Below are 55,162 nucleotides of genomic sequence, written 5' to 3' on the forward strand. Positions count from 1 at the left end.
GCGCCCGGTTGCCAGGTATTCCTGCGCAGTGGCCAGGTCCGGCTTCTCGACGAAGCGCTTGACCGGCTGGCTCTCGCGCGAGACCCGCTCCACCTCCACGTAGCCGAATCCGGTCTCCGGCACGGTCGGCGAAATGCCGAACAGCACCAGCGCGCCTTGCTGGGCCAGCCGGAAGGCCTCGCTCGCGCTGGCGACAAAGGCTTCCACGTCGGGCACCAGGTGGTCGGCCGAGAGCACCAGCATCACCGTGTCGCCGCTGAACTGGCGCTCGCACTGCAGGGCAGCCAGCGCGATCGCCGGTGCCGTGTTGCGGCCCTTGGGCTCGAGCAGGTAGGTGGCCGACGGCGGATCGCTCATCTGGCGCAGCACGTCCTTGGTCAGGAACTGGTGATCCTTGTTGGTGACGACCATCAGGTCGCCGGTGCCGCAAGCCTGTCCGCGCTCGATGGCCTGCTGCAGCAGGGTCGAGCCGCCCAGCTTCATGAAGGGCTTCGGCAGCGCCTGCCTGGAAACGGGCCAGAGCCTGGAGCCGGATCCTCCCGAGAGCACCACAGAAAGCAATCGCATTTTTGTCCTTCTCTTTGAGAGGCGGCGATTTTACCGGCCGAAGCCGAAGCGCACCCTGTGGAACGATGCGCGCGAGGGGCACACCCCGTTGCGAAGATAATCACGCGCTGCGCCGCGACGCCACGTCGCCGACCGATCCGACTCAGCCCAAGACCGCGCTCGCATGCCCCGACAAGAAGAACAGCCCCACCTTGCCCACCCGAAGTACCGACCGGACATCGACGGCCTGCGCGCCATCGCGGTGCTCTCGGTCGTGGGCTTCCATGCCTTCCCGGGCTGGGTCAAGGGCGGCTTCATCGGCGTCGACATCTTCTTTGTCATTTCCGGTTACCTGATCTCCACGATCATCTTCGGCAGCCTGGCCGGCGAGGGCTTCAGCTATCGCGAGTTCTATGCCAGGCGCATCCGGCGCATCTTCCCGGCGCTGCTGGTCGTGATGGCCGCGACCTTCGCGTTCGGTTGGTATGTGTTGCTCGCCGACGAGTTCCGCCAGCTGGGCAAGCACCTGCTGGCCAGCGCCGGCTTCGTGGTCAACCTGGCGCTGTGGAACGAGGCCGGCTACTTCGACACCAGCGCCGAGACCAAGCCGCTGCTGCACCTGTGGTCGCTCGCCGTAGAAGAGCAGTTCTACATCTTCTGGCCCGTGTTCCTCGGCCTCGCCTGGCGCTTCCGGGGCGGGCAAGGGCGCCACCTGGGCACCTGGATGTGGGTGGCGACGGGGCTGTCCTTCCTTCTCAACGTGTACGCGGTGCAACGCCACCCGACCGCCACCTTCTATTCGCCGTTGCCGCGCATGTGGGAGCTTGCCGCCGGCGCCTTGCTGGCGTGGAACGCGCTGCGACGCGAGCCGCATCGCAACTGGTACAGGCGCGAGCTGCGCAGCGTGTCCGGTCTGCTGCTGATCGGGTTGGGCCTGGTGCTGATCACCCGGGGCAAGTCCTTCCCGGGCTGGTGGGCGCTGCTGCCCGTCCTGGGCGCCTGTCTCTGCATTTCCGCGGGGCCGGGTGCCTGGCTCAACCGCCGACTGCTGGGGTCGCGCCCGATGGTGTGGGTGGGCCTGATCAGCTATCCGCTGTACCTGTGGCATTGGCCGCTCCTGGCCTACGCGCGCATCGTCGAGGGCGCCGAGCCCGATCGCACCACGCGCATCGCGGCCGTGATCGCCTCCGTGCTGCTGGCCTGGCTCACCTATCGCTTCGTCGAGCTCCGGCTGCGCCGGCGCCGCAACGAGGGCGTGGTCAGGGGCCTGGCCTCGGGCATGGTGGCGGTGGCCGTCATCGGCATGGTGCTCACCGGGCGCCTGCTGCCGCCGCGCAACGACGACCCGGGCGTCCAGGCCATCGTCGCGGCCGGCGCCGACTGGGCCTACCCCGACGGCCTGAAGGAGACCAAGGTCAAGGGCGAGACCGTCTACACCATCGGCGAGGGCAAGGAGCGCGTGCTGCTGCTCGGCGACAGCCATGTCGAGCAGTTCGGTCCGCGCGCCGTCGAGCTCGACCGCGTCGCGCCGGACGCGCTGAAGACCCTGTACTTCGGCACGCGCGGTGCCTGCCCGCCGGTGCCGCACCTCTTCGAGGACCGCGACCTGGCCTGTGGACCGCGCCGCGAGCAGCTGCTGAAGTTCGCCTTCAGCGACGACATCGACACCGTGATACTCGGCGCCTGCTGGACCTGCTACTTCGACATCGAAGAGACGACCCCGGGTTCCAGCGCGCCCCCGCCGCCGGACCACTACTACTTCCTCGACCTCCAGGGCCGCCACATGCTGCGCGGCGGCGACGGCGTGGCGCGTTCGCTGGTGTCGCTGGAGACGCTGATCGGGTTGCTGCGGGCCGCCAACAAGAAGGTCTACCTGATCCTCAATCCGCCGCTGAGCACGAACTTCGAGCCCCGGCTGCTGATTCACGGCAGCCGTCTCGGCACCATGACCGCCTCGACCTCGCCGGTGTCGGCGCCCTTCCCGCCCACGCAGAAGCGCCTGCAGGAGCAGTTGCGCCAGCTGGCGCAGCGCGCGGGCGCCGTCGTGCTGGATCCTGCTCCCACTGTCTGTATTTCCGACGACAAGTGCATGCTCAGCGCCGAGGGCGGCGACCCCGTCTACAAGGACGGCGCCCACCTGCGAGCCGGGTTCGTGCGCAAGGCGGCGACCTTCCTCGATCCCGCGCTCGTGTCGGCACGATGAGCGCCCCCGCATCCAGAGCATGAACCCCCCCCACGCATGAAAGCCCTGTTCTACCGCCTCGTCCTCTTTCCGTTGGGACTGCTCAGGGGGCCGGGCCTGTTCGGTCGCATCCAGCGCGCCTGGCGCATCTTCGGCAAGTCGGGATGGGCGGGTGTGCAGTGGGAGCTGGGCCGGCGCATGGGCGGCTACAACAATTACGACAACTGGGTGCGCAAGCACGACACGCTGACGCCCGAGCTGCTGGAGAAGCTCGCCCGCCGCGTGAAGGCGATGGCGGGTGGCCCGCTGATCTCGGTGGTCATGCCGACCTACAACCCTAACCCGGCATGGTTGCGCGAGGCCATCGAGTCGGTTCGCGCGCAGATCTACCCCAACTGGGAACTGTGCATCGCCGACGACGCCTCGACCTCGAAGGACGTGCGCGAGGTCCTGGAGGCCTACAGCCGCAGCGATGCGCGCATCAAGGTCGTGTTCCGGCCGCAGAACGGCCACATCTCCGCCTCGTCGAACAGCGCGATCGAACTCGCAACCGGGTCGTGGCTCGCACTGATGGACCACGACGACCTGCTGCCGCCCCACGCGCTCTTCTGCGTCGCCGAATGCATCGTTGCGCATCCGGACGCTCGCCTCATCTACTCCGACGAAGACAAGATCGACGAGGGCGGCCACCGCTTCGGACCGTACTTCAAGCCGGACTGGAATGTCGACCTGTTCCGCTCGCAGAACATGTTCAGCCACCTGGGCGTGCTGGCCACCGACCTGGTGCGCGAGGTCGGCGGGTTTCGGGTCGGACTCGAGGGCTCGCAGGACTGGGACCTGGTGCTGCGCTGCATGGAGCGCGTCGAGCCGAGGCAGATCCGGCACATCCCGCGCGTGCTCTACCACTGGCGCGTGCATGGCGAGAGCACGGCCAAGTCGATGGGGGCCAAGCCGTACGCGGCCGTGGCCGGCGAACGTGCCCTGAACGAGCATCTGGCGCGCACCGGTGTGCAGGGGGCAGCGGAGTACCTCGGCTTCGGCTTTCGCGTGCGCTACGCGTTGCCGCAGGCGCTTCCCCAGGTGTCGCTGATCATCCCGACGCGCAACGCGTTGCAGCTGGTGAGGCAGTGCATCGAGTCGATCGAGGCGAAGACAAGCTACGCGAACTACGAAATCATCCTGGTGGACAACGGATCGGACGATCCGTCTGCGCTGGCGTATTTCAAGGAACTCGGCACGCGTCCGAACATCCGCGTGCTGCGTGATGATCGTCCTTTCAACTACGCCGCACTCAATAACGCGGCCGTGGCGCAAGCCCGGGGTGAGCTCGTCGCACTGGTCAACAACGACATCGAGGTGATCACGCCGGACTGGCTGTCCGAGATGGTGTCCATCGCCTTGCAGCCCGGCGTGGGCGCCGTGGGTGCGCGCCTGTGGTATCCGAACATGACGCTTCAGCATGCCGGCGTGATCCTCGGCGTGGGCGGCATCGCAGCCCACGCGCATCGCGGCATGCCTGCCGGGCGCGAGGGCTACGGCGGCCGTGCCGGCCTGATTCAGTCGTTCTCGGCCGTCACTGCCGCCTGCCTCGTCATGCGCAAGTCGATCTACGAGCAGGTCGGCGGCTTCGACGAGGTCAATCTGCAAGTGGCCTTCAACGACGTGGACTTCTGCCTCCGTGTGAGCGAGGCTGGCTACCGGATTGTGTGGACGCCGTACGCCGAGCTGATGCACCACGAGTCCGCGACACGCGGCAAGGACCTGTCGCCCGAGAAGCGTGCGCGCTTCGAACGCGAGGTGGCCTACATGCATCAGCGCTGGGACCACGTCCTCCAGAACGACCCCGCCTACAGCCCCAACCTCATGCTGGCGCGCGAGGACTTCAGCTACGCCTGGCCCCCGCGCCTGGCGCCCCTCTGATGGCACTGGGCGTCTCGGTCGCGCTGTGCACGCGCAATGGCGCGCGCTATCTGCCGGCGCAGGTGCAGAGCATCTGCACACAGGAGCCGCCGCCGCGCGAGATCGTGCTGTCGGACGACGGTTCCAGCGACGACAGCGTGGCCGTCGTGCGCCAGGCCATGGCGGACTGCGGTGCCGCGTCGAGTGTTGCGCTGACCGTGTTCGAGAACCGGCCGGCCCTCGGCGTCACGCGCAACTTCGAGCAGGCGATACGCGCCTGCCGGCACGAGCTGATCGCCCTCAGCGACCAGGACGACATCTGGCATCCGGGCCGCCTCGCGCGCATGGCGGCCTGCTTCGAGGCGCAGCCGGAACTGCTGCTGCTGCACACCGATGCGCGGCTCGTGGACGGCGAACTGAGGCCCCTGGGCGACACGCTGTTCCATGCGCTGGAGGTGCAGCCTTGGGAGCTCGAGGCCATCGGCCAGGGCCGCGCCTTCGAAGTGTTCCTGCGGCGCAACCTCGTGACCGGCGCGACCACCATGTTCAGGCGCCGCCTGCTTGCAGCGGCACTGCCCTTTTCCGACGAGTGGGTGCACGACGAATGGCTGGCCGCGCTCGCCGCGGCCACCGGCCGCCTGGACGTGCTGCCCGAAGCCCTCATCGACTACCGCCAGCACGGCAGCAACCAGATCGGCGCCAAGCGACCCACCCTGACCGACAAGCTCGCCAAGGCGATGCAGGCGCGCGGCAGCAAGCACATGCAGCGCTGGCGCCGCGCGCAGTCGCTGCTCGATCGCCTGCTGGCGTTGCAGGGCCAGGTGCCGGCGGCCATCGTCGACGCGCAGCGAGGCAAGGTGGCGCACCAGCGCTTCCGGGCCGAACTGCCGGCCTCGCGCGTGGCCCGCCTGCTGCCGGTGTTGCGGGAGGCCGCGAGCGGCCGCTACGAGCGCTTCGGCCGCGGCAGGCAGGCCATCGCGCAGGACCTGCTGGAGCGCGGCTAACGCCCTGCGGCGCGTGACGCCGCTTCCAGCCGGCGGTAGCGCCAGAACGCCCCCGAGCTCCACACCTTCAGCAGGCTCGTGAGGTGCCAGTACAGGTGCCGCTTGCTGCTGTGGCTCGCGCGCTGTGCATCGTGGCGGGTCTGCAGGTGCTCCGCGATCGAGAGCTTCCATCCGGCCAGCCGCAGGCGCGCGCAGATGTCGAAGTCCTCGCCGTACATGAAGAAGCGCTCGTCGAAGCCGCCGATCTGTCGGTACGCCTCGCTGCGGAACAGCATGAAGAGGCCCGGAATCCAGGCGGGTTCGGCCGGTATCGCGTAGCCCGGGCGCCGGCGCGTGAGGATCTCCAGCGGCGTGATGATGGCGCGGTGCTGCTCCGCCGTGGTCTTGCCGGGCTCCAGGATGCGCGGCGCCAGCAGGCCGGCATCCGCCGGGGCGTGAGCGAGCAGCGGCGCCAGCACATCGGCGTCGAAGCGGATGTCGGGGTTGAGCACCAGGAACCACGGCGTCTCGCAGCGCGCGAAGGCCTGGTTGTGGTTGGCGCCGAAGCCCATGCGCCGCTGGTTCTCGATCCGCTCGATCGGAAAGCCCCATTGCCCGCCCGCCAGCGCATCGGGTTCGGGGATGTTCAGCGTGAGCAGCACCTTGGCCGTCGTCGCACGGCTGAAGCGGTCGAGCTGGTCCAGCAGCGGGCGGATGAGTTCGAGCTGACCATGGCTCACGATCGAGACCGTGACGGCGGGGGAAGGGGACGGGGATGTGGGCATGGTCTAATTTCGCCCGGGGATTCTAGGAGCAGGCTCCTGGGCCTCCCGCCTCCCGCCTTCCGCCCATGCTTACCCTGATCGTCGTCAGCTTCCTCATCTCCGCCATTGCCGTGCAGCTGTTCATGCGGCGCGCCCGCCGCCATGCGCGCCGCTACGGTACCGACATGCCGCAGCGCTTCCACAAAGGCCATGTGCCGCGGCTCGGCGGCGCCGGCATGTTCCTGGGCACCGGCATCGCCTGGCTGGTGGCGGGGTTGCCGTCCGATCCCTTCAACGTCAACTGGCCGGTCAAGGCCTCCGGCGTCGCGCTGCTGTGCCTGGCTCCGGCCGTGCTCGCCGGCATCGCCGAGGACCTGACCCAGCGCGTCTCGGTGCGCTACCGCCTCGGCATCACCATCGGCTCGGCGCTGCTCCTGTGCTGGCTGCTCAAGCTCGGCGTCGCGCGCGTCGGCATTCCCGCTGTCGACGGCTGGCTGCAGGCCTGGCCCTATGCCGCGATGTTGTTCGCGGTGGTTGCCATCGGCGGCCTGCCGCACGCCTTCAACATCATCGACGGCTACAACGGCCTGGCCGCCACGGTGGCGATCCTGGTCTGCCTGGCCATCTCGCACGTGGCCCTGCAGGTGGGCGACCGGCAGCTCGCCGCCATGGTGATCTGCCTGGTCGGCGCGACGGCGGGCTTCCTGATCTGGAACTACCCGCGCGGCAAGATCTTCGCCGGCGACGGCGGCGCCTATGTCTGGGGCATGGTGATCGCATTGGCCGCGGTCACGCTGGTGCAGCGGCACCGCGTGGTCTCGCCCTGGTTCCCGATGCTGCTGCTGATCTACCCGGTGTGGGAAACAGTGTTCTCGGTCTACCGCCGCTTCGTTCGCGGCCAGTCGCCGGGCGACCCGGACGCGCTGCATTTCCACCAGCTGATCTTCCGCCGCATCGTGCGGGTGGCCTTCGCCGACGACGAGGCGCGCCAACTGCTGGCGCGCAACAACCGCACCTCGCCCTACCTGTGGATCTTCGCCGCCCTCACGGTGGTGCCGGCCGTGCTGTTCTGGAACAACACGCCGGTGCTGATGGCCTTCTGCGCGCTCTTCGTCGCGACCTACGTGGCGGCGTATTTCATGATCGTGCGCTTCAAGGTCCCGCGCTGGCTGCGCCCCTGAAGACCTGAGCTCGCCCCCAGGTTGGCTCACTTCGTGTAGCCGCCCACCCCCTACCGGGGGCAACACCAGCGGCCCGGCAAAGCCGGTTCCGCGGTGCGGATGTTGCTCGCCCCCAGGTTGGCTCACTTCGTGTAGCCGCCCACCCCCTACCGGGGGCAACACCAGCGGCCCGGCAAAGCCGGTTCCGCGGTGTTTCCCTCACCGCGGGCAACACCAGGGGTCCCTGCAAAGCCGGTCCTGCGGTGTTTTCCGGATTTGCCGGCAAAATCCCGTCGTCTTTTCAGCGTGAGCACCATGACCGATCCTGTCCTCAATATTCCCCCGCGCGACAAGGCCGAGATCCTGGCCCAGGCGCTGCCGTACATCCGCAAGTTCCACGGCAAGACCATCGTCATCAAGTACGGCGGCAACGCCATGACCGATCCGGCCCTGCAGGCCGACTTCGCGGAAGACGTGGTGCTGCTCAAGCTGGTCGGCATGAACCCCGTGGTGGTCCACGGCGGCGGCCCCCAGATCGAGGCTGCGCTCAACCGGCTGGGCAAGAAGGGCCACTTCATCCAGGGCATGCGCGTGACCGACGCGGAGACCATGGAGGTCGTCGAATGGGTGCTGGCCGGCGAGGTGCAGCAGGACATCGTGGGCCTGATCAACCAGGCGGGCGGCAAGGCCGTGGGCCTGACAGGGCGCGACGGCGGCCTGATCCGCGCCCGGAAGCTCAAGATGGCGGACCGCAACGACCCGAGCATCGAGCACGACGTGGGCCAGGTGGGCGACATCGTCGCCATCGACCCGGGGGTCGTGAAGGCGCTGCAGGACGACGCCTTCATCCCCGTCGTGAGCCCGATCGGCTTCGGCGAGGAGAACGAGAGCTACAACATCAACGCCGACGTGGTGGCCGGCAAGCTGGCCACCGTGCTCAAGGCCGAGAAGCTCATGCTGCTGACCAACACGCCCGGCGTGCTCGACAAGGACGGCAAGCTGCTGACCAACCTCAGCGCCCGCGAGATCGACGACCTGTTCGCCGACGGCACCATCTCCGGCGGCATGCTGCCGAAGATCGAGGGCGCGCTGGACGCGGCCAAGAGCGGTGTCAACGCGGTCCACATCATCGACGGGCGGGTGCCGCATGCGATGCTGCTGGAGATCCTCACGGACCAGGCCTACGGGACCATGATCCGGGCCAGGTAAGGAGATCCGGCTCGAGGAGACGGTGCCTACAGTTCGTCGGGCGCCGCTCTCACCTTCAGTCGCGAGAACGAGTCCGGCTGCGATCCCACGATACGTGCCAGTTCGTGCTTCATCGCCTCGGGCATCGAATCGGCCTTCACCGATGCATTGGTGGTGACGCAGATCGAATTCGGAAAGGTGATTGGCGCCAGGTCCGAGTAGCTGCCGTTCATGTCGAGATCCCTCCGGTAGGCACGGTAAGCCTTGTCTGCTTCCGGAACCGACTTGTCCAGGTCGATCAGCGAGTAAACCATCTGCCTGGAATCCCAAGACTCGCCGGCCTGGTCCATTTCCGTTTGGATGGCCGAGAGGGCGCCCTCGGTGATCGCTTCAAGATGTCCGTCGTGGTACTTGTCCGCGTAGGCACGCACCCGCTCCATGACGGGGTGGCTCTGCAAGTCATTTCCATCCAGGACTATGGCCCAGTTCCTCCCTTCCGCCGTGAAGGTGCCAATCACCACGATGGCATGGTGCCCGGCATACTGCGTTCCTCCCTGGTCGGATGGGAGCATTCGTGCGAGGCTCAGCACACAGGGGCCATGCCGTTCCACCAGGCCGACGATGTCGTCGACGGTCGGGTTGTGTCGGTACTCCCGATCCAGTTCTGGAGCCTTGGTCACGCCGAACATCTGTTGCAGTCGCTGGAGCAAACTCCGGCCGGTATCGCTGCTGCCCGAAATCTCGACGTGGCCTCGGCTGTGTAGATCATGCAGGATGTTCTCCTGCATAGCCTCCGAATTGCTCACGCACTCTCCCGGGCGCTGGAGCTGGTAGTTGCGCATAAGTGTCGCTGCCCAGGGGCTGCGCTGGAGGAGCCTGAGCACGGACCAGCTCACGTACTGCCGGGTCTGTTGCCCCGGCCGCGCTTGCGGGGCCTGTGGGTTGAACGCGTCGATGCGGAATGCCGGCGCCCGAAGCCGAGCGGATTTGCTCAACGTGTGCATGATTGTGTCTCCTTGGGTCTGGGTGAAATTCCAGTCCCTCTGTGGCAGGCCAGCGAACTTGGTTCCATGCGGTGGGTTGCGGAGAACGACCTGCCGCAGCCCGGTGCTCAGGCGTAGCCCGTCGGATTCCCCTGCTGCCAGCGCCAGCTGTCCGCACACATCTGGTCCAGCCCCCGTCGCGCACGCCAGCCCAGCAGCGACTCGGCGAGCGCCGGATCGCCCCAGTAGGCGGGCACATCGCCCGGCCGCCTCGGCCCGATCTCATAGGCGATGGTCTTGCCGCTGGCCCGTTCGAAGGCCTTCACCACGTCGAGCACCGAGGCGCCCTGGCCCGTGCCCAGGTTCAGCGTCACCAGACCCGGCTGCTTCTCGGCATGGCGCAGCGCCGCCACATGCCCCTCGGCCAGGTCCATCACATGCACGTAGTCGCGCACGCCGGTGCCGTCCGGCGTCGGGTAGTCGCCGCCGTGCACCGAGAGCTTGTCGCGCAGTCCCACCGCGACCTGGCTCACGAAGGGCATCAGGTTGTTGGGCTTGCCCTGGGGGTGCTCGCCGATCAGGCCGCTTTCGTGCGCGCCTACCGGGTTGAAGTAGCGCAGCAGCGCGATGCGCCACGCCGGGTGTGCGCGATGCAGGTCGCGCAGCGCGTCCTCCACCATCAGCTTCGATCGGCCGTAGGGGTTGGCAGGCCGCAGCGCCGCGCTCTCGGGGATCGGCGAACTGTCCGGGTCGCCGTACACCGTGGCCGAGGAGGAGAAGATCAGCGTGCGCACGCCCGCCGCCTGCATCGCCTCGGTCAGCACGAAACTGCCATGCACATTGTTCTGGTAGTAGGTGATCGGGTCGGCCACCGAGTCGCCCACCGCCTTGAGGCCGGCGAAATGGATCACGCCGCCGATCGCCTCCTCGCGGAACAGCCGGTCGAGCAGCGCGCGGTCGCGCACGTCGCCCTCGACGAAGCGCGGCGCGGTGCCGATGATGCGGGCCAGCCGGTCGAGCACGCGCACGTCGCTGTTGCCGAGGTTGTCCAGGATCAGCGGCACATAGCCTGCCGCGGCCAGCGCCACGCAGGTGTGGCTGCCGATGAAGCCGGCCCCGCCGGTCACCAGAATCGTTGGGCTCATCGTTCTCTTTCGCCGGTGTCGTTTGAAATCCGTTGATTCTGCGCGACGTACAGTGCATGCCCGGTTGGCACGCGCTTACTGCGCTGTGCGAGAATCAATTTTTTACATTTTGCCCTGCCCATGCAGAACGAAGAGACAAGCGCCCCTGGTGCCCCGCTGAGTTCCGTGAGTCCAGAGCCGGTGGCCGCACCGACACGAAAGCGTCCCAAGCCGGGCGAACGGCGCGTGCAGATCCTCCAGGCGCTGGCTGCCATGCTGGAGCAGCCGGGCGCCGAGCGGGTGACGACCGCGGCCCTCGCCGCGCGGCTCGAGGTGAGCGAAGCCGCGCTGTACCGGCACTTCGCGAGCAAGGCGCAGATGTTCGAGGGCCTGATCGACTTCATCGAGCAGAGCGTGTTCACGCTGATCAACCAGATCACCGAGCGCTCCGCCCCGGGCCAGGAGCAGGCCGCGCGCATCATCGCGATGCTGGTCCAGTTCGCCGAGAAGAACCCGGGCATGACCCGTGTGATGGTGGGCGATGCGCTGGTCTACGAGAACGAGCGCCTGCAGAACCGCATGAACCAGTTCTTCGACAAGATCGAGGCCACGCTGCGCCAGGCCCTGCGCGGCGCCGCGGCTGCCGAAGGCTCGGCAACGCCCAGCGTCGATGCGCAGGTGCGTGCCTCCGCGCTCACCGCCTTCGTGGTCGGCCGCCTGCAGCGCTTCGCGCGCTCGGGTTTCCGGCGCCAGCCCTCGGAGCATCTCGAGGCTGCGGTTGCGCTGATGCTCTGAAGCGGGCGCCATTCCCAACGAGATAGCTGCCTATCGGCAGGATAGGGGGATGTCATCCCCGGATCGCGGGTTCATGGCCAGAATGCAAGGCTCCTGACCACGAACGAGGAAGCCCGATGACCGATCCCCGCAAGCTCACCACCGAAAGCGGTGCCCCCGTCGAGAACAACCAGCACTCGCAGACAGCGGGCCCCAACGGCCCGGTGCTGATGCAGGACCACCACCTGATCGAGAAGCTCGCCCGCTTCGACCGCGAGCGCATCCCCGAGCGCGTGGTACACGCCCGCGGCTCCGGCGCCTACGGCGTCTTCGAGGTCAAGGCCGACGTCACGAAATGGACCAAGGCCCGCTTCCTCTCCCGGGCCGGCAAGAAGACCGAGGTGCTGGCCCGCTTTTCCTCCGTCGCGCCCGAATCCGGCGGCGCCGACACCCAGCGCGACCCGCGCGGCTTCGCGCTGAAGTTCTACACCGAAGAGGGCAACTACGACTTGGTCGGCAACAACACGCCCATCTTCTTCATCCGCGATCCACTGAAGTTCCCCGACTTCATCCACACGCAGAAGCGCGACCCCTACAGCCACGTGCAGGAGCCCAACAACGTCTGGGACTTCTTCTCCCACTCGCCGGAGATGACGCACCAGTTCACCTGGCTGTTCGGCGACCGCGGCCTGCCCCGGAGCTTTCGCCACATGGACGGCTTCGGCTCGCACACCTTCCAGTGGGTCAATGCGAAGGGCGAGGCCTTCTGGGTCAAGTACCACTTCAAGACCAACCAGGGCATCGACTGCCTGACGGCGGAGGAGGGCATGCGCCTGGCCGGCGAGCAGCCCAGCTACCACCACCTGGACTTGCTGCATTCCATCGAGCGCGGCGAGTTCCCGAGCTGGCGCGTGCAGGTCCAGATCATGCCCGTGGCCGAGGCGCAGCACTACCGCTTCAACCCCTTCGACCTGACCAAGGTCTGGTCGCACAAGGACTACCCGAAGATCGACATCGGCACCCTCACGCTGAACCGCAACCCCGACAACTACTTCGCCGAGATCGAGCAGGCGGCGTTCAACCCGGCCAACTTCGTGCCCGGCATCGGTCCCTCGCCCGACAAGATGCTGCAGGGCCGGCTCTTCAGCTACGGCGACACCCAGCGCTACCGCCTGGGCATCAACCACACGCAGCTGCCGGTGAACTGCCCGCACGCCACCCGTGCCGCCAACTATGGCCGCGACGGTGCCATGCGCTACGACAACGCCGGCCGCAGCCCCAACTACGAACCCAACAGCTTCGGCGACGCACCCAGGCAGAGCGCTGAGCAGATCTACGCGCCGCTCGAAGTGCACGGCTGGACCGGCAGCCATGCGTGGACCCCGCATCGCGAGGACACCGACTTCGTGCAGGCCGGCGACCTCTACCGCCTGATGGACGAGGCCGCCAAGGGCCGCCTGGTCGCCAACATCGCCGGCAGCCTGGGCCAGGTGACGCGCCAGGACATCATCGAGCGCTCGATCGGGCATTTCCGCCAGGCCGATGCCGACTATGGCGAACGCGTGCGGAACGCCGTGCGCGCCGTGCAGGCGCGGATCAAGGGCGAGGAAGTGGCGCTCCAGACCGGGAAGCCGGCCCAGGTGACGACCGGGGCCTGACGGCCGGCTCGCCGCCTTCGCTCAATTCGTCGCGGTCACGGTGATCTGGTTGTCGACCTTGTCGACGCCGTTCACGGTGCGCGCGATCTGCTCGGCGCGCGCCTTCGCCTCGGCGCTCGGCGCCGAGCCGCTCAGCCGCACGGCGCCGGCGTTGGAGGCGACATCGATCTGCCGCGGACCGAGTTCCGGATCGCGCGCGATCGCGGCCGACACCGAGGCCGTGACGGCCGTGTCGTTGGCCGATGAACCCAGAGCGCTGCCGGCGTTCTTCAGCGCCTGCTTGGCCGCATCGACGTCCTCCTTCACGTCCGGCGACTTGAAGTAGTTCACCGTGTTGTCGCGCGCCTTCTCCGCCAGGTCCGCAGCCTTGCGCGCGGCGGCGACCGTCGCGTCCTGCGTCTTCTCGACGGCGGCGTCGACGTTCTCGCGGCTCTTGGCCGCTTCCCGATCACTGCAACCGGCCAACGCCGCCATCGCGGCAGCCGCCACCAGGACGGCGCCATGTTGCCGCAGCGGGCGAAGCAGCCGCGCGTACTTCGAGGTCATCGGGCTTCTCCTCGTCGTGGCCCTCGGCCGCCTCGGAACTGCTCCAGCGTGGCCGCCAGACGCGCCACGCCGCCGGTCCCACTGGCCGCACGGCCGATGAAGGCGCCCGCCGCGGCACCGATCAGCGCACGGCCGATCAGCGAGCGGCTGCGCCCGGTCGCCATCAGCAGCAGCAGGCCGGTGGCCAGCACGATCAGGTGTTCGCCCGGCAGGTCGGGCCGGCGCGCATCTGCTTCCTTCAGCGACGCGAGCCAGGATTTCAGTTCCATGAGAGGACTCCTCGTTCGAGCGTCTTCTTCATAGACGCGGCGCCGCATTGCCGGTGTAGGCCGGGATCGACGATGGCACGGGGAATCGCGCTGCCATCCGCCTGCGAGGCGCAGGCTGGCCGGCGCGCGCCGCCTTACTCCGTATCGCGCACCTTGTGCTGCGACATCAGCTGCTGCTGCGTCGAGGGTGGCACCGGCTCGTAGTGCGACAGCTCGATGGTGTAGCGTCCCTGGCCGCTGGTCATGGCATTGAGCCGCGACTGGTACCCCGAGAGCTCCGACATCGGCACCTGGCCGCGCACCAGCACTGTCCCCGCGGCCGCGTTGGCGGTGCCGCTGACCAGGCCGCGCCGCGACGACAGGTCGCCGGTGATGTCGCCGATCGCACTGTCCGGCGCCGCGATGTCGATCTTCACCACCGGCTCCAGCACGATCGGCCGCGCCTCCTGGATCGCCGCGATGAAGGCCTTGCGACCCGCCGTCGCGAAGGCGATGTCCTTGCTGTCCACGCTGTGGCTCTTGCCGTCGTAGACCGTCACGCGCACGTCCACCACCGGGTAGCCGGCGATCGCGCCGTGCTCCAGCACCTCGCGCACGCCCTTCTCGACGGCCGGGATGAACTGATACGGAATGGCCCCGCCCTTGACCTCGTCCTTGAACTCGAAGCCCGCGCCGCGCGCCAGCGGCTCCACGCGCAGGAACACCTCGCCGAACTGGCCGGCCCCGCCGGTCTGCTTCTTGTGGCGATGGTGGCCCTCGGCCGGCCCGGTCACCGTCTCACGGTAGGCAATGCGCGGCGGCCGCGTGTTGACCTCGAAGCGGTACACCTCGCGCAGCCGCTCCAGCAGTACGCGCAGGTGCAGCTCACCCAGCCCGTAGACGATCGTCTCGTTGGTGATCGCCACGTGTTCCACCCGCAGGCAGGGGTCCTCGTCCACCAGCTTGCCCAGGATCTCCCACAGCCGCTGCTCGTCGCCGTGCCGCTGGGGCTCGATCGCCAGGCCGTGCACCGGGATCGGAAAGTCCAGCGGTGCCAGGTGCACATGGTCGTCCTCGGCCGCGTCGTGCAGCACCGCGTCGAAGTGGGCGTCCTCCACCTTCGCCACCGCCACGATGTCGCCCGGCAGCGCGCGCGACACCTCGGTGTACTCCTTGCCTTGCAGCATGAACAGGTGGTTCACCTTGAAAGGCTTGCGGCCGTCGCCGACGAAGAGCTGGCTGTCGCGCGTGACGGTGCCCTGGTGCACGCGGAAGATGCCCATCTTGCCCACGTACGGATCGACCGTGACCTTGAACACATGCGCCAGCACGTGCAGCGACGGGTCGGGCTTCGCCTCCATCGGCCGCGCCTCCTCGCCCTCGCCGACCAGGAAGGCCGGCGGATTGGCCTCGGTCGGGTCGGGCAGCAGCTTGACGATCACGTCCAGCAGCTCGCCCAGCCCGGCACCGTTGCGCGCCGAGACGAAGCACACCGGGATCAGGTGACCTTCGCGCAGCGCCTGCTCCAGCGGCGCATGCAGTTCGCGGGGATCGACGTCGCCCTGCTCGAGGTAACGGTCGACGAAGGCTGCGTCCACCTCCACCACCTGCTCGACCAGCGCGCGGTGCGCCGTCTCCACGTCACCCATCGTGCAGCCGCCCTCGCGGTTGTAGAAGCAATCGAGCACCCGGGTGCCGCCGTCGTCGGGCAGGTTCACCGGCAGGCATTCGCGGCCGAAGGCGGCCTGGATCTGCGCCAGCAGGCCCGCCATGTCGACACCCTGCGAGTCGATCTTGTTGACGATCACCATGCGCGCCAGCTTGCGTCCGGCCGCGTGCTCCATCATGCGAATGGCCATCGGCTCGACGCCGATGGCCGCGTTGATCACCACCGCCGCCGTTTCCACTGCCTCCAGCGCCGGCAGGCTCTGGCCCAGGAAGTCGGCGCCGCCGGGCGTGTCGAGCAAGTGGATGCGTGTGTCCGCATGCGCGAGATGCATCACCGAGGCGTTGAGCGAGTGCTGCATGCGCCGCTCGAGCGGATCGAAGTCGCTCACCGTGCTGCCGCGCTCCACGCTGCCCGGCGCGCCGATGGCGCCGGACTTGAGCAGCAGGGCCTCGGCCAGGGTGGTCTTGCCCGAGGCAGGCGCTCCGACGAGTGCCAGGGTTCGCACCGCTTCCATTTCGGCCGCGAGGCCGTTCGATCGGCTTGGCATGGACATCTCCTTGCGCCTCGCGAGGCGCCTTGGGCGGTCCGGTGGAAAAAGCATGCTCCGCCCGGTTGGCGGTTCAGGGTACGGGATTGCCCAGCGCGGCGCAAGGCGGGCGAACCTGGGCGGGCGGCTCGCGACGCAGTGGCCCGAGGACTATCATGCTCGCCCGACCGGAGGACTCGCCAGCATGCACACCCCGACCCTGCTCGTCTTTGCCTTCGTGGCGCTCATCGCCATCGCCACCCCCGGCCCCACCGTGCTACTGGCGCTGGCGAACGGGTCGCGCTTCGGCGTGCGCCGCGCGCTGCCCGGCATGCTCGGTGCGGTCGCCTCCGACTTCGTGCTGGTGGGCGCCGTCGCGCTGGGCCTCGGCGCGCTGCTGGCTGCCTCGGAGTTCTGGTTCTCGGTGCTCAAGTGGGTGGGCGCGGGCTACCTGGCCTGGCTGGGCATCCGCCTGCTGCGTTCGCAGGGCAGCCTGGATCTTTCGCAGCAGGACGCGGTCCGCGGCGGGGGCAGCCCGCGCGCCATCTTCGCCAAGTCCTTCCTGGTGGCGGTGACGAACCCCAAGGGCTATCTCTTCTGCTCCGCGCTGATGCCGCAGTTCATCGACCCCAGTGCGCCCCAATGGCCGCAATACGCCGCCATCAGTCTCGTGTTCGCGGGTCTGGACTTCTCGGTGATGCTGGCCTATGCGGTGATCGGCGCGCGTGCAGTCAAGCTCCTGCGCCGGCGCGCCGTGCTGTGGCTGGACCGTTGCTGCGGCGGCGCCCTGCTGGCGCTGGCGGGATCGCTCGCCTTCTACCGCCGCAGTGCGAGCTGAGCCCCATCGCGTTGTCTCCCGCAGGCGTCAGAAGGCCGGGGTGAGGGGGCTCAGCCTCCGTCGAGTTCAAACGCGGGCACTGGCCGTCCATCGACATCCGTGAACCCGTACTCGTGCGCGAGGTCCGCGACGCGGTGCACGCTGCCGCTCTTGTCCAGCACGCCGGCATCCCGCGCCAGCGCCACCACCGCCCGCCCCAGATAACGCGGCGATTCGGTGCGTGCAAGTGCAGGCTGCTCGTGCCAATGCGCCTCGTCGGTCTTGTGCCCGGCCAGGACGAACTCCGTGCGCATCCATCCGGGCGACACCGCCAGGGAGGCGACGCCGTGCGGCCGCAATTCCTGCGCCATTCCGAAGGCCAGGCGCGTCATCGAGGCCTTGGCCAGGTCGTAGAACAGATTGCCGCGCAGGTAGCGATCGCGATCCCAGAAGGTGGTCGTCACGATCAGCCCGCGCCTGCGGCGCACCATCATCGGTGCCGCGACGCGGCTGGCCAGCAGGTGGTTTCGCACGCCGCGGTCGAGCATCGAGTCCCAGTTGGAAAGCGGATGCTCCCAGAACGGAGCCTCGAACACGCCGTTGAAGGTCTCGTGTCCGCCCCAGGCGTTGTTCACCAGCAGGTCGATGCGGCCGGCCTCGCGCTCCACACGCGCGAACAGCGCCGCGACCTCTTCTTCGCGCGTGTGATCGCAGCGCACCGCGATGCCGCGCCCACCCAGGCGCGTGACTTCCTCTGCCGTCTCGTCGATGCTGCCGGGGAGGGTGTCGAGGCCCGACAGGCCCATCAGCTGCCCATAGGTGCCGGCCGGCTGCTCGCGCGTGCTGCGTCCCGTCACGTACACGGTCGCGCCGGCCGCGCCCAGCTCCTGGGCGATGCCGCGCCCAGCGCCGCGGCTGGCGCCGGTCACCACGGCCACGCGATCCTGGAGACTTGACTGTTGCTGCTGTTGCTGCATCCGCTGTTCCTTTCTTCGCTTCCTTGTCGAGTCGGGGAACGGTAGGGCGTCTTCAATCCGTTGTCTTGGAAGAACCCGAAACGGCGCGCCCCAGGAACTCGGTCGGCGTCAGCCCGCACAGAGCGCGAAACTCGTTGGCCAGGTGCGACTGGTCGTAGTAGCCATGGTCCATCGCCATCTGGGCCCAGTCGGGATGCGCCTGCCGGCGCAGTGCGCGCAGGCAGCCGTGCAGCCGCGCCAGCCTGCTCCAGGCACGCGGCGACAGGCCCACATGGGCGTGGAACAGTTGCTGCAGACGCCGCTCCCCGACGCCGATAGCCTCCGCCACCTCGCGCAGCGGCCGCCTTCCGCCCGATGCGGCGATGAGCCGTGCCGCCTGCGTGGCGGCTCGCCGCGTCGCGGCTGCGCCGTCGGCCTCGCGCAGCCGGGGCTGCAAGGCAGCATGCAGCACTGCCATGCGTGTGGCGTCGCCCGGCGCCTGAGCCATGCGCTCCAGCAACCGCGTCCCCTCGCCACCCCACAGCGTGTCCAGGTGCACGGCCGTACCCGCCAACTCGCCGGCCGGCAGCCCCAGCAGGCCGGCCGCCCCGCCGGGTCGCAAGGTGACCGACACGCCATCGATCCGGCCGCGCAAGCGCACCAGTGCCGGCGCCGTCGAGGCTCCGGCCACAACCGCGAAAGGACTGCAGACGTCGCCGAAATCGAAGATCAACCGAGCTGCCCCATCGGGCAGCACGCGTTCGATCACTTCCTGGCCCGCCGCCACGTACTCGCTGCACAGCAGGATGTGCGAGACATGCGCATCCAGCGCCGCGCTCACCGGAAGGGCCCGCAGCGTGCCCGCGGGCGCATCCGCCTCGGGCCCTTGCACCGGGTCGTCGTGGAGGCGGAGGAAGAGGCGTTCGTTCATGGGATGAAGTGCCGCTCGATGCTACTTTCTTCGCCGTGCGCGGGCGAGGTGCCGAAGCCCTGCCTAGTGCCGCGCGGCGTCGCCCGCCAGCGGCTCGGCATCGTGCAGCCAGGCGTGGATCAGCGTATACGACACCGCCAGCATCACCGGGCCCACGAAGATGCCGACCAGCCCGAAGCCCAGCAGTCCGCCGATCACCCCCGCGAAGATCAGCACCAGCGGCAGATCGGCGCCGCGGCGGATCAGTAGCGGGCGCAGGAAGTTGTCCATCGTGCCGACGATCACCGTCCACACCAGCAGGAAGATGCCCCAACCCGTCGATCCGCTCCAGAAGACCCAGAGCACCGCCGGCGCCAGCACCAGCGTCGGGCCGACCTGCACGATGCACAGCATGAACATCACCGCCGTGAGCAGCGCCGCGAAGGGCACTCCTGCGATCGCCAGGCCGATGCCGCCCATCACCGCCTGCACGAAGGCCGTGACCCCCACCCCCAGCGCCACGCCGCGGATTGCCTTGCCGGCCAGGACCACCGCATCTTCCCCGCGCTGGCCGCCGAGCTTGAAGCCGAAGCGCCGCACCACATCCGCCGCCGACTCGCCGCCCGCATACATCATCCCGGCGATCACCACCGTGAGCAGGAACTGCAGCGTCAGCGCGCCCACCACGCCCGCCTGCGCGAGCAGCCACGAGGTGACCTGCCGGATGTAGGGCGTGACCTTGTCCTCCAGGCCCGCCACGCCGGCGGCCACTAACTCGTTCCAGGCCTGCGTCAGCCGCGTCCCCACCAGCGGTAGGCGTTCCACCCAGCCGGGCAGGGTGGGCGGGCCCTGGCTGATCAGCAGCCGGACCCACGCGACCACTTCCTCCGCGTTGGACACGATGGTCGAGATCGCCAGCGTGAGCGGCAGCACGAACAGCAGCAGCAGGATCACCACCATCACCAGCACAGCGAGGCTGCGGCGCTTCCACAAGCGCGCCTGGATCCAGAGGAAGGCGGGCCACGTGGCGACGACGACCATCGCGGCCCAGATGGTGGCGCCCAGGAAGGGTCGGAGGATCCAGAGGGAGGAGCCGATGAGCAAGGCCAGCGTGAGGACGCTGAAGGTGGTTCTGGCAAGGTCGGGACGGGGGGCGGACATGGGTGCGGGGGCTGGGATGGGCAACCCGGAGTGTGCGCGAAGTGCGCCACCCGCGGTATGCGCCCGGCGCCCCCGTCGCGCCGCGGCCGGTGCGCGCGAGGGACTTGCGGTTAGCATCGCCTGCGGAGACACGCAGTCAGGAATTCAATGCGGATATTGCTCGTCGAGGATGACCGGGTGCTGGCGGATGCGCTCTCGCGGGCGCTGGTGCAGTCCGCTCATGCCGTCGACGTCGTCTCCACCGGCGAGGAGGCCGACCATGCCCTCGCCCCGGGCACCTACGACTTGGCCATCCTGGACATCGGCCTGCCCGGGCTGAGCGGACTGGATGTGCTGAAGCGCCTGCGGGGCCGCAAGTCCACCATGCCCGTGCTGATGCTCACCGCCTTCGACACCCTCGCAGACCGGGTGCGCGGACTCGATCTGGGTGCCGACGACTACCTGGCCAAGCCCTTCGACCTGCCGGAGCTCGAAGCGCGCGTGCGGGCGCTGCTGCGCCGAAGTACCCAGTCCACCCCCGACCTTCAACATGGCCAGCTGCGCTTCGACACCGTGGGCCGCCGCGTCTTCCACGACAAGCGGCCGTTGGAGCTGTCGCCGCGCGAGCTCGCCTTGCTGGAACTGCTGCTCATGCGCGCCGGGCGTGTCGTGAGCAAGGAGCACATGGTCAACCACCTCTACGGCTGGGGCGAGGAGGTTGGCGACAACGCGATCGAGGTCAACGTCTACCGGCTGCGAAAGAAGCTGGAGCCGCTCGGTTGCGAGATCCGGACCGTGCGCGGCATGGGCTACCTGATCGACAGCAGCGATGTGGAGGGCTGAGCCTCGGCTGCAGCGCAAGCTGCTGGCCTGGCTGCTCGGGCCGCTCGCCGTGCTGCTGGTGCTCGATACCGCCGTTGCCTACTGGAACTCGCTGCGCTTCTCCAACCTCGCCTACGACCGCGCGCTGCACGAGATCGGACGTGAGATCGCGCTGCATGTGAAGCTCGACGGAACGCGTCCCCGGCTCGAACTCTCGGAGGCCGCGGCCAACATCCTCTTGCTCGATCAGGAAGACCAGCTCTTCTACCGCGTCCTCGGCGAGGACGGCGCCGACCTGGGCGGCGATGCGCAGTTGCCGCCGCGGCGCATCGAGAAAACCGCCGGGCCGGACTTCTATGGCGACGAGGTGCGCGGCGAGCCGGTGCGGATGATGGTGGCCTGGATGCCTGTCGGGCCGGACGCCGGGCCTCCGCGGGTCCTGGTGCAGGTGGCCGAAACGCTCAACAAGCGTGCGCGCTTCACCTGGGAGATGGTCGCCAACGTGGTGCTGCCGCAGCTGCTGTTGATCGTCATGGCGACAGCGGTGGTGTGGTTCGGGGTTTCGCGCGGGCTCGAGCCGCTGCAGCGCCTCCGGCGTGCCGTATCGAACCGCTCGCACCTGGACCTGAGCCCGATCGACACGCACGACGTTCCGGGAGAGGTGCGTCCGCTGGTGGACGACGTCAACGAATTGATGGCACGCCTCGGGCGCACCTTCGACTTCCAGAACCGCTTCGTCGCGGACGCCGCGCACCAGCTGAAGACGCCGGTCAGCGGCCTGAAGGCGCAGATCGAGCTGGCCTTGCGGGAGAACGATCCGCAGCGCGTGCGCCACTCGCTCGCGCAGCTCTACATCAGCGCCGACCGGCTGTCGAGGCTGGTGCGCCAGCTGCTTTCGCTGGCCCGCAACGAGCCCGGCGCGCTCGACTCCATGCAACTGCAGCCGCTGGACCTGAATGCCCACGCCCTGGAGGTGAGCATGGACTGGGTGCCGCAGGCCATCAAGCGCAACATCGACCTGGGCTTCGAAGGTGCCGACCATCCGCTGATGATCGACGCCGACCGGGACCGCCTGCGCGAGCTGGTCAACAACCTGATCGACAACGCGATCCGCTACAGCCAGTCGGGCGGCCGGGTGACCGTGCAGGCCGGCCAGGCGGGAAGCGGCCAATGCCGCCTGGCCATCAGCGACGATGGCCCTCGAATCCCGGTCCAGGAGCGCGCCCGCATCTTCGAACGTTTCCATCGCCTCCTCGGAACGCAGGAGGATGGCAGCGGTCTTGGTCTTGCGATCGTCAGCGAGATCGCCATGATGCATGGCGCGCGCATCACGCTGGAGGAAGACACCGACGGCGTGGGCAACACCTTCAGCGTCTTCTTCCCGCTGCGCGATGCCGATCGGCACGGCAGCGCCTTGTAAGCTTGCTGACAGCTCGCGGACAACCGGCTGTCAGCGCGCCGGCAGTAAGGTGACAGCACAGGTCTCTACGCTCGGACGAGGCGGAACCGCTGTGGTTCCGGACCCATCCACCAAGGAGACACCGTGTCGTTTTTGTCGAGTCCCGACTTCTGGATCGCCCTGTCGCAGATCATCCTGATCAACATTGTCCTGAGCGGCGACAACGCGGTCGTCATCGCGATGGCCTCCCGCTCGCTGCCGCCCGCCCAGCAAAAGAAGGCCATCCTCTTCGGGAGCGTCGGCGCCATCGTGTTGCGCGTCGTCCTGACCTTCTTTGCCGTCTATCTGCTGACCTTGCCGTACCTCAAGCTGGTCGGCGCAGCGCTGCTGGTCTGGATCGGCATCGGCTTGCTCCGCGAGGAGGAAGAGGAGACGAATCTCGAAGGCCACTCCGGCCTGGCCGCGGCCGTCAAGACCATCGTGGTGGCCGACCTCGTCATGAGCCTGGACAACGTCGTCGGCGTCGCCGCTGCGGCCAAGGGCAATGTCCCCCTGCTGGTCTTCGGTCTCGTGATCAGCATTCCCCTGATCATCTTCGGCAGCACCCTGATCCTGAAGCTGATGGACCGCTTCCCGGTCATCATCGTCCTCGGCGCAGCGCTGCTCGGTTGGGTCGCTGGCGAAATGGCGATGTCGGATCCTTCCATTGCCGGCTGGGCTGCCAGCCAGCACGCGCTGCACACGGTGGTCCCCGCGCTCGGCGCCATGTTCGTGGTGGCGATCGGCAAGTGGCTGAACAGCCGGCGCGCAACGCGCGAAGGCGAGGAACCGCAACCGGCCAAGGCGTCCAAGCGACCCGCCGTCTGAAGGTGCCCGCATGACGCGCATCTTGGTACCCATCGATCCGGAGGAGCCGGCACGAACCCGCTCGGCCATCGAGCAGGTCCTGCGCATGCGTCGAAGCGACCGGGTGACTGTTCGCTTGCTGCGGGTGCAGCCCAAGGTCTCGGGCCATGTGGCGATGCTCTTCAGTGCACGCGAGCTGCTCGAGCTGCAGCTGGAGGCAGGCGCCGAGGATCTGCAGTACGCGCAGAGCCTGCTCGACCTGGCCGGGGTGCCCTACGCCAGCACCGTGCTGGTGGGGCGCACTGCGGAGACGATTGCCATGGCCGCGCGCGACTACGGCTGCGACCGCATCGTCTTCGGCCGCGATGAACCCAGCCTGGCGGGAAGGATCTTCGGCTCGCTGGCGCAGCAGGTGCGCCAGCACCTGGGGGCGAGCGGGGATCCCCAGGTCATCGGGTCCTGAAGGCGTCGCGGCGCGATTGTCTACGCCTCAAAAGCTCGGAGCGTCCTCGTCCGGCGGCTTGGAACCGAGTTCCTTCAGCTCCCTCGCGAAGATCTCGCCGACATAGGCGTCGACACGCGTGCGCACTACCCCGGCATCCGTTGCCCGGTTCTGTGCGGATTCGACGCTCTCGCCGTTGGCTCGCGCCGCGGCCTGCGCCGACTCGAGCGGTTGTCTGCCTTGATGACATGCGGCAGCGCCGAATGCCAGGCCCACGATCGCCGCGGCCTTGAGCACATTGAGCAAGTTCATGACTGCTCCTGTGATGACAGGACCGGAGTGCGTTGGCTGAGGCCGGGGATCCTGCGGACCGACCGCATCGCATCGAGCAAGGGCGGGCGTCGGCCCGCTGGGTCATTTGTGCAGGACGCCGAACGGCGAATGTCTGTACACCGCTGGGTCGAGGTGCAGGTTACGCCTGCCATGGGGCGGCTCAAATACGACTTAAGGCATACACAAGCAGGCGACCCTTCCAGCGACCGGGTTTCGGAGCGGAGGGAAGTTTAGGATGGAGGTTCAGTTCTTCAGGAGATGCGAAACGATGACCAGCAAGAACACGGTATGTCTGTGGTACGACGGCGCCGCCCTTGACGCCGCAACCTTCTACGCTGCAACCTTCCCCGACAGCGCTGTAGGCGCCATCATCCGTGCACCGGGCGACTATCCCGACGGCAAGCAGGGCGATGTGCTGGTGGTCGAGTTCAACGTCGCCGGCATCCCCTGCATCGGGCTGAACGGCGGCCCGCAGTTCAAGCACGACGAGGCCTTCTCGTTTCAGATCGCAACCGACGACCAGGCCGAGACCGACCGCCTGTGGAACGCGATCGTCGGCAATGGCGGCCAGGAAAGCGCGTGCGGCTGGTGCAAGGACCGGTGGGGGTTGTCATGGCAGATCACCCCGCGCGTCCTCACCGAGGCGCTGGTCAACCCCGATCGCGCGGCAGCCAAGCGCGCGTTCGACGCGATGATGACCATGGGAAAGATCGACATCGCCGCGATAGAGGCGGCACTGCGGGGCTGAGACCTGCCCTCCAGTCGATGAGGCGTGTTCGTCGACACGGCTCGCACCGTTCCGGGTCAGCACTTTCTCTCTAGAGGAAGGGTGCAACGTTCGTCATGACACTTTCCCGTGCGCGCCTCACGTGGTTCAGGACTGCGTTCTTCACCAGCGCGGCATCGCGGCTCTTCAGCGCCTCGAGGATCTCCTCGTTTTCTTCCAGGCTTTCCTGCACCCGTCCTGGCCGGGACTGGATCTGCATGGACCCAAGCCAGCGTACTCGGTCGTTGATGGTCAACAGGATCTGCGACAGCAGCGTGTTTCGACTCGCGCTGGCGAGCGCCAAGCGAAAGTCGCTGTTGAGTGCCCGAGTCTTCGCCAGTTGGCCGCGCTGCAGCTCACGCCGTGCCGACTTGAGAAAGCCGGCCAGCTTCTCGATTCCGGCCTCGTCCAGGAAGGTCATGGCCTCGACCGCTGCCGAAACCTCAAGGACCTCGCGCAGATTGAAAAGATCGTTGATCTCTTTCTGGGTCATGGCCCGGACAACGTAGCCCCATCCGGAGTCGTGCCGCACCAGGCCCTCTTGCTGCAAGCGCCCGAGGGCTTCGCGCACCGGAGTGCGGCTCAGGCCCAGGCGTGCAGCGATCTCCTGCGCCCTCAATGACTCGCCGGCCCTGTAGTCGAGATTGATCACCGCCTCCTTGATCGAGGTGTAAGCCCTGTCTTGCGCGGTAGGGGGCAAGCTGCTAGATTTCGTTGGTGCATTCATATTGCATTCAATTTGAATTCACAGTGAGTGCGAATTTGCCACATCCTACAACCGCCACAGGACGACGCCATGGAAAACCAGATGAGCTTCCTCGATCTACCCTCTCGCCCCAAGCCGCGTCGCGGCGGCGAAACCGGCCTCTACGACATGTTCATGCCCCTGGCGGAGCAGGCCGCGCTGCTGGAAACCGCATCGGAGTGCATCGACTACGCCAAGCTCATTCACATCGGGCTCGCCTTCGGGGGCGCCCTTCCGAGCGGCTGGCTGCAGGAAAAGCTCGGCATGTACCGCGCCAAGGGCATCAAGACCTTCCCCGGCGGCGTGCCTTACCAGGTAGCGCTGGTGCAGGGCAAGGTTCCACAGTTCATGAAGTGGGTTCGCGACTCGGGATTCGACGGCCTCGAAATTGCCGAGGACGCGATGAGCTACCGCGCATCGACGGACCAGGAACGCGATGACCACATCAAGATGGCGCTCGACCTCGGCTTGTTCGTGGACACCGAACTCGGCAAGAAGAATCCCGAGGCTCCCCTCGACCTCGCAGAGGCCTACGACACGATGATGCGGGACCTGGGCATGGGCGTCGCCCACGTGGTCCTCGAACGCTCCGAACTCGACCACTACAAAGGGGAGGGCAAGGACCCTTCCCCGGTGGTCGACCTCGTCCGGCGTGTCGGCCTGGAGAAGGTGCTGATCGAACCGGGCCCCTTCGGCTGGCCCGACTACCACGATTGGACTTTCAAGACCTTCGGTCCGGAGGTCAATGTCGGCAACATCTACCCGCATGAACTGCTGTACGTGGAACTGTCACGGCGCGGCCTTTCGCGCTTCGGCTACTGGTACTTCGACAAGTTCGAACACATGGCTCGATAGGCCGGATCCGGAGCATCGCCATGGAAGGCTTTCTGCCCCCATCCCGCAATGTGAAGACGCCGAAGGCTGCCTCGCCGCGAGGTGCGTGTGACTGCCATTTCCATGTCTTCCCGGCGGAAGGCCGCGACAACCTGGCACCGGATCGTGGCTTTACCCCTGCCGTCGCTCCTCTGGACGACTGGTTGGCTTGCGCAGGGACTCTCGGCCTCGAGCGTGGCGTGCTGGTCCAGCCCAGCCCCTACGGAACCGACAATCGCGTCCTGCTGGAGGCCGTGGCGCGCGCGCCTGACCGGCTGCGAGCCGTGGTCGCACTTCCGCCGCAGACATCCGTCGAGCAACTGCATGCGTTGAATCGCGCGGGAGCGCGTGGCGTGCGCGTGAATCACTACCTTCACCAGGGCCGGCTACGCTATGCGGGTGGGACGACCATGGAGAGTGTGCGGCCGTTGTTGCCAGCCTTGCTGGAGATCGGCTGGCACGTAGAACTTTGGATCGACGTCGCCTCCGACCTGCCCAACGTGATGGCGCAACTGCGCGATTGGCCGCCGGTGCCGTTGGTGTTCGACCACATGGGTTGTCCAAGGTCTGCAGAGGACGTCGATTCGCAGGGCTTTCAGCAGATGCTGGCGCTGGTTGCCTCTGGACAGGCATGGGTCAAGCTTTCGGGAGCCGACCGGATATATCCCAATCCGAGCGAGTACTCCTCTGCGCGCCCTGTCTTCGATGCGCTGCTGGCGACACGCACCGATCGTCTGGTCTGGGGCACCAACTGGCCTCATCCCCACCTGCAAGCGCATATGCCCGACGACGGCGACCTGCTCGACCTGTTCAACAACTGGGTCCCCGATGCGGGTGCACGCCAAGCCATTCTTGCCGCCAATCCCGCGCGGCTCTACGACTTCGCGGCGCCGGACTGACTCTTCGGCAACCTCGCCTCACCCGGGCAACACAGATGGAGACGACCATGACAAGACGGTACTGGATCACCCTGCTTCTAGGCCTCAGCTGCCTCGTTGCCTGCGCCTCCGCGCAGGACGCGTACCCCAGCAAGCCGATCCGGCTGCTGGTCCCGTTTGCCCCGGGCGGGGCCGCCGATGCAGTCGCGCGCATCCTGTCGAAGCCGCTGGGCGAGCAACTGGGCCAGCCCATCGTGATCGAGAATCGGGGGGGAGCCGGAGGAAACATCGGTGCGGACGTCGTAGCCCGCGCGGCGCCGGACGGCTACACATTGCTGCTCGGGTCCTCGGCCAATCTCGCCATCAATCCAACGCTCTACAAGTCGCTCCCCTTCGACCCGGTCAAGAGCTTCGCTCCTGTGAGCCTCGTAGTCGAAGCGCCTCACGTCATCGTCGTATCGGCCGCCTCTCCGGTCGATTCCGTCGCGGATCTGATCCGGCAGGCCAAGGCCGCAAAGCAGCCCCTTGCGTACGGAAGCGGCGGCGTGGGAACGCCAACTCACTTGGCGGGGCAACTGTTCGCAACCCGCGCGGCGGTGGATATGAGGCATATACCCTACAAGGGAAGCGGCCCGGCGCTCGTCGACCTGATGGCCCAACGACTGAATGTGCAAATTGACAGCGTACCTGCGGTTATCGGGTCCATCCAGGGAGGCAAACTCAAGGCGCTGGCACAAACCGGCAAGGATCGTCTACCCATCCTGCCGAAGGTCCCGACAGCAGCCGAGGCGGGGCTGGCCGACTTCGAGGTGATTGGATGGTTCGGCGTGCTTGCGCCCGCAGGAACACCACAGGCGGTCGTTGAGCGACTCAACTCCGCCATCAGGGCCGCGCTGAGCGAGCCGGAAACCCGGGCCCTGTTCGATCGACAGGGCGCCAGGACCACCGCGAACAGCCCAACGGAATTTGCCAGCTACATCCGTGCGGACATCGACAAGTGGGCCGCCGTGGTGAAAAGCGCCAGCATTCAACTCGACTGATCGGAAATCGCATGCCAGTCAAAATGCCGTCCGTCGGCTTCATCGGGCTCGGTGTCATGGGGCGGCCGATGGCCCGCAACCTGCTCAAGGGAGGCCTGTCTCTTTCGGTCTTCACGCATGGGGACGTGCCTGCGGACATCGCAGCTTCTGCGTTTGCCTGTGCCCACGCACTCGAAGTCGCCCAGCGCGCGGACACCATCATCGTAATGGTGCCCGACACCCCTGACGTCGAAGCAGTGCTGTTCGGCGAGCAAGGCGCGGCGGCCGGCCTTTCGCCTGGCAAGACCGTGATCGACATGAGCTCCATCTCGCCCATCGTGACCAAGACGATTGCGCGCCGCATCGGCAAGCTAGGCTGCCATTACCTCGACGCTCCGGTCTCAGGCGGCGAGATCGGCGCCCAGCAAGGAACACTGTCCATCATGGTGGGCGGTCCTGCAGAGGTCTTCGAAGCAGCGCATCCGTTGTTCGCGCTGATGGGCAAGAACATCACGCACGTGGGCGATCACGGCGACGGGCAGACGGCCAAGGTCGCGAACCAGATCATCGTCGCGCTGAACATCCAGGCCGTTGCGGAGGCGTTGGTATTTGCGGTCCGCGCCGGCGCGGACCCGGAACGCGTGCGTCGGGCGTTGATGGGCGGCTTCGCAGCCTCCAAGGTGCTCGAGGTGCATGGTGAACGCATGACCGGCCGGCGTTTCGAGCCTGGCTTCCGCATCTCACTTCATCAGAAGGACCTGAACCTCGCGCTGGAGAGCGCGCGCCTCCTTGGCATGGCTTTGCCGAACACGGCCACGGCACAGCAGATGTTCGGAAGTTGCGTCGCACAGGGCGGGGCTCGCTGGGACCATTCGGCGCTGGTTCGCGCCATCGAACTGATGGCCGGCTGCAAAGTGGGCGCCTAGGCCAGGCATGACGGTGCGCTGCGAGGGGACATGGTCATCAGCATCGCTCGACACTGGACGATCCCGCGCGTGCTTCGCTGGCTTGGCATGCCATCGGAACAGGACATGTCGCTGGTCTGGAGTTGCTGCGGCACACCAGCACTCAGTCACTTCCCGGCAACCCCGTCGCCCCATGTTGGCTGCCACGCTCGCATTTGCCGGTGCACGCATTGCGGCTGTCGCTGGCGCCAGACTGCTTCGCCCGTTGGCGGGCAAACCGAGTGGCATTGCTTGGGCCCGGACTCTTCTTGACCGCCCGCCAGCTCATGCGCGCCTCGCCCGCGGCCTCTTGAGCGTCTTCACGAATTCCTGCGCCACGCGGGAAAGCGGCTTGTACAGCGGGTAGAACACATGCACGGGCATGGGCACATGGGGCGCCACCGGACGCGCCACGATGCCGCTCCACTCCCGGCCCTCGATGGTCTGGGCGTCCGCCAAGGCGATGCCCACGCCGGTGGCGACCAGCTCGCATGCGACATGCACCTGCTCGACCTCGATGCGAGCCTGCGGCAAGCGCTCCGCCTTCTCGAACAGTTGCCGCACGAGCTGGCCGAAGGGGATGTCGCCTGAATAGCCGATGAAGGGTTCGTCGACCAGGTCGTTGATGTGCACCTCGCGGCGCGCGGCGAGCCGATGGTCCGCCGGCAGCACCGCGACCATGCGGTTCTCGTAGAGCAGTTCCATCGACACGGCCGGGTGGGTGATCGGCATGTAGGCGATCCCGATGTCCACCTGCTGTGCAAAGAGATGCTGCAGCAGCGCCTGCGGCGACTCCGTCTGCAGCAGGATCCGGACCTTGGGATGGCGCTTCATGAAGTCGCCGATCGCGCGCGGCATCAGCGACTGGCTGAGGTTGGCGCTGCAGGCCACCCGCAGCAGCCCCGATCGATGGTCCAGCAGGTCTTCGGCCACCTGGTTGACGCGCTGCACGCTGTTGTAGACCGCGGTGACCTCGGCGAAGAGCTGCTCGGCCTCGGGTGTCGGGTAGAGCCGGCCCTTGATGCGCTCGAAGAGCTTCAGGCCCAGCCGCAGCTCGGTATGCGAGACGAGGCGGCTCACCGCAGGCTGCGAAACGTGCAGCGCCTTGGCCGCGCCCGTCATCGAGCGCGTCACCATGATGGTGCGGAAGACCTCGATCTGGCGCAGGTTCATCCGCATCGGGCCGGCCTCCGGTGGGTCATAGCTTTGTGTTATGCAAGGTGCGCAAATATGAATGCGACATTGTGACCGCCCTTTCCTAAACTGCGTCGCATCTACTCCACTTCGGCCTGCGCGCACGCGAAGGCCCCCACGCGATGAACGACTTCGAGCTTGTGATCCAGGGCAACATCGTCGACCCCGACAGCTGGGTCGAGAACGGATGGCTCGGTGTGCGCGATGGCAGGGTCGCCGCGCGGGGCGCGGGGCCGGCGCCTTCGGCGCGCGACAAGGTCGATGCGCGCGGCCTCTGGATTCTTCCCGGCGTGGTCGACGGCCAGGTCCATTCGGGCAGCCAGGCGAACCAGGAAGGCCTGGGCTGGGCCTCGAGAGCGGCCGCCGCGGGCGGCGTCACCGTCATGGTGGACATGCCCTACGACGACCCCGAGCCGGTGGCTTCGCGCCCGCAGCTCGAGGCCAAGATCGCGGAAGTCGAGCGCGACTGCCATGTGGATGTCGCGCTCTACGGCACGCTCAACGACAAGCACGGCATGGCCGCTGCCGCCGGCCTGATCGAGGGCGGCGTCTGCGCCTTCAAGTTCTCCACTTTCGAAGCGACGCCCGGGCGGTTCCCGCGGGTCGAGGAAGACGACCTGTACGAGGCGTTCCGCCTCATCGCGCCGTCCGGCCTGGCATGCGGCGTTCACAACCAGATGCAGGAGCTGACGCGGAAGAACGTGACGCGGATGATCGAGGCCGGCGATACCGGATGGGACGCCTTCATGCGCGCCCACACCCCGCTCATCGAGAACCTCGCGACGACGCTCATCTACGAGATCGGCGCCGAGACCGGCGCGCGCGCCCATGCCGTGCACGTTTCGATGGCGCGCGGCTTCGAGGTCTGCAACATGTACCGCCGTGCCGGCCACAAGGCCAGCATCGAGACCTGCGTGCAGTACCTGATGCTCAACCACGAGGAGCACACACGCCGCTTCGGCGCCAAGACCAAGCACTTCCCGCCGATCCGCCCGAAGGCGGAGACCGAGCTGCTGTGGACCCACATCGCGAACGACGACTGCACCTTCGTCTCCTCGGACCACGTGAGCTGGGGCCTGGAGCGCAAGCAGAACCCCAACGTCTTCAAGAACTCCTCCGGCGGCCCCGGACTCGAAACCCTGCTGCCCGCGTTCTGGACCGGCTGCGAGCAGCATGGCCTTCCGCCCAGCATGGCAGTGCGGCAGCTGTGCCGGAACCCGGCGCGGCATTTCCTGCTGGACGACCGGAAAGGAACGCTCGCCGTCGGCGCGGACGCCGACATCGTCCTCCTGAAGCCCGAGCGCTATGCCTTCGATCCGTCGGCGAGCCTTGCGGCCGTTCAGTGGAGCTCCTTCGAAGGCATGGAATTCACGGCGCGCGTGGTCGCCACCTACTGCAGGGGCGTCCCGGCCTTCGAACTGGGCGCCCAGCCGTCCATCCGCAACGACAAGGGCTTCGGTCGCTTCCTGCGGCCCCGCACGCCGCACGTCGAGGGGGCGACGGCTTGAGCAGCGCGATGCCGCCGCTGGATGCGCAGCGCCTGTGGGCACGGGTGGAATCCCTCGCGCGCTTCACCCAGCCCGAGCTGCCCTGGACCCGGCGAGCGTTCTCGGAGCTCTTCCTGCAGTCTCGCGACTGGCTGCGCGAAGAGATGGAAGCGGCCGGCCTCACGGTCTCGCTCGATGAAGCCGGAAACCTCGTCGGTCGGCGCGACGGCCGCAGGCCCGGGCTGATGCCGCTCATGACAGGGTCGCACTGCGACACGGTGGTCGGCGGCGGGCGCTTCGACGGCATCATCGGCGTGCTCGCGGGCATCGAGGTCGCGCGGGCCATGAAGGAAAACGCGGTGGAGCTGGAACATCCGCTCGAAGTTGTCGACTTCCTGTCGGAGGAGCCGAGCGACTACGGAATCTCGTGCGTCGGCAGTCGCGGCCTGAGCGGCGTACTCGATGCCGCCATGCTGGCCGCCAGGAACCCGGCAGGCGAGACGCTCGCCGAGGGGCTGCGCCGCGCGGGCGGCAGGCCCGAGGCGCTGTCGGCGCCGCTACGGCCTGCCGGATCGGTGGCCGCGTTCGTCGAACTCCACATCGAGCAAGGGCCGGTGCTGGAAAGCGAGAAGCTGCCGATCGGCATCGTGACCCACATCGTGGGGATCCGACGCGTGCTGATCCGGGTCCTGGGCCAGCCCGACCATGCCGGGACGACGCCGATGGACATCCGCCGCGACGCGCTCGTCGGCGCGGCGGCGATCATCGAGGCGACGCACGCCCGCGCCTGCGCGCTCAGCGGCCGGCCGCACTATGTGGTCGCGACCATCGGCCGGCTCTCGCTGACACCGAACGTGCCCAACGCCGTGCCGGGCTCCGTCGAGATGGTGCTCGAGGTGCGAAGCGACGATGCCGGTGTGCTCGATCGTTTCGCAGAGGACGTGCTCGGCGCGGTGGAGCAGCGCCTCGCCGCCCTGCGCCTTTCCGTGGCCGTCACGCACCTGAGCCGGGCCGAGCCGACCGCCTGCGTGCCGTTGGTCATGGACGCCGCCGAAGCTGCCGCCGCCGACCTGGGTTACGCGTCGCGCCGGCTGCCGAGCGGCGCAGGCCACGACGCCGCCTACCTGGCGGCCTGCGGCCCGATGGGCATGATCTTCATCCCGTGCCTGAACGGCCGCAGCCACTGTCCCGAAGAATGGATCGAACCCGCGCAGCTGCTGGATGGCGCACGCGTCCTGTACCGGACGCTGGCCAGGCTCGATGCGCAACTCTCCCGCCACACCTAGAACTCCACATGCAAGCCGAGAAGACCCCACGCAACATCAAGGCCGCCCGCGGCACCACCCTGCGGTGCAAGGGCTGGCAGCAGGAGACCATCCTGCGCCTGCTGGAGAACAACATCGAGAACGGCGAACGGCCCGAAGACCTGGTCATCTACATGAACGCGGCCAAGGCCGCCCGCGACTGGGATTGCTTCGACGCCATCGTGCGCACGCTGAAGACGATGGAGGCCGACGAGACCCTGGTCGTGCAGTCCGGCAAGCCCGTAGGTCTTTTCCGCACCCACGCCTTCGCGCCGCGCGTGCTGCTCGCCAACGGCAACGTGGCCGGCCGCTGGGCGGGCGACGCCAACATGTTCGAGCTGGAGAAGCGCGGCCTGACGATCCTGCCCGGCATGACGGCGGCGTGCTGGCAATACATCGGCAGCCAGGGAATCGTGCAGGGCACCTACCAATCCTTCGTGAGCGCCGCCGAGCAGTACTTCGGCGGCAGCCTGGCGGGCCGCATCATCCTGACGGCCGGCGCCGGCGGCATGGGCGGCGCGCAGCCGCTGGCTGGCAAGATGGCCGGGGCGGCGACGCTGGTCGTCGACGTCGACCCCGTCTCGCTCGAGAGGCGCCTGAACACGGGATACCTCGACGTGATCGCGACCTCGGTGGACGACGCGCTGGCACGCATCCGCACGCTCGCGGCCGAGAGGGAGGGCGGCTCCGTCGGTATCGTCGGCAACGCGGCCGATGTGTTCGAGGCGTTGCACCGCAAGGAACTGCGGCCGGACATCGTGACCGACCAGTGCATGGTCGACCCCTATCGTGGCTACGTGCCTTCCGGGCTGTCGCCGGCTGAGGCCGCGCAGCTGGTGCGCACTGATCCCGAACAGGCCCTGGCGCTGGCGGCGGCCACGCTGGCGCGGCACGCGCGCGCCATGCTCCGCTTCCGCGACGATGGAGCGGTGGTTTTTGAATACGGCAACACCCTGCGGGCCCGCTCGGTCGCCGCGGGCGTGCCGGAGGCCGGCGAGCTGCCGTCCTTCGTGACACTGTTCATCCGCCCTCTCTTCTGCCGCGGCATTGGCCCCTTCCGCTGGATCGCCGCATCGGGCGATCCCAAGGACATCGCGGCCATCGACGGCATCATCGAGAGCACCTTCGCCGAGGGCCACATGATCCGCCAGTGGATACCGATGGCCCGGAAGTACATCCAGTTCCAGGGCCTGCCTGCACGCATCGGCTGGCTCGGCCACGGCGAGCGCTCAAAGCTGGCGCTCCTGGTCAACGAGGCGGTTGCAGACGGCCGCATCTCCGCACCCATCGCCTTCACGCGCGACCACCTCGATGCCGGCTCGGTCGCCTCGCCCTATCGCGAAACCGAGAAGATGCAGGACGGCAGCGACGCGGTCTCCGACTGGCCGCTTCTGAACGCGATGCTCGCGTGCTCCAACGGCGCAAGCCTGGTCGCGCTGCATTCCAACGGAGACAAGTCCGCCAGCGCCGGTCAGACAGCGATCGCCGACGGCACGCCCATGGCTGCTTTCAAGCTGAAGTCGGTACTCGACGCGGACACGGGCATCGGCGTGATCCGCTATGCCGACGCCGGCTACGAGGTCGCGCGAGAAACCCGCGCACTGCACGGCCTGGGTATCGAGATCGGGGGCGGTGAATGACGACGACGCTCGGTGCCCGCGACGCCGAGGCGGCCATCGCAGGCGGTACGCTGCTGTCGGCCGGCGGCAGCGGCAAGGCACGCGCGCCCAAGGACCGCGCCTTCGCCGAGAAGGCCTTCTCGCTGGGTCCAGTGCAGCTGGCGCCGATCGATGCCCTGCCCTCCGATGCCGACCTGCTGATTGCGACCGCCGTCGGCGCGCCGGGCGGGGGCAAGCATCTGGCGAACCCCGATCATTCCATCAGGGCCGCGAAGAACCTGGTCGCGGCTTCCGGGGTGTCGCCCGGCGCCGTGATACCCGGTCACGTGCCGGGCATTTACGCGTGGCTGCTGGCCGCCGCGCTGAAGGTGCCGCTGCTGGACGCCGCCTGCAACGGCCGCGGCCATCCGACGGTCAAGATGGGCAGCCTGGGCCTGTCGTCGCGGCCGCAATTCACGCTCTTCCAGTGCGGCGTGGGCGACCAGGTCCAGATCACCGTTCAAGGCAATACGCTCGTGACCTCCGCGCTGATGCGCGCGGCGGCAGTGCAAAACGGCGGCCTCGTGATGGCGGCACGAGGCCCCCTGAAGGCCGGCCTCGTGCGCGAAGCCGGCGCGCTCGGCGCCATCGGCTACCAACTGGGGCTGGGCCGGGCCTTGCTCGATGCAGGCGCGTCGCCGGCCAGCCAGATCGAGGCCGCACTGCGCTTCACGCGGGGCCGGGTGCTCGCGCAGGGCGTCGTCGTCGTCAACGCGGTGGGCTACCGCGAGGGATTCGACTTGGGCAGCGTGCATGTGCGCGACGAGGCCACCGGCGAAGAGGTGGCGCTGGGCGTTTGCAACGAATTCATGACGGCGTCCCGGGACGGCGTGCGGCTCGCCACCTTTCCGGATCTGATCGCGGCAATGGATCAGCGCACGGGCGAGGTGCTGGCGATCAGTGAGATGCCGCCGGGCACACCCGCGGTGATATTCGCAGTCAGCAAACGGGATCTCCCGATGGGCTCGGGCATCTACGACCCCGCCGTCTATCCCGACGTCGAGCAGGCGCTCGGTGTGGAGCTGGCGCGCTATGCGCTCGACCCGCAGGCTTGAGACCACACGATGATCACCCTCTACGACAGCAGGCAATCGGGCAACGGCTGGAAGGTCCGGTTGCTGCTGAGCTTCCTGAACCTCCCCTTCGAGCGCAAGGTGCTGGACTTGGCGGCAGGCGAAGCCAGGACGTTGGAGTTCCTGCGCCTGAACCCGCTGGCGCGCGTGCCGGTGCTGGTGCTGGATGACGGCACGCCCCTGGTCGAGTCCAACGCGATCCTGATCCACCTGGCGCGTGATACGCCGTGGCTGCCGTCCACACCGCGCGAGCAGTCGCGCGTGCTGCAGTGGCTGTTCTTCGAGCAGTTCGACCACCTGCGCTACTTCGCCCGGCCACGCTACCTGGTGTCCATCGCAAGACTCGGCGAAAAGCATGCCGACGAGATCGCCTATCTCCGCCAGATAGGACAGAAGGCACTGGCCGCGCTGGAGACGCGGCTGGCCTGCACGCCCTTCCTCACCGGTGGGCACTGCACGATCGCGGATATCGCGCTGTTCCCCTATACCAGCATGGCGGAGATGGGCGGCTACGACCTGCGGCCGCACCCCTCGGTATGCGGATGGATCGAGCGCATCCGCGCGCTGCCCGGCTTCATTCCGCTGATCGCGGATTCGCCATGAACGCCCGCCGCCGCCGCCCAAAGCTGTCCAAGCACCCTCGTCCACTCAACTCCCGGAGGTCATCTTGACGTCACGCCGCGCCATCGCACTCCTGCTTCTCGGCTCAATGTTCTGCGCCACGAGCCTCGCCCAGCCAACAAGCGACTATCCCAACAAGCCGATCCGGCTCATCGTGCCCTTCCCGCCGGGTGGCGCTATCGACACGATGGCGCGCAAAGTCGGCGACGACCTGCGAAAGCGGCTGAACGCCACCATCGTGATCGAGAACCGCCCAGGGGCCGGCACGATCCTCGGCAGCGACCTTGTCGCCAAGTCGCCGGCGGACGGCTACACGTTGCTGCTCAACGCACCTGGCGGCATCGAGCAGTTGCCGTGGATGCAGAAGATGCCCTACGACTCGCTCAAGGACCTGCAGCCGCTGAGCCTGGCGGCCCTGGCGCCGAATGCGCTGATCGTGCCGAGCACCCTGCCCGTCAAGGACTATGCCGAGTTCGTGGCCTATGCGAAGGCACACAAGGGCCAGATGAACTTCGGCAGCCTGGGCAACGGCGGCACGGCGCACATCTTTGGCGCGACCCTGAATGGCAAGCTCGGCACCGACGCCGTGCATTCCGCCTACAAGGGCGACGCGCCCGCGATGATCGATCTGGTGGCTGGGCGCCTGGACTACATGTTCAACAACGTGGTCTCGGCCATCAACTTCGCCAACCGGGGCAGCGTGCGCATCCTGGCGGTCGCCGGTCCCAAGCGCATCGCCGCGCTCAAGGACGTGCCGACCCTCGGGGAGCTTGGCGTCAGCGACTTCGACCTGGTCGGCTGGTATGCCTTCTTCGCGCCCGCGGGCACGCCGCGCCCGATCCTGGACAAGCTGCATGCGGCGCTGCGCGAGACCTACCAGTCGAAGGAATTCAAGGACTTCCTGGCCGCCTCGGGCCTGGGCGAGGCCGATGCAAGCATCGACCACTTCACGCGCCAGGTTGCCGACGAGCACGCCAAGTGGGGCCGGCTCATCAAGGCGAACGACATCCGCATCGAGTGAATGCCGCCTCGATGAACGCCATGGTCTCGTCACTCTCGCCGGCGCTCTCGCGCTTCGTGGCCGGCATGGACCGCCTGGTCGCGGCCGCGCTGCCCGAGGCGGCAGTGCACGAGGGCGCGTGCGAGCTGATGCGGCAGCTGGTGGGTCGGGACGACTGGCTGGACCCTGCCTTCACCGTCCCGCATCCGCGCTTCTACCAGCAGTACCTGCTGCATGCCGACCCGCAGGGGCGCTACAGCGTGGTGAGCTTCGTGTGGGGGCCCGGCCAGATGACGCCGGTGCACGATCACTGCACCTGGGGCGTGATCGGCATGCTTCGCGGCGCGGAGTTGTCGCAGAGCTACCGGCGCGAGACCGGGCGCCTCGTCCCCGACGGGCCGGAGGAAACGCTCGAGGCAGGCGACACGGCGCTCGTCTCGCCCGCGCTAGGAGACATCCACCGTGTTCGCAACGCCCACGGCGACCGGGTGTCGATCAGCATCCACGCCTATGGTTGCGACATCGGCCGACAGCGCCGTCATGTATTCGACCCGGAGACTGGCGCGGTCAAGGAATTCGTCTCCGGCTACGCCAATGCCGCGGGAACACGCGCGTGAGCGCACCGGCCGCAGATGCCCCGGCTCACTTCCACCCACTGGGGCATCCACGAGATCATCCAGCGGGGCAGCGGCATCGCGCTGCGCCCCTTCTCCGGCGACCCCCATCCGGCATCGATCGGTCGCGGCATGCTGGAAGCCTGCACCGGTCCGCTGCGCGTGCGCCGCCCGGCCGTGCGGCAAAGCGTGCTTCGTGACGGACCCGGTGCCGCGCCGGCGCAGCGAGGACTGGAACCTTTCGTGGAAGTCGAATGGGACGTGGCACTCGATCTCGCCGCCGAGGCGCTGCGAGGCACCATCGCGGAGCGCGGCAACGAGGCCGTTTTCGGCGGCTCCTACGGCTGGGCCAGCGCGGGCCGCTTCCATCACGCGCAGAGCCAGATCCATCGCTTCCTGAACTGCGCCGCCGGATATGTCCGCAGCGTCGATTCATACAGCCTGGGGGCGGCGCGCGTCCTCATGCCGCACATCGTCGCGCCGATGGACGAACTCATGCAGCAGCACACCAGCTGGGACGTGCTCGAACGCGAGTGCCGGCTGTTCGTGAGCTTCGGCGGCGTGTCGGCGAAGAACGCGCAGATCAATCCGGGCGGCATCGGCGAGCACCAGGTCGACGCAGCCCTCCGGCGCATGGCGCGCGCCGGCGTGGAGTTCGTGAACATCAGCCCGGTGCGCAGCGACCTCGATGTCGGCGCTGCCTTCCGCTGGCTGCCGATCCGGCCTCACGGCGACACCGCGCTGATGCTCGCGCTCGCGCACACGCTCGTCGATCGCGGCTGGCACGACAAGGCATTCCTTGGCCGCTGCTGCACCGGCTACGAGCGCTTCGAGCCATATCTGCTCGGCCATTCGGACGGGCAACCGAAGGACGCCGCGTGGGCCGAGCCGCTCACCGGCATTCCGATGGCCGAGATCGTGGCGCTGGCCGATCGCATGCGCTCCCGACGCACGATGGTGAACGTCGCCTGGTCGCTGCAGCGCGCTGAACATGGCGAGCAACCCTTCTGGATGCTGGTGACGCTGGCCTCGATGCTGGGGCAGGTCGGCATGCCCGGGGGCGGCTTCGGGGTCGGGTACGGCGCGAGCGGCATGATGGGCAACAGCGACGTGCGCTTCGGCGGCCCGGTCCTGCCGCAGGGGTCCAACGCCGTGTCCGCCTTCATTCCCGTCGCGCGCATCACCGACATGCTCGAGCGGCCCGGCGAGCGCTTCGACTACAACGGTGGTTCGCACTGCTACCCGAACATCGCGCTGATCCACTGGGCGGGTGGCAATCCCTTCCATCATCACCAGGACTTGCGCCGTCTGCTGACCGCATGGCGCCGTGTGCCGCACGTCATCGTGCACGAGCAGTTCTGGAACGCCACTGCGAAGCTGGCCGACATCGTCCTGCCGGCGACCACCACGCTGGAGCGCGCCGACATCGGCTTTGCGGCGCGTGAGCGCTACATGGTCGCGATGAAGCCGGCGATCGCGCCGGTAGGCCAGGCGCGCGACGACCACCAGATCTTTGGCGCGCTCGCGCAACGGCTGGGCTGTGAAATGGCCTTCTCCGAGGGACGCTCGGTGCAGGAGTGGCTGCAGTGGATGTACGAGGATTGCAGCGCGCGCGCACGACGCGCCGGCGTAGAGCTGCCGCCCTTCGACGTGTTCTGGCAGCAGGGTCTGCTGGACCTCGGGCAGCATCGCGCGCCCGTGGTCATGCTGGATCGCTTCCGCGAAGACCCCGCGGCGCATCCGCTCGCGACGCCGTCCGGCCGCATCGAGATCTTCAGTGCGAGGATCGATGGCTTCGCCGTGCCGGACTGCGCGGGCCATCCCCGGTGGATCCCGCCGCGGGAGTGGCTCGGCGCGTGTCCTCAGGGAGGCGGTGCGCTACATCTTCTTTCCGACCAGCCTGCGTCGAAGCTGCACAGCCAGCTCGACCATGGCGCGTCGAGCCGCGAGCACAAGATCGACGGCCGCGAAGCCCTGCTCATGCATCCGGACGATGCAGCCGCACGCGGCATCGGCGAGTGCGATGTGGTGCGCCTGTGGAACGGCAGGGGCGCGTGCTTCGCGGCGGCGCGAATCTCGGACGAGATCCGCCAGGGCGTAGTCAAGCTCTCGACCGGCGCCTGGTTCGACCCCGACAACTGGGGCGACCCCAGCACGGACAAGCACGGCAACCCGAACATGCTGACGGCAGACATCGGCGCCTCGCGCCTGTCCCAGGGCTGTGCGGCACAGAGCTGCCTCGTCCAGGTCCAGAAGTTCACAGGCACGCCGCCGCGCGTCACAGCCTTCGAACTGCCGAGCTTCGCCTGACGCCCTCGCCTGGGGCCGTTGGCGCATGTTCGCCCTCAGAGTTTCGATTCAGCCCTGGAATTCGCGTTGGCGGCACGTTCCCGATGTGCGGCCTGCTTGGCCCGGTTGCCGCATACGGCCATGCTGCACCAGCGGCGCATGCGGCCCTTCGTCCCATCGACGAAGAGCAGGGTACAGCTGTGCCATTCGCATCCCTTCACGTCGCTGAAATCGACCGTGGTCAGGAAATCCGCCATTGCCTTGGCCACCGGCAGCAGCAAGGCCTCCGGCGAACGCCAACGTCGGTCCGTGACGAACTCGAGGCCAGAGACCCCCTCCGCGATCGAGTTGTTGCCGCGAGGCACCAATCGACCATGAACGTCGTCGCGCGCCAGGAGCCGATTCAGCGGTTCGAGTTCCCGGATCGCATCGCGCGAAAGCCGCTTGCCCATGTGGGCGGTGACGAAGGTGCGGAACCAGTCGCGCAGCCCGCGCGCCTGGAGGGCGACAGCGTCGAGCTCGCCCGGGCCCGCCGATGCGCGCATGCGTTCGAGCACCGTGGACTCGACCAGGTTGGCCTGCGCCAGCCAATCGAGAAGGTCTTCACCCGTCTCGATCCACTCGACCGGGAGGTCCACCGGCGAGGCGATCGAGTTCAGGAAGTCCAGCGCGGATGCACCGGCGACGAGGATGGCCGGCGGCCGTTTCTTCCCCGTGGCCTGCGTACCGGTCAAGGTCCGCGCGGTTTGCTTGCTTTTCGATCTCATGTAACCTTTGTTTTATATACGGGAGAGGTTATCTGTAGTTGACCAGGCTCGTATCAAGAGTGACGGAGCCGTGAAGGAGAGCTCAGAGAAGATCCACCCCAGGGAATGCAGTTATCTCCGATGGCGCATTCGCCGTCGTCACCATACGGCGCCACCTCACTGATCATATAGTAACCAAATAAGAGACATCAAACTAGTTATCATGCCAAGGGTAGCCTGCAAGATTGTTGTTCAGGGTTATCGACAAGCCATGAAAGGTCATGAAGATGAATGCCATCAAGTACCAAAGAATCGACGTCGACGGGTTCGGCGTCGCCTATCGCGAAGCCGGGCCGGCGCAAGCTCCGGTTCTGCTGCTGTTGCACGGGTTTCCCAGCTCGAGCCACATGTTCAGGGACTTGATCCCGAAGCTCGCCGACCGCTACCACGTCATAGCGCCCGACCTGCCGGGCTTCGGGCAATCCGACTTGCCGCCGCGCGATCGTTTCGACTACACGTTCGCCAACCTGGCAAGGGTGATGACCCGATTCACCGAGTTGCTGAGCCTCGACCGGTTCGCGCTGTATGTGTTCGACTACGGCGCGCCCACGGGCCTGCGCATGGCAGTCGATCATCCCGAGCGCGTGACAGCCATCGTGACGCAGAACGGCAATGCCTATGTGGAGGGCCTGAGCGAGGGCTGGAATCCGATCCGCGCCTACTGGCAGGAGCCGTCGCAAGCGAATCGCGATGCGCTGCGCGCACTGTTGACGCCCGAGACCACGTACTGGCAGTACGTGACAGGTGTACAAGACAAGCAGCTCGTGTCGCCGGACGGCTACGGCCTGGACAACTACTACATGGCGCGACCCGGTGCGCACGAGGCGCAGTTGGATCTGTTCCTCGACTACGCGAGCAACGTCGAGCTTTACCCCGCCTTCCAGGCCTACTTCCGCAAGCACCAGCCACCGCTGTTGGCGGTGTGGGGCAATGGCGACCCCTTCTTCCTGCCGGCAGGCGCGCAAGCTTTCAAGCGCGACATCAAGGAGGCCCAGGTGAAGTTCTTCGACACGGGCCACTTTGCCCTGGAGACGCACTGCGACCAGATCGCCGCGGCGATCCGGGACTTCCTCCCGAGCTCGAAATAGCCGATCCGTCCGAAGTATTCGGCTACCCGCGAGGCCGCAGGGTCTCGCTGACGACGAGGTGGCGCGAGCTCTGACGAATGTCGATTTCTCGGTGAGTCTGCGTTGAAGCCTGCCAGCCCCGCAGCCGATGATTCGCCAGGAGAGCCCGCCGATGACCATCACCATTACCGCCTACGAACGCTCGCCCGATGGCGGCAAGGGACTGGCGCGCGACACGCGCGTTCGCTGGGCGCTCGATACCCGCATCCGGGTCTTGGTTCAGTCGATGGGTACGGACCCCAGCCGCTCCAGTTTCTGCAACTCCCCAGCGCAGAAATCAGGGGACTGCATGCACCCGAACGCCATCGCCTCGCTGGCGAACCGGCTCGCCGCGTCCGGCAGCGCATCCCGGCCTTGCAGCCGAAATGAAATCGGCGCGAGCGGGCCGAAGAGCAGGGCACGCTGCAGCCCAGGCCAGCGGTCCAGGTCGGGCTCTACGCCGGCGGCGCGCGCGAACAGCAACGCCATCAGGTTCATCTTCGTCTTGCGCGGCTTGTCGCCATGGGCGCGACATGCGGCGAGGCCCAGGTGCATCTCTTCGGGGGTCGGAGGTGCGACGGCACCGCTCCATACGTAAGCCACCCACCGCGCCTGCAATTCGAGTGGCGGGAACATCGGTCCGGACTGATCCCACATGCCCACGAACGCAAGCCCCGGCAGCTCCGGATGGAAGGTGTGCTTGTAGAGATCGAGGCGCTGCGCAGCCAGGTTGAGCGTGCGGCGGATCGGTTCGCTCAGGAATGGCATGCTCAGTTCGAAGCCCGTGCCGAAGAGAATGCCGTCGAACGCCTCCGTTCGCCCGTCACCGAATCGGACCTGGGTGCCGTCGACACGGTCGAACCACGGGCGCACCTCGATGCGGCCCTCGGCGACCAGGGGGAGGTAGTGCTGGCTGAGCGTCAGGCCAGCGTCGAGGATGCTGTCAGCGGGCCTCGGTGCGCCGTACTGTTCCGGGCTGCCCACCGCCTCCAGCACCAGTTCCTTCAGCATCGCACCGAACTCGCCGGGCGGCAGCGACTCTTCTGCCAGCGCCTGGTAGCGCGTGAACACGCGATGGTCGGACGGGACCCCGGCCATCAGCTTCGGAAGCACGTAGCGCTGGCGCCGGTTGCACACGACGACGCGGGCCGCACCGAGCATGCAGAGGTCGCTGGCGATCTCGAGGGCGCTGATCGCACAGCCGGCCACGAGAACGTGCTTCCCCCGGTACCGCTCCGGGTCCTTGTAGGCGCTGGTATGCGCCACGCCGGCATCGCCGGAGAACGACTTCAGGCCCGGCACCCGGGGGATGCACGCGTGCTGGAACCGGCCGCTGGCGACCACGACTTTCTCGAAGAATTCCGCCTCGGCGCCGTGCCGCACCGCCCATCCGCCGGGTTCGGCCCGGATCTCGCGCACGGGCGTCCCCAGACGAGTCCGGGACGGCAGGTCGAACCTGGCTGCATAGCGCTGAAGGTAGTCGCCGATCTCGCGGTTGGACGGGTAGGTGGCCAGCCCCGGCACGTGCGGCAGGTCGCTGAATTGCGTGAGCACGCGGCTGGTGTTCGTGCGCATGGAGGGCCATGCGCCGCTGCAACTCGCGTCGCCGCTCCACTGGCCACCCGGCGTCGCCGCCTGCTCGAACAGCACGGGCGCGAACCCTTCCGATCGAAGGTAGCGCGCGGCCACCAACCCGCTCGGCCCGGAACCGATGACTGCGACTTTTTGCATTTCCTTCCCTCCTTGGCTCATTGTCGACGCTGCACGCCTGGCCGAGGTTTGCAGCCGCCGCGCCGATCGTCCTTGTCGCAGTCTACCGCCGTCTACCGCACGTCTACTGCCGTCTACCGCCGGAGTCCGTCCTCTCCGCCCGGAGCACCCGATGCGCCACCAGCAACCAGCCTGTGGCCCACGCGGCCCCCAGCGCCCACCCCGCCAGCACATCGGTCGCCCAATGCACCCCCAGCGCCACCCGGCTCACGCCCACCAGAAAGGTCGCGACTGCCGCCATCGCCAGGATGAACACCCGCTCCACCCAGCGGCTGCGCGTGTTCGCCAGGAGCGCGCCGAGCGTGAGGAACACGATCGCGGACATGCTGGCATGACCGCTCGGAAAGCTCATGCCCCAGGCCCCGTGGTCGGCGAAGGGGAGCTCGGGCCGCAGGCGCCCGAAGGCGGGCTTGAGCAGCAGGTGGATCAGCACGGCGCCGGCTGCGGTGGAAGCGGCCACCAGGACCGCGGAGGTGCGCGACGACAGCAGCGCCAGGTAGACCACGGTAGCGACCACCAGGAAACTCAGCACCACGCCGCTGCCGAGGCCGCTCAGGTCGCGCATGACCTCGCCGAAGCGCGGGTGCGCCGTCCTGATGCGCTCGGCGGCCTCGAGCAACTGCATGTCGAGGCCGTGCGTGTCGCCCTCGATGACCTCGCTGGCCAGGAGCGAAAACAGCAACAGCGACAGCACGACGCCCAGACCGGCCACGAGCGGCACGACCAGCGTGCGCAGGGCATCGACGCGGCGCGGGCCGAGGCGCGCTGCAAGAGTTCGGCGAAGAAGCATCGGTCGGGTTGCGCGGGCCCCCGCGGACCCTTCCCGGGAGCGGTGTTGCTCGGCATGGCGGTTTTCTGAAGGCATCTGCGCATCGTGACGCAATCCGGTGGGGGCGAGTGTCAGTCCAAGCGCCACCGCATGCAACGGGGCGGCGCGGCCCCGGCACGCTGCCTCAGTTGAGCGTGGCCCCTCGGTACTCCGCCAGCTCCGTGCGCTGGAACTCGCCCACGGGCAGCCGCCTGTCCTCCACCCCGGGGAAGCGCCCGACGATCTCTCCGCGCTCCCGCATCCAGCAGCCCTTCAGGGTCTCGGTGCCCCACCAGGTCAGGTAGGCGATGCGGGCAAGGCCCTCGCAGTCGCCCTGGGTGTCGGTGAGGCTCATCACGTCGAAATCGGCGCCGTGGCTGGTGTAGAGGATGCCAGGCTGTGCGTTGCAGCCTGTGAGTAGCGCGCAGCCCAGGGCGAGCACGGACACGGCAAGAGGTGTTTTCATGACAGGCTCCCTGACGGCCGGACCCCCGACCGCATAACCCGATTGGGCGCCCGGGCGAGCCCGGCCGTCATCCTCCCGAAAGACGAGAAGAACGAGCCGGGGCAGGGCACAGGCGGACAGAAAGATGGGGATGACCCCCTACAACGCGGCTGGATGTCAAGCCTTACATTCAGCGGCTCTTCGATCCATTGCTACAGCACTTTCTCGGAGTTGGATATGAGCGCGAGCACCCCACCGCCCCCCGGCGGCGACCACGACGAGCGAACGGCCGAACTGCTGAAAATGGGCGTGCCCGGACTCGACGACGTGCTCGGCGGCGGTCTCACCGCCCACCGGCTGTACCTGCTGGAGGGCGCGCCGGGCGCGGGCAAGACGACGGTGGCGATCCAGTTCCTGCGCGAGGGCGTGGCCAATGGCGAGGCGGTGCTGTACGTCACCCTTTCCGAAACCGCGCAGGAGCTGCAGGGCGTGGCGAGTTCGCACGGCTGGGACCTGGGCGGCATCGAGGTGCGGGAAATGCTGCCGGCGCAGGATGCGCTGGAGCCGGACGACCAGTACACGATGTTCCACCCCTCGGAGGTGGAGCTCGGCGAGACCACGCTCAGGATCCTGGCCGACGTCGACAAGATCAAGCCGAGCCGTGTGGTGTTCGATTCGCTGTCCGAGCTGCGCCTGCTGGCGGGCGGGTCGCTGCGCTACCGCCGGCAAATCCTGGCGCTCAAGCAGTTCTTCACCGGCCGGCAATGCGCGGTCCTGCTGCTTGACGATCTGACGGCCACCGAACAGGACCTGCAGGTGCAGAGCATCGCGCACGCGGTGATCCGGCTGGAGCAGCTCAACCCCGACTACGGCGCATCGCGCCGGCGGCTGTTGGTCACCAAGTACCGGGGCAGGGAGTTCCGCGGCGGCTATCACGACTACAAGATCGCTCGCGGCGGGCTGCAGGTGTTTCCGCGGCTGGTGGCCTCTGAGCACACGCTGCTGGTGCAGCAGACGCGCATGGCCAGCGGGCTGCGCGCGCTCGATGACCTGCTCGGCGGTGGCATCGAAAAGGGCACCAGCACTCTCTTCGTGGGCGCGCCGGGCACCGGCAAGTCGAGCGTGGCGGTCCAGTTCGCCATCACGGCGGCAAGGCGCGGCGAATGCGCGGCGCTCTTCATCTTCGACGAGAGCATCAACACCCTGCGCACGCGCTGCGAGGGCCTGGGCATGGACCTCGAGCCGTTCCTCGCGTCTGGACACATCCGCGTGCGGCAGATCGACCCCGCGGAACTGTCGCCGGGCGAGTTCGTCCATGAGATCCGCACTGTCGTCGAGCAGCACAAGGCGACGGTGGTAGTGATCGACAGCCTCAACGGCTATCTGAACGCCATGCCCGACGAGCGTTTCCTGATCGTCCAGTTGCATGAGTTGCTGACCTACCTCGGGCAGCACGGCGTGGCCACCATGCTGATCGGCGCGCAGCATGGATTGATCGGGACGCAGATGCAGACGGCGGTGGATGCAAGCTACCTGGCGGACTCGGTGGTGCTGCTGCGCTATTTCGAGGCCGAAGGCGAGGTGAGGCAGGCGATCTCGGTGCTCAAGAAGCGCGGCGGCGCGCACGAGCGCACCATCCGCTCCTTCTCGCTGGATTCGCAGGGCATCCATGTCGGGCAGCCGCTGCGCAATTTCAGGGGCATCCTCACGGGCATCCCGATCCCCATCGACGGAGTCCGGACGCCATCGTGAGCGTTGTTCCTTCAGATCTCGACGAGCGCATCCTGTTGCGGACGGCGACCTCGAGGGACGCCGCAATGGCAAGCACAGTGCTGGAACGCGCGCATTTCGTCTCGCACGTGTGCGAGGACATTGGCTCGCTGGTACAGGAGCTGGCGCGCGGTGCCGGCGCCATCATGCTGGCCGAGGAGGTGCTCGCCGGCCCGGCCCTGGTCGAGCTCACGGGTGCGCTGGGCGTGCAGCCGCCCTGGTCCGACGTGCCGGTGCTGGTGCTGGCGCGGCAGGGGGCGGATTCCCGCGCCGTCGCCAACGCGATGGACGAGTTCGCCAACGTCACGGTGATCGAACGGCCGATGCGCGTGGCCGCGCTGGTGAGCGCGGTGCGCACAGCACTGCGTGCGCGCCGCCGGCAGTACGAGCTGCGCAGCCTGCTCGAAGGGCTGCGCGATGCCGACCAGCGCAAGACCGAGTTCCTCGCCACGCTGGCCCACGAGCTGCGCAACCCGCTCGCGCCCCTGGGCACGGCGCTGTCCCTGCTGTCGCGCAAGAAGCCCCCGCCTGATGAGGCCGTGAAGTACTACGAGCTCATGAGCCGCCAGGTCGAGCACATGGTGCGCCTGGTGAACGACCTGATGGAGGTCTCGCGCATCACGCGCGGCAAGATCGAGCTGCACCTGGGCCCGGTGTTGCTCGATGCGGTGATCGAGGACGCGATCGAGCTGAGCCGGCCGCTGTTCGATCGAGCGCAACATTCGCTCACGCTCGAACTCGGGGCCGACCCGCTGGTGGTGCGGGGCGATGCGGTGCGCCTCACGCAGGTCTTCTCGAACCTGCTGAACAACGCCGCCAAGTACACACCCGCGGGCGGGCGGGTGGCTGTGACCGCGCGCCAGGAAGGCCGGCAGGCCGTCGTGGCCGTCAGCGACACGGGGACCGGCCTGGCCCCTGACATGCTGAAGTCGATCTTCGAGATGTTCGTCCAGGTGAGCGGCACGGCGCGCGATGCGCAAGGCGGGCTCGGCATCGGCCTCACGCTGGTGAAGAGCCTGGTCGAGCTGCAAGGCGGCAGCATCGAGGCCGCGAGCGAGGGCCTGGGGCGCGGCGCCACCTTCACGGTGCGCCTGCCGCTGGCGAAGAGCGCGTCCGTGTCCCGGCGCCGCTCGCGGGTGTCGCAGGACGGTTGGGCGCCCTCGATCGAAGGCACGATCCTGGTCGTCGACGACAACCGGGACGCGGCCGACAGCCTGGCCGAGCTGCTGGCGACCATGGGCGCGACCGCGCTGGTCGCCTACGGCGGCGAGGAGGCGCTGCAGTTCGCTCGGGAGCACGAGATCGACATCGCCGTGCTCGACATCGGCATGCCCGGCATGGACGGCTGCGAGCTGGCGCGCCACCTGCGAGCCGGGCCCCGCGGCACGGAGCTGAAGCTGATCGCGCTGACGGGCTGGGGGCAGCAGGGCTACCGCGATCGCATTGCGGCGGCCGGCTTCGACCACCACTTGCTCAAGCCGCTGAACCTGGGCGAATTCATGGCGCTGCTGTAGGCAGGCGCGCGGGCGGTCAGCCGATCGCCACGCCCACCTTCGCGCCGGCCGCCACGATCTCGCTCCAGGTCGCGTCGTCGATCCAGATGCCGTCGCGCTCGCGCGCCGCACGCGCCTTGCGCTCGGGTTCGCCGGCAATCTGCACGCCCTCGAAGCCCTGGCCGGGTGGGCTCTGGCGCAGCCACTCGACGAAGGCGCGCGCCTCCTGCTCGAAGCTGGCTTGCGTGCCCAGTCTGGCCGGATCGATGACGACGGCCAGCATGCCGTTGAGCACGGTGCGCGCGGTGTCGGGCTGGCGATGCCAGGTGCCACCGCCCGTGAGCGCGCCGCCCAGCAGCTCGCAGGCGACCGCCATGCCGTAGCCCTTGTGCTCGCCGAAGGTCATGAGCGCGCCGAACAGGCCGTTGCTCTGCGGCACCACCACCACGCCAGGATCGTCCGTGGGGGCGCCATGCTCGTCGATGAGGTAGCCCGGCGGCACACGCTCGCCCTTGTTGTGGGCGACGCGCATCTTGCCCTGGGCGACGCGGCTGGTGGCGTAGTCCAGGATGAAGGCTTCGGCCCCTTTCAACGGAACGCCGATGCAGCAAGGATTGGTGCCGAAGCGCCCGTCGCCGCCGCCCCACGGCGCGACCACGGGACGCGAGAGCACGTTGACGAAGTGCATCGACACCAGGCCCTGCTCGGTCGCCATCTCGGCGAAGTGGCCGATGCGGCCCAGGTGGTGGGCATTGGCGAGGGAGAGGACGCAGGTGCCGTGCTGCTTCGCGCGTTCGATCGCGAGCGTCATGGCCTGCACGCCGACGATCTGCCCATAGCCGCGCTGGCCATCGAGCGCGAGCATCGGGCCGGTGTCGAGGTTGATCTTGACGCCGGAATTGGGCTTCAGGCCGCCCTCGGCCGCCGCGTCGACGTAGCGGGGGACCATGCCGACGCCGTGCGAGTCATGGCCGCTGAGGTTCGCGAGCACGAGGTTGGCGGCGACCTGCTCGGCTTCGGCGGGGGTGCTCCCAGTGCCGGCGATGATGGCGGCGACCTGGGTGCGGAGGGTGGAGGCGGGGAGCGTCCGGGCCATCACATCACCGCCCCGACCTGCCACGGCACGAACTCGTTCTGCCCGTAGCCGTGCTTTTCGCTCTTGCTGGGCGCGCCCGAGGCGGTCGCCAGCACCAGCTCGAAGATGCGCTGGCCCATGTCCTGGATCGACACGTTGCCCTCGACGATCTCGCCGCAGTTGATGTCCATGTCCTCCTCCTGCCGCTGCCACAGCGCGGAGTTGGTGGCGAGCTTGAGCGAAGGGGAGGGCGCGCAGCCGTAGGCCGAGCCGCGGCCGGTGGTGAAGCAGATCATGTTGGCGCCGCCCGCTACCTGGCCGGTCGCGCTCACCGGGTCGTAGCCTGGCGTGTCCATGTAGACGAAGCCGTGTGCGCGCACCGGCTCCGCGTACTCGAACACCGCCTCGAGGTTGCTGGTGCCGCCCTTGGCCACGGCGCCCAGGCTCTTCTCGAGGATGGTGGTGAGCCCGCCGGCCTTGTTGCCGGGGGAGGGGTTGTTGTTCATCTCGCCCTCATTGATGGCGGTGTAGTGCTCCCACCAGCGGATGCGCTCGACCAGCTTCTCGCCCACTTCGCGCCGGACGGCGCGGCGGGTCAGCAGGTGCTCGGCGCCATAGATCTCCGGCGTCTCCGAGAGGATGGCGGTGCCGCCGTGCGCCACCAGCAGGTCCACCGCCGCGCCCAGCGCCGGGTTGGCGCTGATGCCGGAATAGCCGTCCGAGCCGCCGCACTGCAGGCCGATGGTGATGTGCTCCGCGCTGCAGGGCTCGCGCTCCGCCGCGTTGGCGCGCGGCAGCATTTCGTTGATCAGCGCCACGCCTTTCTCGACCGTCTTGCGCGTACCGCCCGTGTCCTGGATGTTGAAGACCCGCAGGTTCTCGCCCTCCCGCAGGTTGCCGGTGGCCAGCCAGGCGTTGATCTGGTTCGCCTCGCAGCCCAGGCCCACGACCAGCACGGCCGCGAAGTTGGCGTGCGTCGCATAGCCGGTGAGCGTGCGTTCCAGCAGCTGCATGCCCATGCCGCCGGCGTCCATGCCGCAGCCGGTGCTGTGCGTGAGCGCGACCACGCCGTCGACATGCGGGTAGGGCGCGAGCGCCGACGGGTTGGTCTTGCGCGAGAAGTGGTCGGCGATGGCACGTGCCGCGGTGGCCGAGCAGTTCACGCTGGTCAGCACGCCGATGTAATTGCGCGTGGCCACGCGGCCGTCGGCGCGCCGGATGCCCATGAAGCTCGCCTCGCGCCGCGCGGGCGGCGGCTTGACGTCGGCACCGAAGGCGTAGTCGCGCTCGAAGTGGCCCTTGTCGGGGCCCATGTCGAGGTTGTGCGTGTGCACATGTTCGCCGGGCGCGATGGGGCGGCTCGCGAAGCCGATGATCTGGTTGTAGCGGCGAACCGGCTCGCCTTGGGCGATGGCGCGCACGGCAACCTTGTGGCCGGGCGGGATCAGGCCGCGGGCAGTCACGCCTTCGATGGCCGTGCCGCCGACCAGCTGGCCGCGGGCGATCACGACGTCGTCCGCCGGGTGGAGTCGGATAAAGGGATTCATCGCGGGGTCCTGCGTCTTGGAATCAGAAGAACATTTTCGGCAACCACAGTACCAACTGGGGCATGTAGGTAATGACGGCCAGGCTCAGCAGCAGCGGCACCAGCCAGGGCAGGATCGCCATGGTGGTGCGCTCGAAGCTCAAGCCCGCCACCCGTGCCAGCACGAAGAGCACCATGCCCATCGGCGGGTGCAGCAGGCCGATCATCAGGTTCAGCACCATCACCAGGCCGAAGTGGATGGGGTCCACGCCCAGTTGCGTCGCGATGGGCAGCAGGATCGGCACCAGGATCGTGATCGCCGCAGTCGGCTCCAGGAAGCAGCCGACGAAAAGCATCAGCAGGTTGGCCAGCAGCAGGAAGACCCAGGCCTCCTTGGTGAAGCCCAGCACCCAGTTCGCGATGTCGGTGGTGACGCCGGTGGCCGTCAGCATCCAGCCGAAGATGGAGGCGGCGGCGACGATGAAGAGCACGGTGGAGGTGGTCTCGATCGTGTCGAGGCAGACCTTGACGAACATCTTCCACGACAGCGTCCGGTACCACCCGAAGCCGAGGATCATGGCCCACACGCAGGCGGCGATCGCGCCCTCGGTGGGCGTGAAGAGGCCGGTGCTCATGCCGCCGATCAGCAGCACGGGGGTCATGATCGGCAGCAGCGCCTCGAAGGTGAAGATCCGGTCGAGCACGAAGAGCAGCGCCAGGCCGACGAAGACGGTGACCTGCGCCGGCGCACCCAGCCTGGTCACCGCGACCCACAGCAGAAGCGGCCAGCCGATCACCACCGCCAGCTCGCACAGCGCCTTGAAGAGCCGGGTGCTGGAGAACTTGACGTCGCCGCCCCAGTTGTTGCGGTGGGCGTACCAGCCGACGGTGAACATCATCAGCAGCGCCATCATCGCGCCGGGCAGGATACCCGCGAGGAAGAGGGCGCCCACCGAGACGTTGGCCATCATCCCGTAGATCACGAAGGGCAGGCTCGGCGGGATGATCGGGCCCAGCGTGGCCGAAGCCGCGGTCACGCCCACCGCGAACTCGGTCGCGTAGCCGTGCTCCTTCATTGCCTTGATCTCGATGGTGCCGAGGCCCGCGGCGTCCGCGATGGCGGTGCCGCTCATGCCCGCGAAGATGACCGAGCCCAGCACGTTCACATGCCCCAGGCCGCCCTTGAGCCAACCCACCAGCGCCAATGCGAAGTTGTAGATGCGGGTGGTGATGCCGGCGTTGTTCATCAGGTTGCCGGCCAGGATGAAGAAGGGCACGGCCAGCAGCGGAAAGCTGTCGATGCCGCTGACCATGCGGTGGATGACGACGAAAGGCGGGAGGCTCCCCGACGTCAGGATGTAGACCAGCGAGGCGCCGGCCATGGCGATGGCGACGGGTACGCCGCCGGCCATGAAGAGCAGGAAGAAGATCTTGAGCATTTTCTGGTCGGTTATGGACGGGCCGGGCGCGGGCTCACGAATCGGCCAGCGTGGACTCGGGACGTTCGAGCACGCTGTAGCCGCGCCGCCAGTGCACTCGCGCCACCTGCAGCGAACGCCAGGCCATGGCCGCGAAGCCGAACAGGCAGAGGCCATACACCAGGTTCATCGGCAGGTCGACGATGGTCATCCGTGTCTGGTTGCCGATCTTCAGCATCATCTGCACGGTCATCACGACCGCTGCCAGGAAGAAGGCGACGCGCAGCACATCGACCGCGCGCGACATCCAGCGGCCGATCGCGCCGGGGAGATAGCGGTAGAAGAAGTCGACCTGGATCTGGTTGTTCTTCGAGACGCCGATGGCCGCGCCGATGAAGACCACGCCGATGAGCATGTAGCGCGCCACCTCCTCGGTCCAGGCGGCCGAGTCGTTCATCACGTAGCGGGTCACGAACTGGTAGAAGACGGTGAGGCCGAGCAGCCAGAAGATGGCGAGCGCGGCCCAGCCCTCGGCGATGGTGTCGGAAAGGTCGACCACCTCGTCCTCGGCGTGGAAGTGGCCTTCGTCGTCGATGATTTTTTGTTCGGTCATGGTTTTGCCTTGTGCCCCACCCCCTCCGCCCGCAGAGGGGAGGGGGGCCAACGGACCTTATTTGATGGCAGTGATCCGGTCGTAGTCCTGCTGCCTGTAGCCGTGATCCGTCGGCTTGGTGTTCTTCAACACCGCCTCGCGGAACGCGTTCTTGTCGACGGTGATCACGTTGTTCCCCCTCTTCTTGAACTCTTCCACCAGCCGCGTTTCCGAAGCGATGATCTCGCGCCCGGTCTTCTCCGCGGCCTCCTGCATCACCTCGGTGAAGATCTTCTTCTCGTCCGCGGAGAGCTTGCCCCACAGCTGTCCCGAGACGATGGTCAGGAGCGAATCGACGATGTGCCCCGTCAGCGAGATGTTCTTCTGCACCTCGTAGAACTTCTTCGCCTCGATGGTCGGCAGCGGGTTCTCCTGCGCATCGACCGTGCCGTTCTGCAGCGCCAGGTAGACCTCGGCGAAGGCGATCGGCGTGGGGTTGGCACCCAGCGCCTTGGGGAAGGCCAGGTACGCCGGCGCATCGGGCACGCGGATCTTCAGGCCCTTCATGTCCTCGGGCTTGGCCACCGGCCTGGCGGCGCTGGAGGTGACATGGCGCGCGCCGTAGTAGGTCAGCGCCGTGATGTGGTTGCCGCTCTTGTCGTCGTAGCCCTTGGCCAGTTCCTTGAAGACGTCGCTCTTGGCGTACTTCAACTGGTGCTCCGCGTCGCGGAAGATGAAGGGAAAGTACGACACCGCCAGCGGGGCATACGTCCGGCCCGCGAAGCTCGCGCCGGAAAGGATGATGTCCACGGTGCCCAGCGTCAGGCCCTGGTTGATGTCAGCCTCCTTGCCCAGGCTGGAGGCCGGGAACACCTGGACTTCGTACTTGCCGTTGGTGCGCTTCTTGATCTCCTCGCCGGCCCAGACCGAGTACTTGTGGAAGGGCTCCGAGGTCTCGTAGACGTGGGCCCACTTGAGCTTGGTCTGCGCCTGGGCCATGCCGAGGGCCCCTGTGGCGAGAACGCAGGCCGCGATCGTCTTGAGTGCGAAACGCTTGGTGCTGGTCATTTTCTTGTCTCCATCGGTGGTTGAAAGAAGAGGTTGGCGCGGCGCCAGCTGGCGCTGAAGCGCTGGTGCGACTTGTCCATGTGGGCGTGCATTGCCCGGCGCGCGCCCTCGGCGTCGCGCGCGGCGATGGCATCCCGGATTGCCTCGTGCTCGGCAATCGCCGAGCGCCAGGACTTGACGCTCTCGAAGTAGCCCCCCAGGCGCGTGAAGATCGGCCCACGGCGCGAATCCCAGAAGCCCTGCACCGTCTCCGACAGCACCACGTTGCCGCAGCACTCGACGATGGCCAGGTGGAAGGCGCGGTCACCCTCCAGCGGCATCACATTGCGGTCCGCCAGATCGCGCATGTGCTCGATGGCGCGCGTCATCGCCTCGATGTCCTTGCGCCTGGAGGTGGCCGCTGCGATGGCCGCGGTCTCGCCCTCGACCACGCGCCGTGCGCGAATCAGCTCGAGCGGGCCCCATTCGGTGCTGGCCTCCGGCACCCGCGCATGTTGCGTGCGGTCGAGCACGTAGACACCGGAACCGGTGCGCACCTCGACCCAGCCCTCTACCTCGAGCGCGATCAGCGCCTCGCGCACCGAAGGCCGGCTCACGCCCAACTGCTTGGCCAGGTCGCGCTCCGCGGGCAGGCGAGCGCCGGCCGCGAACTCGCCCTGCGCGATCAGCGCGCTGAGCTGGTCGGCGATCTGGCGGTAGAGGCGTCTGGGTTCGAGGGTCTGCAGCGGCACTTAGGGGTTGTCCTGGATTGGCCAGGTGGTCAGGCCAATTCAGAATACGAGGTGCTCCGCGATGCAGCCATCGGGCCAAACCCTGAAGGCCGCAATCGCCGATCGCCGATCACATTCCACAGCAGAAGGACATCCCATGAGACTCGAAGGCAAGACCGCGCTCGTCACCGCGGCC

52 protein-coding genes and 1 pseudogene (2 of these 53 only partly in view) are annotated in these 55,162 nt (G+C 67.7%); 30 read left to right on the top strand and 23 right to left on the bottom strand.

What is annotated here, in order from left to right:
* Positions 1–567, bottom strand: partial view of a mannose-1-phosphate guanylyltransferase/mannose-6-phosphate isomerase gene (locus tag E5P3_RS04540; protein WP_162584880.1) — the start only. It extends 855 nt beyond the left edge of the window; the window shows 567 of its 1,422 coding nt (coding positions 1–567); the start codon lies at positions 565–567; its stop codon lies off the left edge, out of view.
* A 163-nt stretch (positions 568–730) separates the two neighbouring features.
* On the opposite strand from E5P3_RS04540, the gene E5P3_RS04545 reads away from it, so the two are divergent.
* Genes E5P3_RS04545 through E5P3_RS04555 form a run of 3 tightly spaced genes read left to right on the top strand, consistent with a single transcriptional unit; the run spans position 731 to position 5,631 of the window.
* The gene (locus E5P3_RS04545) at positions 731–2,749 is read left to right on the top strand and encodes an acyltransferase family protein (protein ID WP_162584881.1); all 2,019 of its coding nucleotides are present in this window, start codon (positions 731–733) and stop codon (positions 2,747–2,749) included.
* A 36-nt stretch (positions 2,750–2,785) separates the two neighbouring features.
* Positions 2,786–4,648 carry a glycosyltransferase family 2 protein gene (locus E5P3_RS04550; protein WP_162584882.1) on the top strand — a complete coding sequence of 621 codons (1,863 nt, stop codon included), beginning with the start codon at positions 2,786–2,788 and terminating at the stop codon, positions 4,646–4,648.
* Positions 4,648–5,631 (top strand): glycosyltransferase, encoded by a 984-nt coding sequence (locus E5P3_RS04555; RefSeq protein ID WP_162584883.1) that lies wholly within the window; start codon positions 4,648–4,650, stop codon positions 5,629–5,631. Before E5P3_RS04550 ends, E5P3_RS04555 begins: the two co-directional genes overlap by 1 nt.
* Here the strand turns inward: E5P3_RS04555 and E5P3_RS04560 are convergent.
* Complete coding sequence (locus E5P3_RS04560) at positions 5,628–6,395, bottom strand: glycosyltransferase family 2 protein (protein WP_162584884.1); 768 nt, start codon at positions 6,393–6,395, stop codon at positions 5,628–5,630. The two genes, E5P3_RS04555 and E5P3_RS04560, sit on opposite strands and share 4 nt — an antisense overlap.
* A 65-nt stretch (positions 6,396–6,460) precedes the next feature.
* Here E5P3_RS04560 and E5P3_RS04565 point away from each other — a divergent pair, with 65 nt between their 5' ends.
* Together E5P3_RS04565 and argB are read left to right on the top strand one after the other, a co-directional pair.
* Positions 6,461–7,555, top strand: coding sequence for a glycosyltransferase family 4 protein (locus tag E5P3_RS04565; RefSeq protein ID WP_162584885.1), 1,095 nt, complete (start codon positions 6,461–6,463; stop codon positions 7,553–7,555).
* Between the two features lie 294 nt (positions 7,556–7,849).
* On the top strand, positions 7,850–8,743 hold the full coding sequence (argB, locus tag E5P3_RS04570; RefSeq protein WP_162584886.1) for an acetylglutamate kinase: 894 nt from the start codon (positions 7,850–7,852) through the stop codon (positions 8,741–8,743).
* A 26-nt stretch (positions 8,744–8,769) separates the two neighbouring features.
* On the opposite strand, the gene E5P3_RS04575 is transcribed toward argB, so the two are convergent.
* Together E5P3_RS04575 and galE are read right to left on the bottom strand one after the other, a co-directional pair.
* Positions 8,770–9,726, bottom strand: coding sequence for a hypothetical protein (locus E5P3_RS04575; RefSeq protein WP_162584887.1), 957 nt, complete (start codon positions 9,724–9,726; stop codon positions 8,770–8,772).
* Between the two features lie 107 nt (positions 9,727–9,833).
* Positions 9,834–10,850, bottom strand: coding sequence for a UDP-glucose 4-epimerase GalE (gene galE / locus E5P3_RS04580; protein ID WP_162584888.1), 1,017 nt, complete (start codon positions 10,848–10,850; stop codon positions 9,834–9,836).
* A 120-nt stretch (positions 10,851–10,970) separates the two neighbouring features.
* Between galE and slmA the strand changes: the two genes are divergently transcribed.
* On the top strand, positions 10,971–11,624 hold the full coding sequence (slmA, locus tag E5P3_RS04585; RefSeq protein WP_162584889.1) for a nucleoid occlusion factor SlmA: 654 nt from the start codon (positions 10,971–10,973) through the stop codon (positions 11,622–11,624).
* A 116-nt stretch (positions 11,625–11,740) separates the two neighbouring features.
* Positions 11,741–13,261: a catalase gene (locus tag E5P3_RS04590; protein WP_162584890.1), complete on the top strand. Its 1,521-nt coding sequence runs from the start codon at positions 11,741–11,743 to the stop codon at positions 13,259–13,261.
* A gap of 21 nt (positions 13,262–13,282) precedes the next feature.
* On the opposite strand, the gene E5P3_RS04595 is transcribed toward E5P3_RS04590, so the two are convergent.
* The 3 genes from E5P3_RS04595 to fusA all read right to left on the bottom strand — a co-directional run bounded on the left by E5P3_RS04595 (position 13,283) and on the right by fusA (position 16,271).
* A complete protein-coding gene (locus tag E5P3_RS04595; protein WP_162584891.1) occupies positions 13,283–13,807 on the bottom strand; it encodes a BON domain-containing protein in 525 nt (174 codons plus the stop codon).
* Positions 13,804–14,076: a hypothetical protein gene (locus tag E5P3_RS04600; protein ID WP_162584892.1), complete on the bottom strand. Its 273-nt coding sequence runs from the start codon at positions 14,074–14,076 to the stop codon at positions 13,804–13,806. Before E5P3_RS04600 ends, E5P3_RS04595 begins: the two co-directional genes overlap by 4 nt.
* A 134-nt stretch (positions 14,077–14,210) precedes the next feature.
* On the bottom strand, positions 14,211–16,271 hold the full coding sequence (gene fusA / locus E5P3_RS04605; RefSeq protein WP_162584893.1) for an elongation factor G: 2,061 nt from the start codon (positions 16,269–16,271) through the stop codon (positions 14,211–14,213).
* A gap of 184 nt (positions 16,272–16,455) precedes the next feature.
* Here fusA and E5P3_RS04610 point away from each other — a divergent pair, with 184 nt between their 5' ends.
* Positions 16,456–17,088: a LysE family translocator gene (locus E5P3_RS04610; protein WP_162584894.1), complete on the top strand. Its 633-nt coding sequence runs from the start codon at positions 16,456–16,458 to the stop codon at positions 17,086–17,088.
* A gap of 50 nt (positions 17,089–17,138) precedes the next feature.
* On the opposite strand, the gene E5P3_RS04615 is transcribed toward E5P3_RS04610, so the two are convergent.
* The 3 genes from E5P3_RS04615 to ydiK form a co-directional block, all read right to left on the bottom strand.
* Positions 17,139–18,044: an SDR family oxidoreductase gene (locus E5P3_RS04615; RefSeq protein WP_162584895.1), complete on the bottom strand. Its 906-nt coding sequence runs from the start codon at positions 18,042–18,044 to the stop codon at positions 17,139–17,141.
* 52 nt (positions 18,045–18,096) lie between these two features.
* Positions 18,097–18,954: a helix-turn-helix transcriptional regulator gene (locus E5P3_RS04620; RefSeq protein WP_162584896.1), complete on the bottom strand. Its 858-nt coding sequence runs from the start codon at positions 18,952–18,954 to the stop codon at positions 18,097–18,099.
* A 63-nt stretch (positions 18,955–19,017) separates the two neighbouring features.
* Positions 19,018–20,094, bottom strand: a complete 1,077-nt coding sequence (ydiK, locus tag E5P3_RS04625) for an AI-2E family transporter YdiK (protein ID WP_162584897.1) — start codon at positions 20,092–20,094, stop codon at positions 19,018–19,020.
* Between the two features lie 147 nt (positions 20,095–20,241).
* Between ydiK and E5P3_RS04630 the strand changes: the two genes are divergently transcribed.
* From E5P3_RS04630 to E5P3_RS04645, 4 genes are all read left to right on the top strand, one after another.
* Positions 20,242–20,916, top strand: coding sequence for a response regulator (locus tag E5P3_RS04630; RefSeq protein ID WP_162584898.1), 675 nt, complete (start codon positions 20,242–20,244; stop codon positions 20,914–20,916).
* Positions 20,903–22,315, top strand: coding sequence for a sensor histidine kinase (locus E5P3_RS04635; protein WP_162584899.1), 1,413 nt, complete (start codon positions 20,903–20,905; stop codon positions 22,313–22,315). The genes E5P3_RS04630 and E5P3_RS04635 overlap by 14 nt, the downstream gene beginning before the upstream one ends.
* Positions 22,316–22,438: 123 nt before the next feature.
* On the top strand, positions 22,439–23,161 hold the full coding sequence (locus tag E5P3_RS04640) for a TerC family protein (RefSeq protein ID WP_162584900.1): 723 nt from the start codon (positions 22,439–22,441) through the stop codon (positions 23,159–23,161).
* A 10-nt stretch (positions 23,162–23,171) separates the two neighbouring features.
* A complete protein-coding gene (locus E5P3_RS04645) occupies positions 23,172–23,603 on the top strand; it encodes a universal stress protein (protein ID WP_162584901.1) in 432 nt (143 codons plus the stop codon).
* A gap of 27 nt (positions 23,604–23,630) precedes the next feature.
* Here the strand turns inward: E5P3_RS04645 and E5P3_RS04650 are convergent, their stop codons facing one another.
* Positions 23,631–23,894 (bottom strand): hypothetical protein, encoded by a 264-nt coding sequence (locus tag E5P3_RS04650; protein ID WP_162584902.1) that lies wholly within the window; start codon positions 23,892–23,894, stop codon positions 23,631–23,633.
* 289 nt (positions 23,895–24,183) lie between these two features.
* On the opposite strand from E5P3_RS04650, the gene E5P3_RS04655 reads away from it, so the two are divergent.
* Positions 24,184–24,663, top strand: coding sequence for a VOC family protein (locus tag E5P3_RS04655; protein WP_162584903.1), 480 nt, complete (start codon positions 24,184–24,186; stop codon positions 24,661–24,663).
* A 70-nt stretch (positions 24,664–24,733) separates the two neighbouring features.
* Here the strand turns inward: E5P3_RS04655 and E5P3_RS04660 are convergent, their stop codons facing one another.
* Positions 24,734–25,381, bottom strand: coding sequence for a GntR family transcriptional regulator (locus E5P3_RS04660; protein WP_162584904.1), 648 nt, complete (start codon positions 25,379–25,381; stop codon positions 24,734–24,736).
* Between the two features lie 96 nt (positions 25,382–25,477).
* Here E5P3_RS04660 and E5P3_RS04665 point away from each other — a divergent pair, with 96 nt between their 5' ends.
* From E5P3_RS04665 to E5P3_RS04680, 4 genes are read left to right on the top strand one after another with little or no spacing between them, the layout of a single operon-like run.
* Positions 25,478–26,281: a phosphosulfolactate synthase gene (locus E5P3_RS04665; protein WP_162584905.1), complete on the top strand. Its 804-nt coding sequence runs from the start codon at positions 25,478–25,480 to the stop codon at positions 26,279–26,281.
* Between the two features lie 20 nt (positions 26,282–26,301).
* A complete protein-coding gene (locus E5P3_RS04670; RefSeq protein WP_162584906.1) occupies positions 26,302–27,198 on the top strand; it encodes an amidohydrolase family protein in 897 nt (298 codons plus the stop codon).
* Between the two features lie 47 nt (positions 27,199–27,245).
* The gene (locus E5P3_RS04675; protein ID WP_162584907.1) at positions 27,246–28,217 is read left to right on the top strand and encodes a Bug family tripartite tricarboxylate transporter substrate binding protein; all 972 of its coding nucleotides are present in this window, start codon (positions 27,246–27,248) and stop codon (positions 28,215–28,217) included.
* A gap of 23 nt (positions 28,218–28,240) precedes the next feature.
* Entirely contained in the window at positions 28,241–29,122 is an 882-nt protein-coding gene (locus tag E5P3_RS04680; protein WP_162589533.1) for a 2-hydroxy-3-oxopropionate reductase, read from the top strand.
* Positions 29,123–29,425: 303 nt separating this feature from the next.
* On the opposite strand, the gene E5P3_RS04685 is transcribed toward E5P3_RS04680, so the two are convergent.
* Complete coding sequence (locus E5P3_RS04685; RefSeq protein ID WP_162584908.1) at positions 29,426–30,319, bottom strand: LysR family transcriptional regulator; 894 nt, start codon at positions 30,317–30,319, stop codon at positions 29,426–29,428.
* Positions 30,320–30,456: 137 nt separating this feature from the next.
* On the opposite strand from E5P3_RS04685, the gene E5P3_RS04690 reads away from it, so the two are divergent.
* From E5P3_RS04690 to E5P3_RS04725, 8 genes are all read left to right on the top strand, one after another.
* The gene (locus E5P3_RS04690; RefSeq protein WP_162584909.1) at positions 30,457–31,842 is read left to right on the top strand and encodes a dihydroorotase; all 1,386 of its coding nucleotides are present in this window, start codon (positions 30,457–30,459) and stop codon (positions 31,840–31,842) included.
* An 8-nt stretch (positions 31,843–31,850) separates the two neighbouring features.
* Positions 31,851–33,107, top strand: coding sequence for a Zn-dependent hydrolase (locus E5P3_RS04695; RefSeq protein ID WP_162589534.1), 1,257 nt, complete (start codon positions 31,851–31,853; stop codon positions 33,105–33,107).
* An 8-nt stretch (positions 33,108–33,115) separates the two neighbouring features.
* Positions 33,116–34,765: a urocanate hydratase gene (locus E5P3_RS04700; protein ID WP_162584910.1), complete on the top strand. Its 1,650-nt coding sequence runs from the start codon at positions 33,116–33,118 to the stop codon at positions 34,763–34,765.
* On the top strand, positions 34,762–35,838 hold the full coding sequence (locus E5P3_RS04705; protein ID WP_162584911.1) for an S-methyl thiohydantoin desulfurase domain-containing protein: 1,077 nt from the start codon (positions 34,762–34,764) through the stop codon (positions 35,836–35,838). Before E5P3_RS04700 ends, E5P3_RS04705 begins: the two co-directional genes overlap by 4 nt.
* A gap of 9 nt (positions 35,839–35,847) precedes the next feature.
* Positions 35,848–36,459 carry a glutathione S-transferase family protein gene (locus E5P3_RS04710; RefSeq protein ID WP_162584912.1) on the top strand — a complete coding sequence of 204 codons (612 nt, stop codon included), beginning with the start codon at positions 35,848–35,850 and terminating at the stop codon, positions 36,457–36,459.
* A gap of 64 nt (positions 36,460–36,523) precedes the next feature.
* Positions 36,524–37,498, top strand: a complete 975-nt coding sequence (locus E5P3_RS04715) for a Bug family tripartite tricarboxylate transporter substrate binding protein (protein ID WP_162584913.1) — start codon at positions 36,524–36,526, stop codon at positions 37,496–37,498.
* Positions 37,499–37,518: 20 nt separating this feature from the next.
* Complete coding sequence (locus E5P3_RS04720; RefSeq protein WP_443083230.1) at positions 37,519–38,094, top strand: cysteine dioxygenase; 576 nt, start codon at positions 37,519–37,521, stop codon at positions 38,092–38,094.
* Positions 38,095–38,109: 15 nt separating this feature from the next.
* Positions 38,110–40,401, top strand: a complete 2,292-nt coding sequence (locus tag E5P3_RS04725; RefSeq protein WP_162584914.1) for a molybdopterin-dependent oxidoreductase — start codon at positions 38,110–38,112, stop codon at positions 40,399–40,401.
* Positions 40,402–40,436: 35 nt separating this feature from the next.
* Here E5P3_RS04725 and E5P3_RS04730 read toward each other — a convergent pair whose 3' ends face one another.
* A complete protein-coding gene (locus E5P3_RS04730; protein WP_162584915.1) occupies positions 40,437–41,147 on the bottom strand; it encodes a CGNR zinc finger domain-containing protein in 711 nt (236 codons plus the stop codon).
* A gap of 266 nt (positions 41,148–41,413) precedes the next feature.
* Between E5P3_RS04730 and E5P3_RS04735 the strand changes: the two genes are divergently transcribed.
* Both E5P3_RS04735 and E5P3_RS35685 read left to right on the top strand, forming a co-directional pair.
* Complete coding sequence (locus E5P3_RS04735; RefSeq protein WP_162589536.1) at positions 41,414–42,274, top strand: alpha/beta fold hydrolase; 861 nt, start codon at positions 41,414–41,416, stop codon at positions 42,272–42,274.
* Positions 42,275–42,425: 151 nt separating this feature from the next.
* Positions 42,426–42,512: pseudogene (locus tag E5P3_RS35685) on the top strand (glutathione S-transferase family protein); the annotation flags it as partial.
* Positions 42,513–42,532: 20 nt separating this feature from the next.
* Here E5P3_RS35685 and E5P3_RS04740 read toward each other — a convergent pair.
* The 3 genes from E5P3_RS04740 to E5P3_RS04750 form a co-directional block, all read right to left on the bottom strand.
* A complete protein-coding gene (locus E5P3_RS04740) occupies positions 42,533–44,236 on the bottom strand; it encodes a flavin-containing monooxygenase (RefSeq protein WP_332107367.1) in 1,704 nt (567 codons plus the stop codon).
* Positions 44,127–44,852: a phosphatase PAP2 family protein gene (locus E5P3_RS04745; protein ID WP_162584917.1), complete on the bottom strand. Its 726-nt coding sequence runs from the start codon at positions 44,850–44,852 to the stop codon at positions 44,127–44,129. The genes E5P3_RS04740 and E5P3_RS04745 overlap by 110 nt, the downstream gene beginning before the upstream one ends.
* 163 nt (positions 44,853–45,015) lie before the next feature.
* Positions 45,016–45,336: a hypothetical protein gene (locus E5P3_RS04750; RefSeq protein WP_162584918.1), complete on the bottom strand. Its 321-nt coding sequence runs from the start codon at positions 45,334–45,336 to the stop codon at positions 45,016–45,018.
* A 216-nt stretch (positions 45,337–45,552) separates the two neighbouring features.
* Here E5P3_RS04750 and E5P3_RS04755 point away from each other — a divergent pair, with 216 nt between their 5' ends.
* Both E5P3_RS04755 and E5P3_RS04760 read left to right on the top strand, forming a co-directional pair.
* On the top strand, positions 45,553–47,067 hold the full coding sequence (locus E5P3_RS04755; protein WP_443083231.1) for an ATPase domain-containing protein: 1,515 nt from the start codon (positions 45,553–45,555) through the stop codon (positions 47,065–47,067).
* A gap of 65 nt (positions 47,068–47,132) precedes the next feature.
* A complete protein-coding gene (locus E5P3_RS04760) occupies positions 47,133–48,599 on the top strand; it encodes a hybrid sensor histidine kinase/response regulator (RefSeq protein ID WP_162584919.1) in 1,467 nt (488 codons plus the stop codon).
* A 16-nt stretch (positions 48,600–48,615) separates the two neighbouring features.
* Here E5P3_RS04760 and E5P3_RS04765 read toward each other — a convergent pair whose 3' ends face one another.
* The 6 genes from E5P3_RS04765 to E5P3_RS04790 are packed head-to-tail and all read right to left on the bottom strand — an operon-like array spanning position 48,616 to position 54,987.
* Positions 48,616–49,674, bottom strand: a complete 1,059-nt coding sequence (locus E5P3_RS04765) for a malate/lactate/ureidoglycolate dehydrogenase (protein WP_162584920.1) — start codon at positions 49,672–49,674, stop codon at positions 48,616–48,618.
* Positions 49,674–51,200, bottom strand: a complete 1,527-nt coding sequence (locus E5P3_RS04770; RefSeq protein WP_162584921.1) for a UxaA family hydrolase — start codon at positions 51,198–51,200, stop codon at positions 49,674–49,676. The genes E5P3_RS04765 and E5P3_RS04770 overlap by 1 nt, the downstream gene beginning before the upstream one ends.
* 22 nt (positions 51,201–51,222) lie before the next feature.
* Positions 51,223–52,617, bottom strand: coding sequence for a TRAP transporter large permease (locus E5P3_RS04775; RefSeq protein WP_162584922.1), 1,395 nt, complete (start codon positions 52,615–52,617; stop codon positions 51,223–51,225).
* Between the two features lie 34 nt (positions 52,618–52,651).
* Positions 52,652–53,209: a TRAP transporter small permease gene (locus E5P3_RS04780; protein ID WP_162584923.1), complete on the bottom strand. Its 558-nt coding sequence runs from the start codon at positions 53,207–53,209 to the stop codon at positions 52,652–52,654.
* 57 nt (positions 53,210–53,266) lie between these two features.
* Complete coding sequence (locus E5P3_RS04785) at positions 53,267–54,256, bottom strand: sialic acid TRAP transporter substrate-binding protein SiaP (protein ID WP_162584924.1); 990 nt, start codon at positions 54,254–54,256, stop codon at positions 53,267–53,269.
* Positions 54,253–54,987 (bottom strand): FadR/GntR family transcriptional regulator, encoded by a 735-nt coding sequence (locus tag E5P3_RS04790; protein WP_162584925.1) that lies wholly within the window; start codon positions 54,985–54,987, stop codon positions 54,253–54,255. The genes E5P3_RS04785 and E5P3_RS04790 overlap by 4 nt, the downstream gene beginning before the upstream one ends.
* A gap of 136 nt (positions 54,988–55,123) precedes the next feature.
* Between E5P3_RS04790 and E5P3_RS04795 the strand changes: the two genes are divergently transcribed.
* A protein-coding gene (locus tag E5P3_RS04795) for an SDR family oxidoreductase (RefSeq protein WP_162584926.1) crosses the window boundary here: on the top strand, positions 55,124–55,162 show its beginning. It continues 696 nt past the right edge of the window; only the first 39 of its 735 coding nucleotides appear in the window; its start codon is at positions 55,124–55,126; the stop codon falls past the right edge of the window.

Source organism: Variovorax sp. RA8, assembly GCF_901827175.1.
Taxonomy (GTDB): domain Bacteria; phylum Pseudomonadota; class Gammaproteobacteria; order Burkholderiales; family Burkholderiaceae_C; genus Variovorax.

What these genes read in the sequence shown, in the direction of transcription:
- E5P3_RS04545 (WP_162584881.1), top strand. Translation starts at nt 731, where the DNA reads ATGCCCCGACAAGAAGAACAGCCCCACCTTGCCCACCCGAAGTACCGA.
- E5P3_RS04550 (WP_162584882.1), top strand. Translation starts at nt 2,786, where the DNA reads ATGAAAGCCCTGTTCTACCGCCTCGTCCTCTTTCCGTTGGGACTGCTC.
- E5P3_RS04555 (WP_162584883.1), top strand. Translation starts at nt 4,648, where the DNA reads ATGGCACTGGGCGTCTCGGTCGCGCTGTGCACGCGCAATGGCGCGCGC.
- E5P3_RS04560 (WP_162584884.1), bottom strand. Translation starts at nt 6,395, where the DNA reads ATGCCCACATCCCCGTCCCCTTCCCCCGCCGTCACGGTCTCGATCGTG.
- E5P3_RS04565 (WP_162584885.1), top strand. Translation starts at nt 6,461, where the DNA reads ATGCTTACCCTGATCGTCGTCAGCTTCCTCATCTCCGCCATTGCCGTG.
- argB (WP_162584886.1), top strand. Translation starts at nt 7,850, where the DNA reads ATGACCGATCCTGTCCTCAATATTCCCCCGCGCGACAAGGCCGAGATC.
- E5P3_RS04575 (WP_162584887.1), bottom strand. Translation starts at nt 9,726, where the DNA reads ATGCACACGTTGAGCAAATCCGCTCGGCTTCGGGCGCCGGCATTCCGC.
- galE (WP_162584888.1), bottom strand. Translation starts at nt 10,850, where the DNA reads ATGAGCCCAACGATTCTGGTGACCGGCGGGGCCGGCTTCATCGGCAGC.
- slmA (WP_162584889.1), top strand. Translation starts at nt 10,971, where the DNA reads ATGCAGAACGAAGAGACAAGCGCCCCTGGTGCCCCGCTGAGTTCCGTG.
- E5P3_RS04590 (WP_162584890.1), top strand. Translation starts at nt 11,741, where the DNA reads ATGACCGATCCCCGCAAGCTCACCACCGAAAGCGGTGCCCCCGTCGAG.
- E5P3_RS04595 (WP_162584891.1), bottom strand. Translation starts at nt 13,807, where the DNA reads ATGACCTCGAAGTACGCGCGGCTGCTTCGCCCGCTGCGGCAACATGGC.
- E5P3_RS04600 (WP_162584892.1), bottom strand. Translation starts at nt 14,076, where the DNA reads ATGGAACTGAAATCCTGGCTCGCGTCGCTGAAGGAAGCAGATGCGCGC.
- fusA (WP_162584893.1), bottom strand. Translation starts at nt 16,271, where the DNA reads ATGCCAAGCCGATCGAACGGCCTCGCGGCCGAAATGGAAGCGGTGCGA.
- E5P3_RS04610 (WP_162584894.1), top strand. Translation starts at nt 16,456, where the DNA reads ATGCACACCCCGACCCTGCTCGTCTTTGCCTTCGTGGCGCTCATCGCC.
- E5P3_RS04615 (WP_162584895.1), bottom strand. Translation starts at nt 18,044, where the DNA reads ATGCAGCAACAGCAGCAACAGTCAAGTCTCCAGGATCGCGTGGCCGTG.
- E5P3_RS04620 (WP_162584896.1), bottom strand. Translation starts at nt 18,954, where the DNA reads ATGAACGAACGCCTCTTCCTCCGCCTCCACGACGACCCGGTGCAAGGG.
- ydiK (WP_162584897.1), bottom strand. Translation starts at nt 20,094, where the DNA reads ATGTCCGCCCCCCGTCCCGACCTTGCCAGAACCACCTTCAGCGTCCTC.
- E5P3_RS04630 (WP_162584898.1), top strand. Translation starts at nt 20,242, where the DNA reads ATGCGGATATTGCTCGTCGAGGATGACCGGGTGCTGGCGGATGCGCTC.
- E5P3_RS04635 (WP_162584899.1), top strand. Translation starts at nt 20,903, where the DNA reads ATGTGGAGGGCTGAGCCTCGGCTGCAGCGCAAGCTGCTGGCCTGGCTG.
- E5P3_RS04645 (WP_162584901.1), top strand. Translation starts at nt 23,172, where the DNA reads ATGACGCGCATCTTGGTACCCATCGATCCGGAGGAGCCGGCACGAACC.
- E5P3_RS04650 (WP_162584902.1), bottom strand. Translation starts at nt 23,894, where the DNA reads ATGAACTTGCTCAATGTGCTCAAGGCCGCGGCGATCGTGGGCCTGGCA.
- E5P3_RS04655 (WP_162584903.1), top strand. Translation starts at nt 24,184, where the DNA reads ATGACCAGCAAGAACACGGTATGTCTGTGGTACGACGGCGCCGCCCTT.
- E5P3_RS04665 (WP_162584905.1), top strand. Translation starts at nt 25,478, where the DNA reads ATGGAAAACCAGATGAGCTTCCTCGATCTACCCTCTCGCCCCAAGCCG.
- E5P3_RS04670 (WP_162584906.1), top strand. Translation starts at nt 26,302, where the DNA reads ATGGAAGGCTTTCTGCCCCCATCCCGCAATGTGAAGACGCCGAAGGCT.
- E5P3_RS04675 (WP_162584907.1), top strand. Translation starts at nt 27,246, where the DNA reads ATGACAAGACGGTACTGGATCACCCTGCTTCTAGGCCTCAGCTGCCTC.
- E5P3_RS04680 (WP_162589533.1), top strand. Translation starts at nt 28,241, where the DNA reads ATGCCGTCCGTCGGCTTCATCGGGCTCGGTGTCATGGGGCGGCCGATG.
- E5P3_RS04685 (WP_162584908.1), bottom strand. Translation starts at nt 30,319, where the DNA reads ATGCGGATGAACCTGCGCCAGATCGAGGTCTTCCGCACCATCATGGTG.
- E5P3_RS04690 (WP_162584909.1), top strand. Translation starts at nt 30,457, where the DNA reads ATGAACGACTTCGAGCTTGTGATCCAGGGCAACATCGTCGACCCCGAC.
- E5P3_RS04695 (WP_162589534.1), top strand. Translation starts at nt 31,851, where the DNA reads ATGCCGCCGCTGGATGCGCAGCGCCTGTGGGCACGGGTGGAATCCCTC.
- E5P3_RS04700 (WP_162584910.1), top strand. Translation starts at nt 33,116, where the DNA reads ATGCAAGCCGAGAAGACCCCACGCAACATCAAGGCCGCCCGCGGCACC.
- E5P3_RS04705 (WP_162584911.1), top strand. Translation starts at nt 34,762, where the DNA reads ATGACGACGACGCTCGGTGCCCGCGACGCCGAGGCGGCCATCGCAGGC.
- E5P3_RS04710 (WP_162584912.1), top strand. Translation starts at nt 35,848, where the DNA reads ATGATCACCCTCTACGACAGCAGGCAATCGGGCAACGGCTGGAAGGTC.
- E5P3_RS04720 (WP_443083230.1), top strand. Translation starts at nt 37,519, where the DNA reads ATGGTCTCGTCACTCTCGCCGGCGCTCTCGCGCTTCGTGGCCGGCATG.
- E5P3_RS04725 (WP_162584914.1), top strand. Translation starts at nt 38,110, where the DNA reads ATGCCCCGGCTCACTTCCACCCACTGGGGCATCCACGAGATCATCCAG.
- E5P3_RS04730 (WP_162584915.1), bottom strand. Translation starts at nt 41,147, where the DNA reads ATGAGATCGAAAAGCAAGCAAACCGCGCGGACCTTGACCGGTACGCAG.
- E5P3_RS04735 (WP_162589536.1), top strand. Translation starts at nt 41,414, where the DNA reads ATGAATGCCATCAAGTACCAAAGAATCGACGTCGACGGGTTCGGCGTC.
- E5P3_RS04740 (WP_332107367.1), bottom strand. Translation starts at nt 44,236, where the DNA reads ATGTGCTGGCGGGGTGGGCGCTGGGGGCCGCGTGGGCCACAGGCTGGT.
- E5P3_RS04745 (WP_162584917.1), bottom strand. Translation starts at nt 44,852, where the DNA reads ATGCTTCTTCGCCGAACTCTTGCAGCGCGCCTCGGCCCGCGCCGCGTC.
- E5P3_RS04750 (WP_162584918.1), bottom strand. Translation starts at nt 45,336, where the DNA reads ATGAAAACACCTCTTGCCGTGTCCGTGCTCGCCCTGGGCTGCGCGCTA.
- E5P3_RS04755 (WP_443083231.1), top strand. Translation starts at nt 45,553, where the DNA reads ATGAGCGCGAGCACCCCACCGCCCCCCGGCGGCGACCACGACGAGCGA.
- E5P3_RS04760 (WP_162584919.1), top strand. Translation starts at nt 47,133, where the DNA reads ATGGCAAGCACAGTGCTGGAACGCGCGCATTTCGTCTCGCACGTGTGC.
- E5P3_RS04765 (WP_162584920.1), bottom strand. Translation starts at nt 49,674, where the DNA reads ATGGCCCGGACGCTCCCCGCCTCCACCCTCCGCACCCAGGTCGCCGCC.
- E5P3_RS04770 (WP_162584921.1), bottom strand. Translation starts at nt 51,200, where the DNA reads ATGAATCCCTTTATCCGACTCCACCCGGCGGACGACGTCGTGATCGCC.
- E5P3_RS04775 (WP_162584922.1), bottom strand. Translation starts at nt 52,617, where the DNA reads ATGCTCAAGATCTTCTTCCTGCTCTTCATGGCCGGCGGCGTACCCGTC.
- E5P3_RS04780 (WP_162584923.1), bottom strand. Translation starts at nt 53,209, where the DNA reads ATGACCGAACAAAAAATCATCGACGACGAAGGCCACTTCCACGCCGAG.
- E5P3_RS04785 (WP_162584924.1), bottom strand. Translation starts at nt 54,256, where the DNA reads ATGACCAGCACCAAGCGTTTCGCACTCAAGACGATCGCGGCCTGCGTT.